This is a genomic window from Bacillus sp. FSL E2-8887 (assembly GCF_038007205.1).
In the GTDB taxonomy this organism is placed as follows: Bacteria; Bacillota; Bacilli; order Bacillales; family Bacillaceae_G; genus Bacillus_A; species Bacillus_A mycoides.
Genome location: NZ_JBBOWS010000001.1, coordinates 4,497,501 through 4,553,667, shown reverse-complemented (window position 1 = coordinate 4,553,667; position 56,167 = coordinate 4,497,501). Strand labels below are relative to the sequence as shown.

Below are 56,167 nucleotides of genomic sequence, written 5' to 3'. Positions count from 1 at the left end.
CAGTGAAAGAATCATTCTCGATTTCAGGCGAGATTTTACTCATTACGTTTTTACTAGGGATTGTTATGTCTATCATAGGGGCTATTATACCAGCCTTTATGGTTAGAAAGATTCCACCAGTTCAAGCGCTTAGGCCAGGTCTTCCTAGTAATGAGAAAAAAGAAAAAAGGTGGAGTGCTTTTAGTGGTAGCATTTTAATCATTGGTACTGTTATTGGACTAGCGGGTAACGTATTAGAGCGATATATCGGTTTTAATCCAAGTGCGATAGGTGCGCTGTTATTTGCGGTCGGTTTGTTATTTGCGATTCCGTTATTTATTCGGATGATAGCACCAGTGATTGCAAAACCACTTCAAATGATATTACGAATTGAAACGACGATTAGTAGCCGAAATGTAATTCGTTATCGAAATAAGGCAGCTGTATCGGTTGCTATACTAGCATTTGGTTTTATGTTAGCACTTGTTGGAACGATGTATATAAACTCTATTTACGAAGGCATGAAAGATGGGTTACAAAAACATTTACCAGCTGATTTAGTAATAAGAATTCCAATAGAGTCGCAAAGTACTGAAGTATTACCATTTAGTTGGATGGAGAAGGTTAAAAAAATTGATGGTGTAGAAGAGAGCGTAGCAAATGTTACTGACTTTACAGCGAAGCTTATAAATTATGATTTTAAAAAAGCGGATCAAGAGTGGTATGAAAATGTGAGGAAAGATGATTTTGAATATGATGTGATAGAAGTTGTGGGGAATGATATTGTTGCTTATCAAAAAGTAACAAAAGCGAAAGTGATTACAGGACAAGATTTAAATAAGCCATTACAAGATGGTGAGGGAGTCGTTACGAAGAGAACTGCTAAAACATTAGGGATTCAGTTGCATGATACGATTGAAGTACAAGGAAAAGGGAAAGAAAAACAAACGATTAAAGTCGTTTCGATTATTGAGCAAGGATTAAGGGGAAGAGGATTAGACATTTTCGTAAATGAACAATGGGTTCGTGATAAGTTTCACGTGCAAGGATATGAAGCAATTCAAGTTATGACAAATTCTAATCAATCATTTGAAGAGATTAAGAAGCAAGTAAAACAAATTACAAATAATAAAGAGAACGTAGAAGTTATTAATAGCCATGATTTATTAAAAGAACAGAAGCAGTTATTATCGCAAATGATGATGTTAATTCGCTTGTTAGTTGTAATTGTTTTCATTATTTCTGGTATAGGGTTAATGAATGCGATTGTCTCAAGTTTACATGAAAGACGTGCTGAAATTAGTATGATTCGTGCGGTAGGAGCTATTCCGAAGCAAATGAGACGGATTGTTTTATTAGAGGGCACTTTACTTGGAGCGATAGCTGGTTGTATTGGGGTTTTAGGTGGAATTGTATTTAGTTATATTGTGTTATCAAGCTTAGAGTTAACGGTTATTATCATTCCGTATAATCAAGTTTTAATATTGGCACTAGCTAGCATTATACTCGGAGCAGGAGCAGCAATGATTGCTTCATTACAATTAAGAAAGTTTAAATTGAGTGATACTTTAAAGGAGTTATCAGCATAAAAGATTACTATATCCCGCTCATACAAAGTACAAAGAAGACGAATAAAATGATAACAATACCAATGCCAAAGTTAAATACAAGAGTACTATCCATATATGTAACCTCCTTGTTTGAAAGTAAAAAGCACTCTGGCTGGAGTGCTTTTTATTATCCGAATCTGTCGCAACGAACGCTGCAACGTATAGAAAGGGAATAATGGGTTTAAGAGTTATATTAATTTATGCATTAATTTTGTAAATGAGCAGGTCCTGCTCAGGTATAGAAAAAAGACACTCTTTCGAGTGTCTTTCATGATGACAAAACGTGCCAATTGCTTGGGTTTGATAAGACGTTAATTTTCCGGTTAACAGTCTTTCTTAATCAAGAAGTGTAACAACAGCGATTCAAATAAATTTTAGCATTTTTTAAAGGGGTGTGCGTATGTAACTATGCATATTACGATTAGAGGAGAATCAAGTTTGGAAAATGAATGAGTAAATACATATAGATTAGTAGAGTATTTGATAAGGAGCGAGATGAATGGATATACATAAGTTAACAGAAGAAGAAGCGAAAGAAATAAATACGTGGAAGTATGAAAATCCCTATACGTTATATAGCTTTTCGGGAGATGCTGAAGTAATAGAAGAGTTGCTAGATGGGACGTATTACGGTTGTTGCGGAGAGAATGGAGAATTCATCGGCTATTTTTGTTTTGGAGAAAATGCACAAGTGCCAGGGGGAAGAGATGCTAATTTATATAGGGGAGAAGATGTAGTAGATATTGGGCTTGGAATGAAGCCGGAGTTAACAGGAAAAGGGATGGGGGAAATATTTTTTCAAGCGGGAATAGCATTTGCTACTGAGGAATTGAATTCGAAAATGTTTCGACTGAGTGTAGCGACATTCAATAAGAGAGCGATTAGGCTGTATAAAAACATTGGATTTCAAGTAGGACCTCTTTTTTTGAGCCGTGGAAGAGAGTTCATGCTTATGGAATATGAAAGGCCGTCAGTGTGAAACTGACGGCCTAGACCCCTTATTCCGAATGCTCAGCACGGTGCGCTAAACGACTTGAAGCAGCGGCAGCGATTCCGCCAACGATATCATCAAGGAATGTATGCACCTTTCCAGTTGATTTATCATTTAAGTATTCTAAAATACCTGGTTTTAATTTATCGATATATCCAAAGTTCGTGAAGCCAATTGACCCGTACACGTTAACGATTGAAAGTGCGATGACTTCATCAATTCCATATAGTCCTTCATCGCGTTTTACGATATCTTGTAACGGCTGACTTAACATTCCTTTTTCAGCAAGGACATCAAGTTCAATGCCTGTAATAAGAGCGTTTTGTACTTCTCGTTTTGATAGTACACGCTCAACGTTATAACGACATTCTGACATCTCTAAATTTGCATGGTATTTCTTTTGAAGAAAATGAACAAGATCAGCAATATCGTCAATTGTTACACCGCGCTCTTGTAATAGTTGTAATGCTCTTTCTTGTAGTTGATTTGAGTCTTTCATGTTTATCACCTTTTTTTCTTTTTAGTATTTGTATACGTTTCATTGCTTTATCATGTGCATAGGAATGAAAGGCGAGCACAAGCTCATATATATAAAGAAAAACCATAGGTGGCGACTGCGATGATTCAGCATATTTATGAGCATTATCACATGCATGTTAAAGAATTAATCCCCCTTGGCCCCTATAAAAGCTTTTGGATTCGCAACAAAATTTATGTACTTGTTCCAATTGGAGAAATGGAGGAAGAAGTACTTGTAGAGATGAAAAAGCTCAGTGATTATATGAACCAGCAAGGGGATATAACTGTTTCGACTTTCGTTCCGACTATACACGGCTACTATGTAAGTGAGATAGAAGAAAAAAATTACTGCTTATTAAAAGGTATGCGTATGTTAGAGCGACATGCTACATCATTAGGAAGTGAGCTTTCTATATTCCATAAACGTGGCGCATTCTTTCCAGAAGAAGTTGAGCAATTAAGCCGCATTGGTGAATGGAAAGCATTATGGGAAAAAAGGCTCGACCAATTAGAAAGGTTTTGGCAATCGCAAGTGATGAACCATCCTTCAGACGTATTCGATCAATTGTTTATTGAATCCTTCCCGTATTACTTAGGAGTTGCAGAAAATGCAATTCAATATGTTGTCGATACAGAAATGGACGATACACCACAAATAACTGACGCAGCAACAATTTGCCAAGAACGATTTACACCTTTATTATGGCAGCAAACGAAGCGTTTAAAACTTCCTTTTGATTGGGTATATGATCACCCAAGTAGAGATATAGCAGAATGTATTCGCTATATGATGATAGAAAAAAAGAAAGATTGGGAGCAAACGGTAGTTCAATTCATTACAGATTATGAACGTAATTATTCGCTCTCTTCATTTGGTTGGCGCTTATTATTCGCAAGGCTTCTGTTCCCGCTTCACTACTTTGAAACGATTGAACGATATTATCAAACAGGAAACGAAGAACAAAAAGGCATATATAGAGCCCGTTTAGAAATCATTTTACACGATGTGAAGCGCACTGAGCAATTTATGAATCATTTTTACGAGTCATTTCGTTTACCTGTTGAGAAGTTAGGCATTAGGAAATTAGATTGGCTATCTTAAAATGAAAAAAGAGACCGGGTGAGGTCTCTTTTTTATATATCACAATTGTATGTAATACATTATGCCCCTACCTGTTGATCTGCACATATATTTAAAATGAATTGATGTCTTTCGATTTTTTCATTTACTTTACTCAATAATTCTTGCTGGATTTCTTTAAATAAAAATTGATAACCTGCATTCCATGTTGGTATAACGGATGAAAGGTCTAATAAATACTCTTTTTTCTTTTCTAGTTCTTGAATTGTTAAGAAAGTGTTCCCCATTCTTGGCATGTGTCGTCCCCCTATGTTTTTTTCTGTATATGTGTGAACGATTCTATAGTATTAATTATCGCACTTTTTGAGAAGGATTTCCAATTTTGTTTTATGATGTTAAAGGGGAAGTGTTATTTGAATAAAAAAAGAGACCCATTTGGGTCTCTTTCTAGGAAGCGATTCTGAACGAGCCGCTTCCGCTTTTAATTAAAATACTTGTTCTACTTCAATAACGCCTGGTACTTCTTCAAGTAATGCGCGTTCGATACCAGCTTTTAGTGTGATTGTAGAACTTGGGCAGCTTCCGCATGCACCCATAAGGCGTAATTTTACGATACCTTCTTCAATGTCTACTAATTCAACGTCTCCGCCATCGCGAAGTAAGAATGGACGTAATTTATCTAATACCTCTAGTACTTGTTCTTGCATATGTGGGTTTTCCATTTTTATCGACTCCTTTCATCAGTTTTATTATAATCAAGATAGAGGGGAAAATCTATTTTTTCTCTTCTTGTTTTATTGTCAAAATATTATATCGTGTGTACAACGTGTTTTTTCAGTATAGGGGTATGGAATAAGTTTGTAAAATGATGTGCTTATGTACTAAGACATCTGAATATACTGTTAGGGCAAGAAGTGGGGGAGAAGAAATGGTTAATGTGCAAGTGTATGGGACGAAAGTAATTTGTGCGAGCTGCGTTGGAATGCCATCTTCAACAGAAACGTTTGAGTGGTTACAAGCGGCGATTGGTCGTAAATATGAAGGACAAGAAAATAAATTTAATTTCGAGTATATTGATTTTCAACAAGAACAAGAAGATGAAGATAAAAAAGCATTCGCAGAGCGCGTAGTGGAAGAAGATCTATTTTATCCGGTCGTTCTTGTAAATGGAGAAATTGTTGGAGAAGGAAATCCTCGTTTGAAGGATGTTTACGAAGAAATCGAGAAATATTTATAAAGCAGGAAGCCTTTGCGAATTCGCAAAGGCTTTTTTTAATGGAGGGATAGATGTGGAGAATGGAATAAAACAAGTTTTACCAGAAGAAGTAAAGCAATTAATGGAGCAGTACATAGTAGAATTAAAAGAAATTTTTTCGGACGAAAAAATAGTCGGGGTATATATTTACGGATCAATCGCGCTAGGAGCATTTCATATAGAAACGAGCGATGTTGACTTTGTTACGGTAATAAGTGATTCCGTGAATGAAGCTGAAAAACAACAAATTATAGAACTGCATAAAAAAATTAGTAAAAGTACGTTAGGTAAAAGAATGGACGGTATGTATATTCCGCTTGCTGACTTGGGGAAATACAATCATGAAATAAATGAGTACGTGTATTGTGCAGATGGTAAGGCTGATATTGGTCATTGGGATATTAACGCGGTCACATGGTGGACATTGAAAAATCAAGGTATTACAGTTAGCGGGAAAGAAGTAGAAGACCTTTCCTTTCAAATAAAGTGGGACGATGTAGTAAATACAATGAAATACAACGTAGAACATTACTGGCTTGAAAAAGCGAAGCGTCCTTATTTATTTTTCATAGAAGAATGGGTAGAATCAGCTGTCGTTACGATGGGACGTATTTTATATACGTTAGAACATAAAACAATTGTTTCAAAAGATAGAGGATTACAATAGATGTTGGAACTTTACTCTCATAAGTGGGATCCTTTATTAAGGGAAGTAGAGCGAATGCGGCATAATCCAAAAGAAAAGCGAATAATCTCAAGGTGGAGAAGGGCTGATATGACGAAGCAGTATTTGCTGCATTTAATTGAAACATGTAGAGAGAAATGGTAGGGGAAAAAACAGACGATACAGTAAATTGTATCGTCTGTTTTTGTGTTAAAATTGGTATATAATGGTTTAAAAGGTTTAATTATACTGGAGGAGATAGGATGAACACAGAATTAGCTACATATGAAGAAAAGAATATACAAATGAGTATGCTCGAAGTAATTAGCATTATAATAATTACTTTTGGGGTAATGCATGGAATGGGTTTTTTGAACTTTTTATATGACTCCTCATTATATCCATGGTATGTAGACCATCTTATCCCACCCTTTACGTTTTGTACGATTATTGTAATGTATGCACCAGCAAGAAAGTATTGTTCACAGCTAGTAAAATCACTACAGTTCAATAATTTTAAACATTATGTAACAATAGTAATGACGATGATCATACTGCTTATATATCTTGCGGTATTAAATGTAGTTTTACCACATGGGCTTAGTGTGGATGAGTCAAATATAGTAATAGAGCCTACTATAAGTGAAATCATTTTATACGTAGTTGTACTCACCATTTTTGCACCGATTTGGGAAGAACTTTTATTTCGGGGGATATTTTTCACGAAATTATCTCAGCGCTTCTCTACACTTACTAGTATTGTTATAAGTGCTTTTATATTTACTTTAGGTCATCCCCTTACTTTAGGTAGTATGTTATATATTTTTGGTATAGGTGTATGTTTAGCCTACACATATAAGAAAACAAATAATTTACTCGTTCCATGGGGAATTCATTTATTAAATAATTCATTTTTTATATTAGTAAATTTTCAAATGTAAAAAGACGCCTTTTTGAAAAGGGCGTCTTTCCTATTTTGCAGTAGGTAGAAAAGGCTTTACAAGTATTATGTAGAGGAAAGATAATAGAAAAAATATGTGTATGGGGGAAGACGATGAGTAAATATAAATTACATATAGACAAAGAACAATTATGGAGAGGTTGCATCTTAAAGTCGATTGCAGATGCAATTTTTGTAGCACATGCTCCTGATTCCTCACATGAAAGTTCATGGGATGGATTTAACTATAGTATGCAAGATAGTCAAGGCGGAAGAGGGACAATTACTTTTGATTCGAAGTACACAATCGTATGTCTTCAAGATGTGAATAGTGAGAGAATTGATGAGTGGATTGATGCGGAAAATTATTTTGAAGGGGCACCTTCGGAAGTGATAGAAATTGCTAAAGAAGAAGCACTTCAATACGTATTAGAAGAAGTAGAAGGCGAAACAGTTCCTTTCATTACAACAGCATTTTGGATTGATGATAACGGTGCATATTCAATAGATTCATTTGAAGAGATGGAAGAACACGGTGGATTCTTATTAGAAATCCCATTACTTGATACGGAATCAGCAATTGAAAGATTGGAAGAAGAGTATGAACTGACAGAGGAACAAATCGATCTTTTACAATTAGTGTATGAGAAAAAAATCAAAAATCCAAACGAGAAAATTATGTTGTCTAAAGAAGAAGTAGCGATGATTGGAACGGATGATGGCGAAGGGTTGGAAGTGAGTAAGAAGTCGTTTGAAGACATGAATATTACTTGGAAGTTGTAGGAGAGGATAAAATGTTTCCAATTGGTGAGCACGAGGATTATAAAGGACTTGGGAAATGTTACTGCTAGTTTAGAAGAATTAGCGATTGAGGGGAAAACAAAAAATATAGAACGATTAGCATCTTTACAAGTTAAGAAGTTATGGGTTTTCGCAGTAAATCAAAAGCAATTTGAGCATATTCTTACGTACGCTCGTCCAAATATATTGTACGTTTACGAAATGAGGGTCGAGGATTTAAGTAGCCTTCAAAAATTATCTGATTTACAACAGTTGTATATGTGCTGGAATACAAAAGCGAAGACGTTATGGGATATTGCGTATAATAAAAAACTCAAATCCTTACTAATTGATGATTTTTCTAAGCTAGAAGATTTAACTGCTTTAAGTAAGTGTCCGCAACTCAATACCTTTTACATGGGTGGTGGGATAAATACAACGATGAAAGTACAAACTTTACAACCACTCGCTGCATTACAACATTTGAAAAAGCTTACCCTTATGAACTTAAAGGTTAAAGATGATTCGTTAGAACCTTTAATACAATTAAAAAATTTGCGAGAGTTAAGTTTATCTAATCAATTTAAAGTGGAAGAGTATACAAAATTATCTGTAGCATTGCCATATACGGAATGTAAGTTTTTTAAACCTTACGTATATATGAACGATGCAATAGAAGGGAAAAATATAATGGTGATTGGGAGAAGAAGACCATTCCTTAATTCGAAAACGGATGCGGTGAAGATGCAAAAGTATGAAGAACAATTTAAAAAGTTACAAGAGGAATATAAAGCACTAGTAGAAAGCACAATGTGAAGTTACATTGCGTTTTCTACTAGTTTTTTCATATACATATCAACTTCATGAAAGAATACTGTTTCTCTTTCCTTGTTATTAAGATGCACAGAGCAATATAAATATTGCTGTAAGTAGCGATTAGCTTGTTCGTACTGTTTTAATTTGTAGAAAGAGAAACAGGTAAGAAGCAGAAACGCTTTTTCTTGTAATATTGGAACGACAGCTAGTACAGGAGTTATGGAATGTATAGTTGTTTTTATTAAATTTTTATATGAAGCCCACGTTTGAAACCAGTCGAAAATAGTAGAAAGGTAATTCGGAATGTCGATAGTTTCATGTGAAACATTATGTAATAACTGGTTCTGTTTCATATGTATAGGCTCTATCCTTGTTCGTAGAATACAATCGAATATTGAGATGTTTTCTTTTACTTGTAATTGGTCCGTAATAAGTTGCGGGAGACCAATTGGATGAACACCTATATTTATATAGAAATCATCTCCAAACTGGCTTTTTTGTATATGAATGATCTTATAAAATCCGTTATCAGCTTTGGAAAATGTATGTCTTTTCTTCTTAAATCCAAGTGGTTTTAAAGCAGCGTGTAAATTTATAATGAAATCTTGCACCAGTGTGTACTCCTTTAGAGATAGGTTTATTCTTCATCATAATTGTATGTAGTTAAGTTTTGTAAGAAACTTTCAAAGTTAGGTGCTAATTCAATAATTTCCTCAAACTCATTATCGATAAATATAACTGGAGGATTTTCAGCTACGTTTCGATAGTCTAGTGCAATCCACGTATGTCCGTCACCAGATAAAAGCACGATATTCTCAGGCATGTCCCATTCCTGAATTAAATAATGGCTCTCTAAAATACTAGACTCATTTTCATCAAAAGAAATGCCATATAATCCAGAAACATTAACGTGATCGTCCGCCCAAGAATTTGGCTCTGAAGTAGGATGAGCATCTAATCGAAGAGTTCCTCCGTTTTGTTCTTTTAGAAGATTTATGTACGATTCTGGGAGCTTTACGTTTAGTACTTCTTCTGCTTTTTTTATTAGTTCGTCGTTAATAGGTGCTAATTTTAAATAGTCATCTTCTGCCCAAAGTGTAGTCTTCATATTTGGTCACCTCAATAGTTTTATAAACTTTATTTTGTATATTATAGTTAATTAAAAAATTGCGCAATAGAGGGGGAAGATATTATGATTAACCACAATAAAATTAAACAACTGTTAGCATATGTAGATCGTGCTGAGGATAATGAAATTGAGTTAGAGTATGAATTTGAACCGATGACAATCGAATTATTTAATAGTGAAGAAATAGAAGAAGGACAACTTGGTTATAGCTTTGATGAGGAAGGGCAAAGCTTAGTCGGAAATGAAGAGGGAGATTGGAAAGACGGGTGGATTGTAATTGGGATAGATTCGTATCTCGGAGACCCGATCTTTGTAGATAGTAATGATGAGAATTGTCCGGTTTATACAGCTATGCATGGTGAGGGAGATTGGGAGCCAGAATGTATAGCTAAGCGTATAGAAGATGTTATTGAGAAAGTGAAGGGTAATGTGGGATAGTTGTGTAAGTGGAAATATGTTTGAAATAGTAGAGAGCTAATTTGTGAAGTCTCTTAAGTCGAGATTTTAGGTTTGGTCATATTACAATAGTAGTTTAATAGGAGAAGGGTGTGTCAAAATGATTTTGATACATCCTTTTTTGTGAATATACAAGATGTTTAACATAGTGTATTAAATGTCTTATATATGAGTATTCTAATATATTTAATAGTAAAATGGAATATAGAATGGATAATTGTCGGAATGTATTCGATTTTTGTTCATTTTTATGAAATATAACTATTTTTTGTTAGATTCCTTCTTTTTATAGATATACAATAAAGTTATATAGAAATAAGAGAAGGATGATGTACGTGAAGGACACTGTTTTACAGGAAGCGATAGCTCCTAAAGAGTTACATAAAGTTGTGAGAAATAATACTGCATATTACGACTTTAAGTGGGGGAAAGCAAAAGATCCCGAGAAGGGAAATAGTTGGAACTGGATAGCCTTTTTCTTCCCATTATTATGGTTAGCTTATCGCAAAATGTATAAATTATTTATTATTATTGCATTAGTAGGAGTTCCTACTTTAATTACCTCTGTTTTTATAGATATCCCGATGTGGATCGATTTTATTGTTTATTTCGGAACTATGCTATTTACTGGATGGCAAGGGAATCGTTTATATTACAAGCATACAGTTCGTGTTTTACATAAGGCAAAAGAGTTATCTGATGCACAACACAATTATTACTTCCAAACAAAGGGTGGCACTCATGTTGGGATTATGCTTGGGTTAAATGCGTTATTATTTGTAGTATTTGGTGCAGCTGGTTACGGGTTATCGTATTTACCGACGGAACCGAATATAAAAGATGTAGTTCGTTTAAGTGATGAAGGGATTACATTGGAAGTTTTTACTGATGATCCAAAATGGACGTATGTAAAAAAAGAAGGACGTTTTGATATAGTAGAATTTACTGGTTATGATTATGAGGAAAAAAAGGATGTAAAGGTTAAGTTCGCTGTGTATTTAGATAAACAGAGATTTGAATGGAAAGAAATTTATTTAAACGATAAAAAGTTAAATGAAGAAGAAGCAGAAGAGTATCAATTTTATATTGAAGAAAATGCCTGGTATTAATATAAATAGATAATGATGTATCGCAAAAAGAAGAGTCTAATGAAGATTCTTCTTTTTATTTATGAGAAAGGATATGTAACACGAAGAGAAAACCATTAGTAAACAAACGCCATACTAATTGAAATTTTGTAAAATACAATAAAAAATGAGAATTTGAGGTAGGCTTGTCAATAACGTAAGACTATGGCACTATAAAGAAATGCTGTACAAATTTTATTTATCGAGATGTAAACATCAATTTTGATTTTTACGTATAAATAATGAACGGAGGAAATGAATTTATGGCTACTTTACCAAATTGTCCAAAATGTAATTCAGAATATACGTATGAGGATGGCGCTCTTTTCGTATGTCCAGAATGTGCCCATGAGTGGGGTCAAGAAGCGGAAGCTGAAAGTAATGATGGTGCAAAAGTTGTAAAAGATGCGAACGGAAACGTTCTTCAAGATGGCGATGCTGTTACTGTCATTAAAGATTTAAAAGTAAAAGGAACTTCTTCAGTTGTAAAGATTGGTACGAAAGTAAAGAGTATCCGTCTAGTTGAGGGAGATCACGATATTGATTGTAAAATCGATGGTTTCGGAGCTATGAAGTTAAAATCACAGTTCGTTAAGAAAGCGTAAGATTAGCAAAGAAAAAAGACGCTCTGTAAGTAACTTGCAGAGCGTCTTTTTTATGATTGTACTTCAACTTCTTTCAACTGGCACCGCTTATTAAAGAACGTTTTATACCCAAGCTGTAAGAAGATAATAACAGAGAAAGCTGTACTTCCAGAAATGCCAAGTATAATCGCAATTTGATATTGGATAGCTGTAAATGGTGATACACCGGATAAAATTTGTCCTGTCATCATGCCTGGAAGACTTATAATTCCCATTCCGACCATGGAATTAATTGTTGGTAAAATAGCAGAATCGAAAGCGTCCCGTATGAGCGGAGCAGCTGCTTGTTTTGGAGTTGCGCCAAGCATAAGTGCACCTTCAATATGGTCTCTTTGTGATTTCATACTGTTTAAAAAGGTGTTTGCCCCGAGGCAAATACCTGTCATAGCGTTACCGATTAGCATGCCGGCAATAGGAACGATATACTGCGGAGCATACCAAGGATCGTGTCCGATAATGACAAAGATAAATAGTAGAAGAGGGCCAATTGATCCAGCGATCATGGAGAGGGCGGCTACTCGTTTTAATTCTTTTGACATAGGAAGGTTTATTCGTTTATAAATGTTGAAAATCGCAAATGTAGTAATAGAAGTAATGAGAGCTATTGTATAAAACGGATTACTATTTTCAAATATGTATGTAAGAACATATGCGACTAGTACGAGCTGAATTGTCATACGTAATGTAGCAATTGTAATTTGTTTCTCACGCGGTATTCCTTTTAATTTCACAAGCCCGATTAAAATAAGGATGAAAATATATGCAGCTGCAAGTTGCCAAATTTGTAGTTCAATAACGCCCTTCAATTGATAGCACTTCCTTTCTAGTTGCACCGTTTGTTTTACTAATTTCAATAATATCGTCTGCGATTTCTTCTGGAAGTTGTTGCGAGTGCGTGATGAAGATAACTGTTTTTTTCTTTTCTCTTGCCAGTAGAGTGAATTGTTTCATAACGCGGCGTTCTGTGTCACCATCTAGTGCCGAAGTTGGTTCATCTAATAAATAGACGGGCGGATCCATTAGTATAATACGAGCGAAAGCAAGTCTTTGTTTTTCGCCACCTGATAAAGAAGAGGCGTTATCTTCTAATTTTTTATCTAGGCTAACAGTCGTTAATGCGCCTTGCAGGGCGTCGTCATTTGGAAATGGCTTTTCAGAAAATCGAAGTCCCATTAATAAATTATCTTTAATTGTTCCATCAAAAATAGGCGGAGTTTGTCCGAGCATGACAACTTCACGGCGTAATTGAATGGGAGGATAATCTAAAATAGATTTTCCGTTATATTCAATTGTGCCAGATGTTGGTGATTGTAAATCGTTTAGCATGCGAAGTAATGTGCTTTTACCACTACCACTTTCACCGATAATACAAGTTGTTTTTTCTTTTTGAATCTGTAAATAAGGAATGTGTAGAATATCTTTATATATGATGTCTTTTAATATAAACATAAATTGCTCCTTTCTGATTCTAGTTATATCGTATCAAAAAGAGAGAAAAATAGAAAAATAAAGTCTCTTTAGAAGGAACATCTTTTTTCTTTGTTTTAAAACTTTGCGCGTGGCAGGAAAAGGCACTGACCGATCCTATACTATACATAGCCAGTCCCTCTCGACCATTTAAAAAAATGCTTTTCTGTCGGTTTTTCATAGAATGACTGAGTAGTTACAAAAAATGAATAGAAAAAGGCTGTCTACTATGTAGGCAGCCTTTAAAGTATTAACCGTTATGATATTTATACATCCAAAGAAGACCGGATTTTAATAATCTCGGTACACGTCCCATTAATGGTTGGTTTGCTAGTAAACCAAATCCATGTTTTTTGCCGAGAGAACCGAGAACACCTTTTAATTTAATAACAGGCAGTTCATCAGGAAGTGGTTCATTATTCCAACGTTTTAATAATATTTGGACAATTTGTTCTCCTTGACCTTCAGCAAGTTGAGCAGATGGTGCGTGTGGAAGTGCTGCACAATCTCCTACGACATAAACGTGCTCGTTATTTGGAATATTGTGATATTTCGTTAAAACAACCCGTCCGCTACCATCTTGTTCTACTGGAAGGTTTCGAACAACTTCATTTGCTTGAATACCAGCTGTCCAGACGATTGCATCACATTCAAGTGGTTCATCATGGTTGTATACAATGTTTGGTTCCACTTTTGTAATGTTAGAGTTTCGTATAATGGTAACTTTATGTTTTACAAACCATTCTTCTACGTATCTACTTAATTTCTCTGGATATGGGAATAAAATTCTATCTTTTCGATCAAATAAATAGATTTTTAAATCTGAACGGCTTTCGCGAAGTTCACTTGCCACTTCAACGCCGCTTAAACCAGCCCCAACGACAGCTACTGTTGCATTTGGTTCTAAGCTATTTAATTGTTCATATGTCTTACGTGTTTGTTCAATTGATTGTAGGCTATGTGTATATTCCTTTGCCCCAGGAACGTTATGATATTTATCTTCACAGCCAAGCCCGATAATTAAATCATCATATTGAATCGTTTCACCGCCATCGAGATGAATGGCTTTCGTTTCGAGGTCAATATTTGTTACTGTTCCGTATTGAATATTGAGACGTGGGTGCTCAGGAAACGGTATGCGAATATGCGTTTCTGAAATTGTACCCGCAACTAATGCATAATATTCAGTTTTAAAGCAATGATATGGTACTTTGTCGATTAATGTCACTTGTACATCATCTGGAAGTTGGTTGCTTGGAAGTAGCCGCTGCAGAATTCTCATTCCACCGTAGCCACCACCTAGTAGTACGAGGTGTTTCATGATGGATTACCCCTTTTCTGTTGAAATATCCCCTAATCATACAATTTTATATTAATAAAATATTTTGACTTTACACAATCAAATTATATCGAATTTGTGAACAAATAACAATGCATGAATGAATACTCTGTTGTACAATAAGAAGAAAAGTAAAGTAAATGGTTTTCATTTTCTAGTTACTATTTACTATTTCATTATGAGTAGTATGTTATATAAAGAAGACTATCTATTATGAAGTGAAATAGTGAAGTAACCAAATAGTTTAGAATATATAACGAAAACAACAAGAAACAACTTAGTTTCCTTCTTATAAATAAAGTGGAATGGTAACAAGTAGAGAGGGTTACTTATCCGTTTCGCAAATTAGGTATGCACATACCATATAAAGTAAATGGTAATTTGTTTAGAGATACAGGGGGGAGAGAGTTTTGATTAAACCATTAATCGAATTTTGTGTAGGTAACCTTGCAAGCGGTTCGCAAGCAGCTTTAGAAAAATTAGAAAAAGATCCTAATTTAGACGTAATGGAATATGGTTGTTTAGGATATTGTGGTATCTGTTTTGAAGGTCCATTTGCACTTGTAAATGGTGAAGTGGTACAAGGTGCAACAGTAGAAGAACTTGTAAATAATGTATATGATTATATGGATGAAAATCCAATGTTTTAAAGCGTTGCAAACAGGCAACGTTTTTCTTTTTTCATTTATCTCGCTATTTGCGGGCAGTAAGACTCCCACCTCAAAATTCAGCTGAAGCAAAGAAGTTAGGGTGAAGCCCTGCTGTCCGTCCCCCCACTGATTAAAGTTTCACTTTATTAGGAGTGTTTATTTCGAAAAAAAAGCCCTTTTAGAAGGGCTTTTTTCTTACACGATTTGTGTAAGAACGGCTTATTGCCAAAACACTGTCAAATATGAGAAACGGGGGACATTCATATTGTGTTCTAAAAGCATGCATTTTATACTTGAAATAATAAATTATTTTTGGAGTGAATAAAAATGAGCCAATTTTCTTTTACAAAAATGCATGGTCTTGGAAATAGTTATATATATGTAAATATGTTTGAGGAACAAATTAGAGAAGAAGATTTAGCAATTGTAGCGGAAAAGGTTTCAAATATTAATACTGGTATTGGTGCAGATGGAATGATTTTAATTTGTCCTTCTGACGTGGCACCAGTAAAAATGCGCATGTTTAATAACGATGGCTCAGAAGGAAAGAGCTGTGGAAATGGTTTACGCTGCGTAGCGAAATATGCGTATGAGCATAAACTAGTAGAAGGTAAAGTTTTCACAATTGAAACGTTAGCTGGTATTGTTACGGCAGAAGTAACGGTAGAAGATGACAAAGTTACATTAGCGAAAATCGATATGGGAGCACCTCGTTTAACACGTGAAGAGATACCGATGCTTGGTGAAGGAGAAACACCATTTATTCGTGAAAACTTCTTATACAATAATCACCGTTATGCATTTACAGCTGTTTCAATGGGGAATCCACATGCGGTTATTTTTGTTGATGATGTAGAAAACGCGCCTCTTACAACGTTAGGACCGGTTCTTGAGACGCATGAAATGTTCCCAGAGCGAGTGAATGTTGAATTCATCGAGATTTTGAATGATGAAGAGATGAATTTCCGCGTTTGGGAACGAGGATCTGGTGTAACACAAGCTTGCGGGACAGGAGCATGCGCAGCTGTCGTTGCGGCAATTTTAAATGGGAAAATGGAACACGGTAAAGAAATTACGGTTCACTTAGCAGGCGGCGACTTAATGATCGCATGGACAGAAGAAGGAAATGTATTAATGAAAGGACCTGCGGAAATAATTTGCCGCGGAGTGTATGAGTACAAGATAGAAGCGTAAAGATGTATAATAGAATGAGAACAGAAAGGATGGTGTATTTCATGATTGAAGTAACAGAACAAGCAGCTTTTCAAATTAAAGATATGTTAAAAGATGCTGAAGATGGAGAGAAGTACGTGCGCCTTGCTGTACATGGCGGCGGATGTAGTGGTCTTTCTTACGGCTTAGGATTTGAAGTAGAACCAAAAGAAGACGACACAGTTCTTGAGTTTTTCGGTGTTGAATTTGTTATCGATAAAGAAAGTGCTCCGATTGTAAAGGGAGTGAAAGTTGACTATAAGCAATCTATGCTTGGCGGCGGATTCACAATCGACAATCCAAACGCGATCGCATCATGTGGATGCGGATCATCTTTCCGTACAGCGTCGAATGCTGGTAAGCCAGAAGATTGCTAAGTTTTTTTCATCCCTTTATTCTAAGTGGAAATTGAATGGGTAGGTTGCATATAAAGACCTTCTTAGCGATGAAACCAAATCGTTAGGAAGGTCTTTTCTTTTGCGCTAAAAAGAAAAAGCGCATGACAAAGATAACGAATATATGCAAGAAGAAGGATAAAGAGGATGCATGAAGGTGCAGGCCATATCAAATTGTATAGAACTGACTCGTTCCATATTAATTAAAATACGCTGATTACTAGAAATTAAAAACTACCGGAGGAATTACAATGAAGTCATTTAAGAACGTACTGGTATTAGGGATGACGTTGGTTACAGCATCAATATTTGGAGCATGTTCTAACGATACAGACGTGTTAACAAAAGCGGGAGCAAAGCAACAGGTGAAATCGGAAGTACTAAAAGAACAGAAGGAAACCCCTATGACTACGAGCGAACGTGACAGTATTAAATATGAGGACGCTCCGTCATCACAGAAGCGTTATATTTCTCGCGACGAAGCCGAAAAGATTGAGGAAGGCATGACATATACGGATATTCTTAATACGATTGACTACGGCGGTGAGAACATAAAAAATTATAATAACAAGGAAAAACGCGTGTTTTATACTGAAAAGGATACGGATGGTACATATGAAATTATGGTTGAATTAAATACATATGGTTACGTTGTTAATATTGAACGCACTGCTATAAAGGATGCGGATAAAGAGAGTCAGGTATCTACGAAAAGCAGTGAAGAGCCTGTAAAGGAATATGAAGAAAAAAACGACCGCGTACCGTGGTATAAAGATGTAAATAACGATTCGGCGGAAGTAGACTATAATCACTATTTGAAAATCAGAAAAGGTATGCCTGCGAATCAAGTAAAAGCTGCGATTGGACAGCCACGTATGATTGAGAAATATAAATCGTATTCAGTATACGGCTATACCGGTTATGGCGGCGAAGGAACATTACGTGTAATATTCGAACCGAATGGAACTGTTACGCAGGTAGTAGAAGATGGATTACAACGATAATAAATTAATTACGGGAACAATTGCAGTAAAGTTGTCGGTGGCTTTATAAAGTCTTGGAGAGAGAACCGTGAGTAATCGGAGAGGACAATGATGAACGAAGATAAGATAACGATAATTATGCTAGCAGTATTAACGATAGCGTTAGTATTTGTTGGGGTTTCATCCAAATTCAATATCCTCATTGTGGACGCTATCGCCGTACTATTTTTGTTGATAGCTACTGCAGTAGGCGCAGCGGTTGTAACAGAACGTAGATTGCGCAAAAAGAATGGGAAGTAGCAGTTTTTTGTACGAGCGGGAGGGGACGCAAGATCGACGATATTTTTGAATTCGTAGGAAGATATGTGATTAAACCTATAATTAGATTTGTAAGTTACCTTGTAATTGATATCATAATAGAGTGCGTAATAGAAGGTGTAATAAGCGGTATAAGAAAATTATGTGATAAGATTCGTGACAAGTGGAAAAGTTGGCGTGGAAGACGTTATTGGCGTTAATAGATTGTCATGACTAGGCTAGATGAGTGTCAATAACGTTTTCAATGAAAAAACACTGATTAAAGTTTTAATTTACTATCTTACAAAAGTGTAATGTTCATGTCATGTTTTTGAATTTCTTCTTTAAAGCTTAGGCTTTAAGATAACAATATAAGAAAAACATATGAGGTGAAGGAATTGAAAAGATATATTGCACTTTTTAGTATTTTAGTTGTATTCGCAAGTTTGTTAGTTGGCTGTGATTTAAACCGTATGGGTAAAGATGAGTATTACGTTCAAATTACAGTAGATGGAAAAGAATATAATGGTAAAGCTGATAATGGTCAGCCGTATAAAGATTACGAATATAAACTAACTGGTTTTGATAAAGATGGTAAAGAGAAAGAATTAGAATTCATAGCGCAAAAAAATCTTCGTAAAGAAGCATTCCTACGCGTATACCACTCAGATAAAAAAGGTGTAACAGCTTGGGAAGAAGTGAAAAAGGACGAGCTTCCAGCGAAAGTGAAAGAAAAACTAGGTGCGAAATAAGACAGAAAAAAGGAATTGACGAACAGGGTCAATTCCTTTTTTTACTTTCAAAATCCTCTTCTGAAATGACTTTAAATCCGTGTCTTTTAAATAAAGCAGTTGTCACTCCGTAACCAGTTTGTTTATTGCCGTTAAATTCCCCTGTGTAAATAGTAGAACTACCACAAGATGGACTGCGTTCTTTTAAAATTATATATTCTGGGTTTAAATCTTTTATTTGTTCTAATGCTTTATAAGCACCACGCACGAAAGCTTCCGTGACATCTTGTCCTTCTTTCGTCATTACTTTTGCTTTTCCATCTAAAACATCATCGCCATTACCGCCGATAATTTCAGCAGAAGGGCGTGGTGTTGGTAAACCGCCTAATACTTCGGGACAAACAAGGATGGTATCTTCCCTCTGTAATAACTCTTCTATTTGTGAAACGAGATTATCGTTACCGTCATAACGACAAGCAATACCACCTAAACAAGCACTAATTATAATCATATTTTCATCTCCAATAAAATGAAACTTTAATCAGTGGGGGTTTTGTCCATCCCCCACTGATTATTAGCCCGCACCAATCGGGCTTTTACGGGCAGTTGATCTCCCACCTAACCTCCTCGCATTCGCCGAATCTGGAGGTGGGAGTCTTACTGCCCGTTAATGCGGGATAAAAAATATTAAATATCACGCCAATTTCTCTTCCTATTTCTTACCTATAAGTGAGGTGATAAAAATGGGAAGCTTATATAATTTAATGAAACCATATAGTCAATTTCGAAGTAAAGAAGAGTTTAATACATATCAAAAACAAGTTTTGAAGTGCTATCGATTTCACTTGAATAAAACGGATGCTATCATTATTCATTTTTTAGGAAAGTATGCAGTGAATGAGAAACAGAAAACAGTGGGAGTTGCTTGTCCGTTAATGGAGACGATTGCTACAAATGTTGGAAAGAGTATTCGTACGGTACGCCGCTCGATTGCAAAGTTAGAGGAACTAGGGATTATAAAACGTGTTGCGACAAAAGAAAGATATAAGCGCGGGGGATATAGTGCAAACTTATATGTATTTCTTAAATCTGCAATTGACCGCATGGATGACCGTATGAAAATGTCCGCATGTGAAAGTGATGATCGTACAGATGGCTGTAGTGGAAACGAGCAAAAAAATGAGGGGGAAACAATTCTTTCTAAAAACATTCCACAAATAAAAGATAAAAGAAAAGTAACGTACGAGCTTGATGAAACGTATTGTCGTCACGATATACCGAAGCCTTTTATATATGCACTGGTGCCGATGACGAGTAATCCGAAGAAGATTAATATATTTTGGAGTAAGGTGGAACTTGCTTATAAAAAGAGCGGATTACTAGAGCAAGGTGCTTTATTAGAGGGAATATTAGCTGATGAAGAAGTGCGTGGGAATTTAATTTGGAGGGTGAAAAGTGTTGTGAGAGCGTATAAGTACGGAGAAATTCGTAAAGATGTTGGAGCACTATTGTATAGTACGATGCGAGATTTATTTTTAGAAATTGGATTAGAGTGGGGAGCGGCATTAAGGAGAAGTAAGGGAATACCGTTATTCGATCCATTTAAAAAAGAGCCATGCGTATAATACATGACTCCAAGTAGCTAATCGAACTTTCTTACAACTGGAACACGAATTGCTACAAATAGTACAAAGACGATAACAGCGATTGCACCGCTTTTCATAACCGTTACAATTGGAATGCCTATCCCAAGTGCAAGCGATGTAAATGCGTAAGAGAGCGGAATGAATCCCATCGATGAAAGCATGAGTAAGCTCATAACGCGTCCCATCATCTCTTCTTTTACTGTTGATTGAATCATCGCCATAAGTGGAACGATAGCCATCGCAATTGTAATACCGTAAAACATTCCAGCTAATAAGGCTTGCCAAAGTACGGTGCTAAAGTTGATGGCTAGGAAGAATACACCAGACAGTAGCATCATGATAATACAAAATAGACCACGTCTGCGGTTAATGTTTTTTAATCCGACAATGACAGCTCCTATCGCCATCCCGCCGCCAACAGACGCTTCTAAGTAACTAAACTGAAGTGAATCACCGTGCAGAACGTTTTTGACGAAGAGCGGGAAGCCTACTTGCATTGGGCCGATTAAAAATAAATTTAAAAAGGCGCTACATATAAGGAAAGTTGAAAGAAATGGTGATTCTTTTACATATGAAATTCCCTCTTTAATAGAAGTAAACATGCCTTTATCTGTTTCATTTTTTTCGGGTACTGTAAATTGTATTTTTTGAACGAGTATCGCAGCGATAATGAGTAGCAGGATTGTAATTGAAAAGATTGTTTCATAGTTCGTAAATTTAATGAGAATACCGCCAAGTACAGGGCCCAAGATGACCGATCCTTGGTTTGTCATTTGAGTAAGTGAATTTGCTTGTGTTAAACGGCTTTTTTCTACAAGTTCAGGCAGAATAGATCCATCTGCTGACCAGAAGAAAGCGTCAGCAAGTCCGAAGAACAAAGCGAACAAAGCAAATGTATATAGTGTTACATCACCGACGATGAACCAGGTGAGAATGGTTGCGACAAGAATAGCGCGAATAATATTAGAGTAAAACATAATATTTTTTTTCGGGAATTTATCAGCTAATGCTCCGCCAATAATCATAAAGATGAGTCTTGGAACACTAAGAGCCACGAAAACAATACCGAGTGAAGCCTCAAGGTTTAATGTTTTTGCTATGTACCATGTTTGTGAAAAAGTAAAAAAGGCTAAAGCAAAACTTGAAAAGAGAGTAGCTGCCCAAAGAAAAAGGAAGTTCGTATTTTTTAATAACGGTTTTCCGCTTCCTTCTAAAGCAGATTTATTTTGTTGTAGTTCCTCCATATTGCTTCCTTTCTACGTACCAAATTTAGACTGAAAAACCTATTAACAATCGTTTTATACAGTTTCTAATATTTCTATACTGCACTTTCTCATTGTAGACAATAATAATGAATTTGCACAGTGGCTATTTAACGACAAAAAAGAAGATACCAAAGGGTATCTTCTTTTTTGTCATTCACGCTAAAGCGATATAAATATCCACTTGTACGTTATTTGGATCTACTGCATTTTCGTCATAAAGCTCAAAGTCTGTTGTAAAAGCACGTTTGTTTTCTTTCGACCATTGCCAAATATATTCCCAAGTTTCACAAATGACTTCAGACACAGGACCTTTTCTCGTTGTAAATACCGCATACGTTGCGGCAGGTATTGTTAAGGCTGTCATATTTTCAGGAACGTCTTCTAATGAAGAAACAGGCATGCCAATAGTAAATTGATATGTACCAGTTTCATCTGATTCGTAGTTTGAGTAGACAGCGAATGTTTCTTTTGTTTGTTGATTTGGGATGTGATGCATGATTTGTTCTTGGAAGTATTGGTTCCAAAGTTGTGGGATTTTCCCTTCAGTAGATGCCTCTTTTTCATTTGTCGTCGTAATAGAAACGCCGATTGCTTGGAAAGCTTCTTTCTTAATGATAATAGGTTCTTTCATTATAAAATTCCCCTCCATTGAATGAAACGTATGTTCTGTTTTATTGTAACATATTTTAGGAGTATGTGGTATTTTTTTCTAAAGTACATAGCTGTGAAGAAAGAGAGGTAATTTGAATTAGGGATCTTTATAACAAAAGAACTCCTTTCATGTAAAAGGAGTTCTTTTCATTTCTATATTAAAACATACTTGAGCTATGCATTGGTTGAAGTTTTGCATTTGGATCGAAGTAAGCTTTTGCATTGTTTACTGCTGTCGGTGCTTCACCAAAGCCGCAAGCAATGAGTTTTACTTTTCCTTCATATGTACAAATGTCACCAGCAGCGTAAATGCCAGGAATATTTGTTTCCATTTTTGAGTTCACGAGGATGCTGTTCTTTTGAATATCTAAGCCCCAATTTTTAATTGGACCAAGTGAAGAAACGAAGCCGTAGTTTACGATTACGTCATCAACATCGATGATAATTTTTTCTTCTGTTTTTACGTGCTGAAGAACAACTTGTTCAATAGTATCATCACCGATAAGTTCAACTGGAACGTAAGGTGTGCTTACTTCTGCACGGGAATTCATTAAGCTTTCTACGCTATGTTCATGTGCACGGAATTTATCGCGGCGATGAGCAATTGTAACTTTGTCCGCAATCGGTTCTAACATCATTGTCCAATCTACTGCTGAGTCACCACCGCCGAATACAACGACGCGTCTTCCAGCAAATTTATTCATATCATCAACGAAATAATGTAAGTTTTTCTTTTCATATTTTGCTGTGCCTTCTAATTCTAAGCGGCGTGGTTGGAAAGCACCATTACCAGCAGTAATAATGACAGATTTAGAGTAGTGAGTTTGTTTATTTGTAACAAGCTTAAATATACCGTCAGCTTGTTTTTCAAGAGTATCAACAGCTTCTTCTAAGCAAACGGTTGGATCGAACTTTTTCATTTGTTCTTTTAAGTTATCAACTAACTCTTGTGCGCGCACTTTTGGGAATCCAGCTACATCATAAATATATTTTTCGGGATATAGTGCGGATAATTGCCCTCCAAGTTGAGGTAAGCTTTCAATAATTTTTACACTTGCTTGTCTCATTCCGCCATAAAATGCAGTGAATAGTCCTGTTGGGCCACCACCAATAATCGTTATGTCGTAAACTTTTTGATTTTCTGTCATTTTCATTCCCCCTATAGATGATGGAATTTTAATATTGATTTCATATATTGTTCATATGTACATGAAAATCCTGCAAATGATAACACTTTCAAATAAATGATAGCATATTTCAGTTAATAATACTTCTGAAAACGACTGAATAATAAGTAAGTTTGCGCATAGATGTTTTAGAATTGTATAAAATATAGCGAAAGGAAAATACATGAAAAAAAGGCTGAAAAACCCTTGAAAACGCTATGTTATTTTAAAATATTGATAATTCTCTAGGTGCTTGAATTATGGAATGAAACCGACTAATATAGGGAAGTATTATGTTAAATTTCTATGACAAATTTCGTACGATTTTTTGACTGCGTTTTGTTATGATATAGAATGTGATAAATTCCACATTCTTGACAAATAGAGTTTTTAGTACTTGGTATTATTTTTTATTACTATTATATAAAGAAAAGGGTTGTGATTTAGTGAAGACTCCAAAAATCGTAGTTTTAGGTGCAGGTTATGGCGGGATGATTACGACTGTTCGTCTGCAAAAAACATTATCTGTAAGTGAAGCTGAAATTACGTTAGTAAACAACAACAGCTATCACTACCAAGCAACTTGGTTACATGAGAGTGCAGCTGGTACATTACAAGATGATAAAATCTGTCTAGATATTCAAGACGTTATCGATACAAATAAAGTGAACTTTGTACAAGATACAGTAGTAGAGATTAAAGCTGCTGAAAAACGTATTATCTTAAAAGATGGTGAATTAGAGTATGATTACTTAGTAATCGGTCTTGGTTTCGAATCAGAAACGTTCGGAATTAAAGGATTAAAAGAGCATGCATTCTCAATCACTAACATTAATGCAACTCGTCAAATTCGTGAGCATATGGAAGAAAAATTCGCTCAATATGCGACTGAAAAACGTGATGAGTTAGTAACAATCGTTGTTGGTGGCGCTGGATTTACTGGTATCGAGTACGTAGGTGAGCTTGCAAACCGTATTCCTGAACTTTGCAAAGAGTATGATGTTCCACGTGAAAAAGCACGTATCATCTGTGTAGAAGCTGCTCCAACAGCACTTCCTGGTTTCGATCCAGCATTAGTAGAGTACGCTGTAAAACAACTTGAGAAAAAAGGTGTAGAATTCCGCATCGGTACAGCAATTAAGGAAGCAACTGAAGAAGGTATTATCGTTGCCAACGGTGATGATGCTGAACTTCTTAAATCTGAAACTGTAGTTTGGGCTGCAGGTGTTCGTGGTAATGGTATTGTGGAAGAGTCTGGATTTGAAGCAATGCGCGGACGTATTAAAGTGGATGAGTACATGCACGCTCCAGGTCATGAAGATGTATTCATGGTTGGTGATGCAGCGTTAATCATCAACGAAGAGATTAACCGTCCATACCCACCAACAGCACAGATTGCAATTCAAGAAGGTTATAATATTGCACACAATTTAACTGTGTTAGTTCGCGGCAAAGGTGAAATGAAAAAGTTCGCATTTGATAATAAAGGATCTGTATGTTCATTAGGTCATGACGATGCAATGGGCGTTGTTATGGGTAAAAAGTTAACAGGTTGGAAAGCTTCATTCATGAAGAAAGTAATCGACAACCGTTACTTATTCTTACTAGGCGGACCTTTATTAGTTCTTAAAAAAGGTAAATTGAAGTTCTTTTAATATATAGTAGAAAAAGCAGAAACGGCTATGAGCTGTTTCTGCTTTTTTCGTATTGAAAATATAGTATAATATATAAAAAAGAAAGAATATTCTGTTCGTTTTGATGGAGGAGGTTATATCATGGGGAAGCGAGGGAAAGTGTGGTTAGCTGTCAGTGGCTTAGTAGCTACAGAAGATGGGAGATGGCTATTCGTTAAGAAAAAATACGGTGGATTGAAAGGGCAATGGTCTTTACCTGCTGGTTTTGTTAATGAAGGCGAGACTGTTGATGAAGCTGTGAAACGTGAAATTTTGGAAGAGACAGGCATTGTTGCTCATGTAAAGGGGATTATTGGTATTCGCTCAGGTGTTATTCATAATGAAATTAGTGATAATATGATTATTTTTCTTCTAGAGCCAGAGGGAGAAGACGTTATCGTACAGGAGAAAGAATTGTCGGAAGTAGCTTTTTTACATCCAGAAAATATTGCAGATGATCAAAATACTTCTGTACTCATCAAATATTTATTAGAAGGAAGAGCAGAGTCGCATTTTGAAATGGACAAAACATTAAATCCAGGAGAGCAATTTGGTTATACGGCTTATCATGTGTTTACGGCGTATGCGAAGGAGAGGGAGAAGAAGTGAGTATACCGGTACTACTTATTTCAATGATGTTGTTCTTTATTTTATTTTTTGGAATTGGATTTTTACTCAACATGATTTTGCGAGCTACGTGGGTAATGGTTATTGTATATCCGATTATTTGTATGCTTATTATTAATAAAGCAAGTGTATGGGACTATTTTTCAAAGCCAAAAGAAACATTTTCTTCATTTGGGACAAGTGTATCGCATTTAGGACACGCAGATGTGTTTATTCTATCTACTGGATTAGTAGGTGCTGCTTTAGCAGGAATCATAATTAAAAAACTTCGAAAAAGTGGATATCAAATGTTTTAATCTCCAATCAATTTGGAGATTATTTTTTTGCATATTCCTTCATCGTATAGGGAATGATTAACGATGAAGGAGTGTGGAATATAAAAATGTTAAAACGATATTGTATTCGCATTATGATGACTTGTTTACTTGCATTCGCATTATGCGTAACATGGCAGGCTTTCACAGGAGTTTCTTTAGTAGAGATTATAAAATCATATGAAGGAACAAGTGTAAAAGAAGTACATGCAGCAGAAATTGAGAAAAAAGTTGCTCCGAGTAAAGAAGTGATAAATGCTTTAGAGCAGGCAAATGACTGGTCTAAATATCGTGTTATAGAAATGACTGCAACTGGTTATACATCAGGTATAGAGTCGACTGGAAAGAGGCCGGGGCATCCAGAGTATGGCATTACATATTCAGGTGTTAAAGCAAAAAGGGATTTATATTCCACAATCGCTGCCGATTTACGCGTATTCCCGCTTGGGACAATTCTATTCGTGCCAGGTTACGGATATGGTGTTGTAGCTGATAAGGGCGGTGCTATAAAAGGAAATCGTCTCGATTTATATTATGATACGGTGAAAGATGTTTATAGCCAATGGGGTAAGAAAAAAGTAAATGTGTATATAGTGAAAATAGGAAATGGCAAGTTTTCGGAAGAAGAGTTAACGATGTTAAATCAAGACGAAACGATGCAAGTGTTTCGTGGACAATATTTAAAACAAAGATAGTCTAGTGGCAATAACGCTAGACTTTTTTCTTGTCTTATTTCACCATAGAAGATATTGGAAATAGCATCTTTATCCTGCTATTTGCGGCCGGTAAAACCCCCACCTCAAAATTCAGCTGGAGCAAAGAAGGTAGGTGGGAGCCCTGCTGCCCGTAAACGCCCGATTGGTGCGGGCTGATTATAGTTTTACTTTATATGAAATAACAGAAGTTAGAATTGTCGCATTTTATCGAAAATAAAGTTATAATAAAAGTAGAGTAGAGAAATTTAGGGGGTCTGAACATGTTTCAAGTACAAAAAGAATTAGCAAGCCATGAAGCGGTAATTGTTGCCTTATTTGAAGAAGAGAAAACAAGTAGTTTTGTACAAGAACTGGACAAAGCGTTTGAAGGACAACTACAAGTTTTATTAGAAGAGAAAGAACTTTCTACTAAGAAGAAAGCTATTTCAAAAGTACATAGTTTAGGAAAAACAAATGTGAAACGTTATTATTTCGTTGGTTTAGGTAAGAAAGAGTCTTACACGACAGAAACGTTGCGTGCTGCTCTTGGTAAGGCGTTTAAAACGTTACAAGCAGCAAAAGTACAAGATGCAGCAATCTTACTTGATTCTTTCGTAACAGAGAAATTAGATACGATTGATGTAGCTCACATTGCAGCAGAAGTACAAGGTCTTGGTACATATGAGTTACAAACGTATAAATCAGATAAAAAGGATCGTGTGGAACTAGAGAAGTTCACGGCTATTACAGCGGAAGATGCACAAGAAATTGAAGCTGCATTAACAGTTGGCTACGTACATGGACGTGCAACAAATTCAGCTCGTACACTTGTAAATATGCCGCCAAACGTATTAACAGCAACAACGCTTGCTGAGTATGCTGTTGAGTTAGCGGAAAAGTATGATATGGATTATAAAGTTCTTGAGAAAGAAGAGATGGAAGAGCTTGGTATGGGTGCGTTACTTGCAGTAAACCAAGGATCTACTGAGCCACCAAAAATGATCGCTCTTATTTATAAAGGAAAAGAAGAGTGGACAGATGTAATTGGATTCGTTGGAAAAGGAATTACATACGATACAGGTGGTTATTCGTTAAAACCACGTGAAGGCATGGTCGGTATGAAAGGTGATATGGGTGGTGCTGCTGCTGTATTAGGTGCGATGGAAATTATCGGTGAACTTCGCCCAGAGCAAAATGTGATCGCTGTTATTCCATCAACTGACAACGTTGTAAGTGGTACAGCATTTAAGCCAGATGATGTTATTACATCTATGAGCGGAAAAACAATTGAAGTATTAAATACAGATGCAGAAGGTCGCCTAGCGTTAGCTGACGGTATTACGTATGCGAAGAAACTTGGCGCAAATTACTTAGTTGATGTTGCAACATTAACAGGCGGTGTAATTGTTGCACTTGGAAATCATACAACAGGCGCAATGACAAATAATGAAGAATTGTTTGAACAAGTGTTAGAGGCTTCTATGGAAACGGATGAGCCAATTTGGCAATTGCCGATTTTTGAACGTGATAAAGAACGTGTCAAAAACAGTAAATTTGCTGATTTAAATAACTCACCAGGCCGTGAAGGACATGCGGTTATGGCTGGGACATTCATTGGTGAATTTGCAGAAGAAACACCATGGGTACACTTAGACATCGCTGGAACATCTGAAACATCAGGAGCACATGATTTAGGACCATCTGGAGCAACAGGGGCAATGGTGCGTACACTTGCAACACTTGTTGAGCGTTTCGGAGAAGAATAATTTTTGAAGAAAAGGCTGTCTCAAATTTTTGGGATAGTTTTTTCTATTGATACGGTACATTTGTAGGTAAGTCGATATAATTTCCTTTACTATTGTACTGTTCAAAAAAATGTTACATAGTGAAAGGCTTGTTTTATAAAGAACACATATATAAGGCTCCATTTAAAGGAAATGAAGTGTGACTGTTATTAACATAAGTGCATCACCTTTTTCTGATAAAACAATTCTATCTCTGTGACGTGAGCCTAGCTCATGGTCAAGTTAATGGAAGAATAGTAGTAGCAGAGACAATATGGTTATCTTTAATGAGAACAGCACTATCGTGAAGAGGAGTATCTGGATAAAAAATGATTCAAGTAACGGGGCGGTCAAATGAACATTTAATGTTGTTTCAGCTGTGTTTTTTAGAACTACCATTATGGGTGAGAGTACCCTTTGTTGGTATTTAATAGCTGATTTTCAATGTTAAGTTTATATGTTATAATCTTTCCTGTACTAGAAGGAAATAACAATTGAGTAGGGAGGGAACGGAAGAGAGTGAAAGAAATAGAAGCTCTCTTATTATTATGAGAGAAGGAACTTTATCTCAACAGAATATAGTTGTATTGTTTTTTAAACAGTTACGCCCGAAGCAATGGACTAAAAACTTGCTTGTATTTGCAGCGCTAGTCTTTTCTATAAAACAAGTATCTTTAACTATGGTGGCACAAGCTACAATTTGTTTTGCACTATTTTGTGCGATATCTGGTTGTGTGTATATTTTAAATGATTTTATGGATATTGAGGCGGATCGACAACACCCTGTTAAACGATACCGACCGATGGCATCGGGTGCTTTAAATCCGTATTTTGCTATTACAGCAGGTTGTGTGATTTTAGTAGCGTCTTTAGTAGTTTCATATGTATTAAACCCATTATTGTGTTTAGTGTTAGCTGTATATTTCACTTTAAATGTAGCGTATTCAATTCGTCTAAAGCATGTTGTAATAATTGATATTTTAATCATTGCAGCTGGATTTGTTTTACGAGCATTAGCCGGGGGATTAGTCATTCAAGTGCCATTTACACCATGGTTTTTATTATGTACATTATTACTGTCACTATTCTTGGCTATTAATAAAAGAAGACATGAATTAGTGTTGTTACAGGCTAATAAAGGTTCTCATAGAAAAGTATTAGAAAGTTACTCTCCTGCTTTATTAGATCAATTAAGTACAATTGTTACATCAGCAACAATCGTTACTTATGCTATTTTTACTTTTAATGCAGGGACAAGTATCTATTTAATGTGGACAATCCCATTTGTAATTTACGGGATCTTTCGTTATTTATATTTGGTTCACATGGAAGATAAAGGTGGAGAACCTGATAAGGTTTTATTAGAGGATCAGCATATTCTAATAACAGTGTTGTTATACGCGATAACAGTTATTATTATACTATTGAACTTTTAATTACTCTATTCGGGTTTGTTAAAACGTTTAAGAAGAGTGTCTTAAACGTTTTTTATTTGGAATAAAAACAGTTAAGGAGTATAGAGATGCAACAATTTTTAATGATTATCTTATCAGTTGGTATGGGAGTTGTAGGACAAATTTTATTAAAGTTTGGTGCAATGAAATCGCAAAGTTCAGCGGCTTTAGGTATTATGAATTTTGTTAATTTACCAAACTTTTTTGGATTAGCTTTTTACGGTTTAAGTGCACTATTATGGATGATTGTACTGAGAAAGGTTGATCTAAGTTATGCATATCCAATGGTGAGCTTCGGATATGTATTTGTTATTATTGCGTCAGCACTATTATTTGGTGAAACTATCAATTTCATGAAAATTGCTGGAATGGTATGTATAGTGGTTGGAATTCTATTTATCGCAAAATCATAGGAGGTAAAGCAATGGGAACATATTTATATTGTGTACTTCCATTTATAGCTTGGGTGGCTTCGGGAGTATTGAAATTTTTAGTGAATTATCTTCGTTCTGGAAAAGATGCTTTTCGTTTAGTTGGAAACGGTGGATTTCCTAGTACACATACAACGATTTTATCAAGTATGGTCATGACAATAGGGTTTCATGAAGGCTTTAATACACCGATGTTTGGGATTGGGATGGCAATTTTAACGATTGTTATCATTGATGCCACAGGACTTCGACGTACGGTTGGTAAACATGCAAAAATGTTGAATAAACATATTAGTTTGGAAGAAGAGAAATTAAGAGAGCGCCAAGGACATCATTGGCATGAGATTTTTGGTGGATTGATGTTAGGAACAGTTATTGGGTATGTAGCACATTTAATTATGGTATTTTTACCTTAGAGAGGAGAAGAAGTATTGAATATTTGGAATGGTTATAAAGGAAAGGGAATATTAGCCCTTGTCCTTTTCGTTTTTTATTGTTCATTTTATTCTTTTATCGGTTGGAAAATGGAAAACGACTCTAAGATTTTAACAGCTTCCTGGTATGATATGTATTTTTCTTTTGATCAGGGTTATTATATTTTAAGTTTTTTCTTGTCTAAAATACCGATTGCAGATGAAGTGTTGTTTCGACATCCATTTTTAAATTTTATAACTGAGGAAATAGCAACAGTGCTATCGTCACTAGGTGTAAAAAATGTAGTGCAAGGTATTATATTTTTTCAAGCGTTCTTAAGTACGGTAAGTGTAGTTATGATTTACATGTTATGCTGTAAAATTTGTAAGAACGCAATTGTTTCTTTCCTACTAGCGGTCATGTACGGATTTTCAGCTACTCTGTTAGTTATTACGTGGACACCAGAATCTTTTGTCTATGCAAATTTCACATTGGTACTTATGTGCTTTGTGTGCTATCCATTTATTACAGGAGAAAAAGAAGCGAAAACGGGATTCAGCATTGCAAACGTATTGTTGGCAATAGGAATATCGGGGGTTACATTAACTAATTCGTTTATGTGGTTTTTAGGTAGTACAATGAGTTATAAAACAATAAAGAAAAGGGTCATTTGGACTGGTATTTCGATCGTTGTGGTCGTTTTGCTCTTCGTATTAGTAATTATAGAAAATAATATATCACTTATTGATGTGATCAATACTAATATTAAATTTACAGGGAATCAAGGTTTTTCAGAGGAATATGTAGGGTCTAAGTATATACTAGTATTTCATTTGTTATTGGGATCTTCATTCATCTTTGGACCGTTTTCGGAGGTTACTTTAAGACAAGGTGAGCAACTTGCGCAATTAAATATGCTCCCATCGCATACTATAATGGGTTGGATTGCGATTGTAACTGTGTATGCTTCTCTAATGGTAGTTGTCTGGAGAAATTTTAGAAAAGAACCTTTCGTAAGGTTTTTGAGTTTATGTTTATTATTTAATATTGTTTTACACGGAATTGTTGGTTTCGGAGCATCTGAAGCATTTATTTATGGCGCACATATGGTATTTACAATACCTTTATTATTGGCATATGGCTTTAAGGTGATGAAACGTATAAAAGTAGTTACTCTATGTGTAATATTGATATTAATAATGATAAATAATTTTGATAGCATGTTATATTTCTATCATTTTGCAGTCTCGAATTATTCTTTATAATAAAATAGATTTTTAATAAAAGGGTACTTTAGATAGGATTTCTAAAGTACCCTTTTTACTATTTTTTAAAAATAGATATAAAACAAAAGTCCGAAGTATCACAGAGCAGAAAAATATAATCGTCATGAAAGAGATCTGAACATGTTTCAAGTACAAAAAGAATTAGCAATTTATGAAGTGATAATTGTTGCACTTAAACATCGCTGGAACATTTGAAGTGATAGGAACACATGATTTAGGACCAGCTGGAGCAATAGTACATACATTTGCAATACTTGATGAGCATTTTATAGAAGAATAATTTTTGAAGAAAAGGTTGTCTTAAATGTTTGAGTGATATTATCCCCTTTAAGTAGAAAGTGTAAAAAAGACCATGTATACACATGGATGTTACACTATTACTTGGAGGGGATTTTTCATGGAAAAAAAAGGTGCTACATAGTGAAAGACCTTTCCTATAAAGAAATCGTATATAACGTCCCGCCTAAAGCGAATGAAGTACGCCCTGTTTCCTCAGAGACAACTAATATAAGTGCATCAATTTTCTCGGATAAGCCAATTGCAGCCCTATGACGTGTTCCTAGCTCAGGATTGATTTCCATGCTTTTTGTTAATGGGAGAATATTAGCTGCTGAGACAATATGATTATTTTTAATGAGAACGGCTCCGTCATGAAGAGGGTTCCCTGGATAAAAAATCGATTCAAGTAGTGGCGCGGTTAAGTGTGCGTTTAATGTCGTTCCAGTTTGAATGAAAGAATCAAGAGCGTCACCTCGTTCCACAATAATAAGAGCACCGTGTTTTCGAGCGCTTAAATGTTGGACAGCTGTAGTGATGAAATGTGAACTTTCCGTATAAGGTGATAAATATGCTTGAATATAATATGTAGCTGCTAACGTTTGTACATTCGTTAACATATGATGAATATCTTCCATTTTACATAAAATACATTCATCTTCTTTATCGATTGCATGCCTCATGTTTGATAATTCTTTTTCAGCAATTTCAATCATCTGCTTTGTTTTTATTTTGAGCTCTTCTGACAAGCCCCATTCTTGCATAATCCTCATTCCCTTTGGTGGAGTATTTAACCATAGTGTATACAAATATTTATAGTAAAATCCTGCTAGATTTTAAAAAATATTGAGATTCAGGTTGTTTTTTTCATATAATGAAGGTACGACAGGCGAGAGGAGATGGAAGTATGAATTGGAAACAAGAATTTAGTCGCTGGCTTTCATATGCAGAATTAGACGCAGAATTAAAAGAACAGCTAGAAAACATGAAGCAAGATGAGAAGAAAATCGAGGATAGCTTTTATAAAAATCTAGAGTTCGGCACAGGTGGTATGCGTGGTGAACTTGGTGCTGGTACGAACCGTTTAAATGTATATACAGTTCGTAAAGCAACAAAAGGGTTAGCTATGTTTATTGAAAAATTAGGTGAAGAAGCGAAAAAACGCGGTGTTGTTGTCGCGTATGATTCTCGTCATAAATCACCTGAATTCGCAATGGAAGTAGCTGCTACTCTTGGTGCACAAGGTATTACAACATATGTATTTGAAAGCTTACGTCCAACACCAGTGCTTTCTTTCGCAGTTCGTCATTTACATACAGCAAGTGGAATCGTTCTTACGGCAAGCCATAATCCGCCCGAATATAACGGTTATAAAGTATATGGTGAAGATGGTGGCCAGTTGCCTCCAAAGGAAGCTGATGAGTTAATTAGCTACGTAAATGCAGTAGAGAATGAATTAACAGTTGAAGTTGCTGATGTTGAGCAATTAAAAGCTGACGGTTTATTACATATAATTGGACAAGAAGTAGATGATGCGTATGCAGCAGAATTGAACAATGTCATTATTAATAAAGAGATGGTGAAAGAAGTAGGAAAAGATTTAAAAATCGTCTTTACACCATTGCATGGAACATCAAATATTTCGGTACGCCGTGGTTTAGAAGAAGTTGGATTTACAGATGTAACAGTTGTAAAAGAGCAAGAGTTACCAGATCCAAACTTCTCTACAGTAAAATCACCAAACCCAGAAGAGCATGCAGCGTTTGAGTATGCAATTCGCGACGGTGAAAAAGTAGGCGCAGACGTGTTAATCGCAACAGATCCTGATGCAGACCGTCTAGGTGTAGCAGTTCGCAATCACGATGGTGAGTTCCAAGTATTAACTGGTAACCAAACAGGTGCGTTAATGCTTGATTACTTATTATCACAAAAGAAGGAAAACGGAACGCTTCCAGAAAACGGTGTTGTTTTAAAAACAATCGTAACGTCTGAAATTGGCCGTACAATCGCAAAAGCATACGGTTTAGATACAGTTGATACGTTAACTGGATTTAAATTTATCGGTGAAAAAATTAAACAGTATGAAGAAAGCGGACAATATGAATTCCAATTCGGTTATGAGGAAAGCTACGGTTATTTAATCCGTCCATTCTGCCGTGATAAAGATGCGGTGCAATCCGTCCTATTTGCATGTGAAGTAGCTGCATACTACAAATCACAAGGTAAAACGTTATACGATGGTCTGCTAGAAGTATTTAAGAAGTATGGGTTCTTCCGTGAGGACCTTGTATCGTTAACGTTAAAAGGAAAAGATGGTGCCGAACAGATTCAAAAGATGATGGCAACATTCCGTGAGAATCCTCCGAAAGAAGTAGCGGGTTTAACAGTCGTTGCAGTTGAGGATTATAAAGAAAGCATCATTACAACGTTACAAGATGGAAATAAGGAAGAGATTCACTTACCGAAATCAAATGTGTTAAAATATCAATTAGAAGATGGTTCTTGGTTCTGCTTACGTCCATCTGGAACAGAGCCGAAAATTAAATTCTACTTTGGTGTACAAGATGATTCCTTACAAAATAGTGAACAAAAGTTACTTACTATTAAAGAAGATATTATGAATCGTTTATAATAGAATAGAATGCTACTGATAGGAAAAGAGGAGAACGGAGAACGGCCTCCTCTTTTCTTGTAGTTTTGTTTGATGTAGAGGATTATTACGAGCGAGTGTTATAAATTTGCACTTTACTAAGAGAATTAGAATGAAAAGCGAGGGTATTTGTCATGAAAAAAGTGAGAAAAGCAATTATCCCGGCAGCGGGATTAGGAACACGCTTTTTACCAGCAACGAAAGCAATGCCAAAAGAAATGCTTCCAATTGTAGATAAACCAACAATTCAATACATCGTAGAAGAAGCAGTAAAATCAGGCATCGAAGATATTATTATCGTTACTGGTAAAGGAAAGCGCTCTATCGAAGATCATTTTGATAACGCATTTGAATTAGAGCAAAACTTATTAGAGAAGAAAAAGTATGAGTTACTTGAAAAAGTACAAGCTTCTTCTAAAATGGTAGATATCCATTACATTCGACAAAAAGAACCAAAAGGATTAGGACATGCTGTTTGGTGCGCACGTAAATTCATTGGTGATGAGCCGTTTGCAGTATTATTAGGCGATGATATCGTTCAAGCTGAAAAACCATGTTTACGTCAATTAATGGACGAGTATGACAAAACACTTTCTTCTGTTATTGGTGTACAAACTGTTCCTGAAGCAGAAACACATCGCTACGGAATTATTGATCCGTTAGAGCAAGAGGGACGTCGTTATCAAGTTCGTAAATTCGTTGAAAAACCAGCGCAAGGTACTGCGCCTTCAAACTTAGCGATTATGGGACGTTACATTTTAACTCCTGAAATCTTTATGTTCTTGGAACAGCAACAAGTTGGAGCGGGTGGCGAAATTCAGTTAACGGATGCAATTCAAAGCTTAAATGAAATTCAACGTGTATTTGCATATGATTTTGAAGGAAAGCGTTATGACGTTGGTGAAAAATTAGGATTCGTTCAAACGACAATTGAAATGGCATTGCAGCACCCAGAATTACGTGATGATATGCTAGTAATGATGAAGAAAGTTTTAGACGAGCAAATGAAGCAAGAGTCTTAATATAATAAACAAGGAGCTGTTCCTATAGGAACAGCTCCTTGTTTATTATGAAATCGTCGAATGAGAATGCTGATAAGCGGAACGACGTACAGCATAGTATATGCGAGGTGCGATAATAGCGCCGATAATTGTAAACGCAATATCCTTTACTGCGAACCACATCATAATCATCCAGGCAGCTTTATAACTCATATTACCACCCATGAAAATATTGACTGCCCCGTACATATAAGTAGTACCGATAATATACGTTAAAATGATTCCGACGAAAGAAGAAATTGCAAAGGTGCTGAATGTTGGTCGTTCTTTTTGTTCTACTAGTTTTCCTGATACGTAAGCAACGATAATAAATGCGATAATAAAACCACCAGTAGGATCTAAAAGTGCTCCAAATCCAGCTTTGAAGTTAGCGAAGATTGGCGCACCTGCTACTCCAACAAGCATGTAAACAGTCATTGATAATGCCCCAAGTCTACTCCCGAGAAGAAGACCTGCTAAAATTGCGAAAAATGGTTGCATAGATAATGGAATGCCCGCTATTTGTAAGAATGGTGCCCACGATACAATATTTGCACCAATAGCCATAAGAGCGACGAACATGGCAGCTAATGCTAAATCTAAAACATGAAGCTTCTTCATAATGTTAACCTCCAGTTGTGTTTAGGTTAACATTATCGTAGCGAAAATATTTACTTGTTGTCAATCAAAATATTTTGATAAGAAGGCTTTAAATAGTCTCTAAGCAATGTGTATGGAATACGAAACTGCGGAATTCCGCTTGAATAAGGAGCAATTTCATATAAAGGGAAATAAATCACAAGATTATCGGGTTCTAAAAAGTAGTGAAACTTTTTAGTGCTCGTTACTTTTTCGACTGCATCAGGAAAATAAATGCTTTCATTTTGTTTAATTTGTCTTACAATCTCTGTGCGAATTATTTCTTTATATTTATCCTCTTGTTGAAATAAATCGTCTAAGTGTAATAATTTTTTTTCGTTTAAATCAAATGTATTTGCCTTCCACGTATACAGTCCGTGCGCTCCGCCTGTATATTGATAGTAATTCACATATAGACTTAGGAAAGGTGGTTTGTTTAAAGCTACTTTATAGTCAACATTTGCAACGTATGGATGAAAAGGTGTGCTAGATCCTTCTGTTTCTTCATAATATTTCTTCGCTTCTTTTTCTAATTTACTTTTAAATTTAGTAGTAGAGTTTTTGTAATAGGAATTCAGCTTATTTTGAAATTTCGAATCAGAAAAGTTGTGAAAGGAAGGCCTATTAATTTGATATTCTATATAAGGTTTCTTACCTTTTTGCGTTACAGTCTTAACATTGATTGTCAGGTTGGATGCTTTGGCTGCTATTGCACAATTTGGTACAATAGTCAGCAAGGAGAACATAAACAATAGTATACAAAATTTCTGTTTCATTTAGGTGAAACCTCCTTATATAAGTGTTATAGGTAGTTTGAAATTAAACAGGTAAAATTATACATTTGATCTAAAGGGAGAGAGGTTGAAAACGATATGTCAAAAACTTTAATGGATTCGCTTGGAATTGAGTTGTTAGAAATGACAGAGGATAAAGTAGTTGCTACAATGCCTGTTGATGAACGCACGCATCAGCCGTTTGGATTTTTACACGGTGGTGCATCTGTTGCATTAGCAGAAACTGTGGCAAGTGTTGGTTCATACAATTTAATTGATCAAGAAAAATGTATTTGTTTCGGATTAGAAATTAATGCAAATCATATTCGCTCAAAGCAAGATGGAATTGTAACAGCAATTGGAACACCGATACATAGAGGACAATCGACAATGGTTTGGGATATTCGCATCATTGATGAAAATGATGAGTTACTATGCATATCAAGATGTACAGTAGCAATTAAAGAAAAACGTGAAAAATAGAAAAGAGGCAGCTCTGATGAGCAGCCTCTTTTTTTATAATTAGAACTGGATTTTTTTCTCTAAGAAACCTTTTAGTTCGCTAATTGGCATACGAACTTGTTCCATTGTGTCACGGTCACGTACTGTAACAGCTTTGTCTTCAACAGAGTCGAAGTCGTATGTGATACAGAATGGAGTACCGATTTCGTCTTGACGACGGTAACGTTTACCGATAGAACCAGTTTCATCAAAGTCTACCATGAAGTCTTTAGCTAGTTCTGCGAATACTTCAGTAGCACCTTCAGATAGCTTTTTAGATAATGGTAAGATAGCTGCTTTATATGGTGCTAAAGCAGGGTGGAAACGAAGAACTGTACGAGAATCGTTTTCTAATTGCTCTTCTTCATATGCATCACATAAGAATGCTAATGTTACACGGTCTGCACCTAGAGATGGCTCGATGCAGTAAGGCACGTAACGCTCATTCGTTTGTGGATCGATATAGTTAAAGTCTTCGTTAGAGTGTTCCATATGACGTTTTAAATCGAAGTCTGTACGAGATGCAACGCCCCATAGTTCGCCCCAACCGAATGGGAATCTGAATTCAATATCAGTTGTTGCGTTACTGTAATGAGATAATTCGTCTTCACCGTGGTCACGAAGACGCATGCTTTCTTCAGTCATACCAAGTGAAAGTAACCAGTTTTTACAAGTTTCACGCCAGAATGCGAACCACTCTAAATCTTCACCAGGCTTACAGAAGAATTCAAGTTCCATTTGTTCGAATTCACGTGTACGGAATGTGAAGTTACCAGGTGTGATTTCGTTACGGAAACTTTTACCGATTTGGCCGATACCAAATGGAAGTTTTTTACGCATAGAGCGTTGTACGTTTTTAAAGTTTACGAAAATACCTTGTGCTGTTTCAGGACGAAGGAAGATTTCGTTTGTGCTAGACTCTGTAACACCTTGGAATGTTTTGAACATTAAGTTGAACTGACGGATTTCCGTGAATTCTTGGCTACCGCAATCTGGGCATTTTACTTCATGTTCTTTCATTAAGTCAGCCATTTGGTCGAAAGTAAGACCGTCAACGACCATTTCGATACCTTTTACGTCTAATGCATCTTCAATTAATTTGTCAGCACGGTGACGAGCTTTACATTTTTTACAGTCGATCATTGGATCATTAAAGTTACCAACGTGACCAGAAGCGATCCAAGTTTTTGGGTTCATTAAAATAGCAGCATCTAAACCAACGTTGTGTGGAGATTCTTGAATGAATTTTTTCCACCAAGCTTTTTTGACGTTATTTTTTAATTCGATTCCAAGTGGACCGTAATCCCATGTGTTTGCAAGACCACCGTAAATTTCAGAACCAGGGAAAACGAAACCGCGATGTTTCGCTAAGTTTACAACTTGTTCCATTGAATACATAATAAAATCCTCCTTTTGAAAGTTAACGTATTTGCGATGACGTGATGGGTACTTTGGAAACGAGCAATATATGCTTTGAAAAACATAAAAAAACGCTCATCCCAAGGCTTAATCGCCTAGGGACGAGCGTTTGCCCGCGGTTCCACCCTAGTTGATACACAAAATGTGCATCCACTTTATCACGTATTGCTCGAGACTGCCGTTTCCTCGCAGCTTCAGGCTTTCACTATCCCTGAATCGCTTTTTATGCAAGTACTTATAAGTCCGTCATCGCTACTTATATTAATAATAATGAACATATTTTAACACGTTCTTTTTTAAATCTCAATAGAGGAACGTGCCCACCTAGGATAGAGTTTCGCCTATTTTTTCGTTATTTATTCCGTAATTTTGCTTAATGTGCTTAATTGCTTCGCGTTTACTAAGCGAGGCAAGTTCGTTGTTTTGAACGTATTCCCATACTACATCTGGTTTTGTTTTTGCATATTCGCGAAGGACCCAGCCGATTGCTTTTTGAATGAAAAATTCTTTTGAGGAATGTAGTTGTCCGATAATCCAGAAAAGGAGTTCTTCATCCATTTTTTGTTTATATTTTAGCTGGAATAAAATAGCGGCACGTTGTAACCATATGTTTTCTGATGCAATCCACTTTGGAATATATGCAGAAATTAATTCTGGATGTTTTAAAAAGATAGCACCTAAAAATGTAGGGACGATGCTATCAACAGAATCCCACCAAGATTTTGTGACAATAAGTTCTTCTAAAAATGGGATGTGAGTTTCGTTTATGTGTTTTTTATATTTTTGCATGATATCGAGTGCGGCAGCTTGAAATTCACGTTCTGGTAGGTCCCAAAGTTCACGCACGATAATTTGGAAGTCCTTTTTATCTGGGAGAGTATGTATTTGAATGACGTCTTTCAATAACTGTCTTCTCTCAGGAGTTTGAATACCGAGAAACGGGAAGTGATTTTTCATATAACGTGCCATCGGTTCTGCTTTTTCGGGATTTTGATGAGCTGTAAAATGCTCTTGTAATGCCTTTACAAATGGATGCATAGGTATGTACTCCTCTCTCATTATCTTTCTCTTCTTATTATACAAAGAGTTTGGTTAAATTTTAAAACATAACTTGCACTGTAATGAAATATGTTGAGAAGAGAGAGGAGAGGATAAGATGGAAGATCAAGGCGTACTAGCAGGTTTCTTTGCTCTTAGTTTTGCGTTTATGCTTGTTATAATAATTTGGGCAATTATTTCGTATTTGTTAACGGCTTTTGCACTTTATACGATGGCGAAAAATGATGGTGCAACTGATGGTGTTCTTGCTTTTATTCCGTTTATAAATAGTAAGATATGGGGTGATTTAGCGAAAGATAAATTACCAGATTTCTTGAAAGAAGAAGCAGGGTGGAAAGTATTTGGCATATATGTTGGATGCTTCATCTTTAATTTCGTACCAATTCTATATATATTAGCAACGGCTGTATCACTTGTACTGTCTATTTATCTTATCTATGCTATTTTGGATAGATACGGAACGAATTCCATACTATTTACGATCATTCATACAATCACATTTTCGGTTTTCTTGCCGATTCATTTGTTTATTATTCGGAATGAGCCGGTTAGGTATAACGAGTAGGCGTATCAAAGTTGCCCTGCGGTCGATATATTTGGTTCTATAATAATTCGGATATGCTGAAAAAAGAACGAAAGCGCCCTGCTGAGCAGGGCGCTTTTTTCTACTACATAAGATAGCGTAAGTAAATATAAATGTGAGAAATGATTAATGAAACGATCATAATTGGGAAGCCGACTTTAAGGAATTCCATGTAGCTGAATTTATGTCCTTCACGACTTGCGATTCCGGCTACGATTACGTTAGCAGAAGCTCCGATTAATGTTCCGTTTCCACCTAAGCAAGCACCTAATGCTAATGCCCACCATAGTACGTCGATTTGTGCGTCAGAAGGTGATAAACCTAGCCCAACTGCCATATCGTTAATAAGTGGAATCATTGTTGCAACGAATGGAATGTTATCGATTGTTGCAGAGGCGATACCAGATACCCATAGAACAAGGATAGATGCCTGAGAAATATCTCCGCCTGTTATTCCAATTACTTTTTGAGCTAACATTTTGATAAGCCCGATATCAATAAGTCCTCCAACGAGTACGAATAGTCCCGCGAAGAAGAAGATTGTTACCCACTCTACACTTGCGAATACCTCTTCAATTTCATGCTCTTTCACACCGATTAGCATAAGTACAGTAGCGCCAGTTAAGGCGATGATAGCTGCATCAATATGGAAAATGGAATGAGTCATGAAACCTAAAATAGTAAGGCCAAGTACTGTTAAAGATTTCTTCATTAATACTGGGTCTTTAATGTATTGTTTTTCATCTAAGCTCATTAATTTTTTAATTTGTACAGGATCAGCAATTAATTGCTTACGGTACATGAAGTAAAGAATTGTTGCCGTAACAGCAATAATGATGATCACGATAGGTGCTAAGTTGAATAAGAAAGCATTGAAATCTAAATGCTTATTTGCAGAACCAATCATAATGTTTGGCGGATCACCAATTAATGTTGCTGTTCCTCCGATATTTGAAAAAATAATTTCAGAAAGTAAATATGGAACAGGATTTACTTGCAAGATGCGCGTAATAGATAAAGTAACTGGAACAACAAGAAGTACTGTTGTAACGTTATCTAAAAATGCGGAGCCGAGCGCGGTAAGTAAGGAAAGTGAAATTAAAATTTTAATTGGATTTCCTTGTGCTCCTTTTGCGGCTTTAATGGCAACGTATTGGAAGACACCTGACTTACTTGTAATGTTTACGAGTATCATCATACCGATGAGTAATGTAATTGTTCCCCATTCAATATGTTTCGTAAAGGCATTGTGTAAGTCAACGACCCCTGCAATTACCATGAATGCTGCACCAAGAAGTGCGATGACAGCACGGTTAATTTTTTCAGAAATAATAATGGCATATGTAATTAAAAAGACTGCGATAGCGAAATAATACTGCCAGTTTGCGAGTTCTTGCGTTGTTTCGTGCAAAACTCTCATCTCCTTTCATTCACTTTTCTTAGTGTGTCAAAAAATTAACTAGATGAAACACACATAACGTCATTATAAAGTAGAAAAATGGCGGATGTAAATGGAAGGGTTTATTTTGTCATATTTTCTGCATAGGTCATTTTTTCTTATTTTTAAAAATATTTGTGGGCATCTGACATATATATAAGATACATCCAATCTGAATATTTAAAATCGAATCAGCATTCGAGCTTGTTCGTGTAGGAGTGTCAAATAGAAAGGAATGACAAATATGATAAGGAAGGGATCGTATGGATGAACAACGATTTTTGTTTTTAGACTTTGAGTTTACGATGCCCCAGCATAGAAAAAAGCCAAAAGGTTTTTTCCCAGAAATTATTGAGGTCGGACTCGTTTCAGTTGTTGGTTGTAAGGTGGAAGATACGTATTCATCGCATATTAGACCGAAAACATTTCCGTCTTTAACGGATCGATGTAAAAAATTTTTAGGAATTAAACAGGAAGTAGTGGACAAAGGAATTTCTTTTCATGAACTTGTTGAGAAACTTGCAGAATATGAGAAGAGTGGTAAACCGACAATTGTAACGTGGGGAAATATGGATATGAAAGTCTTAAAGCATAACTGTGAAATGGCGGGAGTAGAATTTCCATTCTTTGGACAGTGTCGTGATTTATCGCTTGAGTATAAGAAGTTTTTTGGAGAGAGAAATCAAACAGGGCTGTGGAAAGCAATTGAGGCGTATGGAAAAGCAGGAACAGGAAAACATCATTGTGCGCTTGATGATGCGATGACGACATATAATATTTTTAAGTTAGTAGAAAAAGATAAAGAGTATTTAGTCAAACCAGCACCTCCGACATTAGGGGAACTTGTTGATTTTTCGAAAGTGTTAAAGAAAGTGAGTACACAGTAACGACCAAATTGCAAAATATGTAATTTGGTCGTTTTGTTTTTTAAAGTTTGTAATCTTGCTTCAATTGCTGAAGTGTTTCTAGACTACGCCCCGCAAAAGGTGAATCATCTTCAGAAAATGAATTCATTTGAGTTTCTAATGCTAATTTTAGTGACTCTGTATAATCCGGAATTTCCCCTTCATATTTCTTCACCATTTGCTCTGGAATGTTCGTCTGTTCACGAAAAGCTAAAGCACGTCTTTCATGGAAGAATGGTACGTCAGCTTGTTTTACATTATGTAAATCACCTTGCACTGGATGTTTTAAAACAGCTAGTACTTTTACGACGTAACTGCCAGGACGGCTATTTGTAATTTCGCCGATGTATTTTCCAGTTTTATAAATACCAGTAACGATTTCACCAATTTCAAATGTTTCTCTCATATTTTTCACCTCAAGTTTATAGTAAGGAAAGTGCGCGAAGGAGTCAAAGAAATCATTCGCTTTCGGAACGCCCCCTTGAGAATATGACAAGCTTCAATTATAATTTAAGATGATAAAACAGAAAATTCTGATGTTTATTCTTACTATAAATTCCCCGATAAGGAGTGTTTCATATGATGCCTTTATATTTCCCTGAAGATAAAACGGAGTATATTATTCCAGGTATTGTTTGCGTTCTATTTATCATCGGTGCGGTTGCTACGTGGCGTATGTTTATTCGTGTATCAAAACGAGAAGCAGAGCGATTACAGAAAGTAGAAGAAAAGCTTTTAGCTGAAAAGAAACGGTAATTCATTTTTGTATGTTTCCCTCTATGCTCGGACAATCTAAGGGCAGAAAGCATTTTGGAGGGAATTGAATGAAAAGACGGCTTTTTTTCAGTTGTTGTTTATTATTTCTAATGGCGGGTTGTGACCAAGGGAAGCCGAAAGAAATTGATGTGAAATTACATAATGCTTCAGGTGATGAAGTTGGGACTGCAAAAGTAGCTCAGCAAACAAGTGGAGTGAAAATTACGATTAAAGCGGAAGGTTTTACACCAGGACCACACGGTATACATGTACATGAAATCGGAGAATGTAAAGCGCCTAGTTTCGAATCATCTGGGAATCATTTTAATCCAGATAATAAAAAACATGGGCTCTTGAATCCGAAAGGTGCGGAAAATGGTGATTTACCGAATGTAGTGGCGGATGGTTCTGGAAAGATTAAAGCAGAAATCGATGCTCCGCATATAACGCTTGAAGAAGGAAAAACGACGATTCATAGAAAAGATGGAGCGTCTATTATTATTACAGAAAACGCTGATGATGGTATGACGCAACCAACTGGTAAATCTGGTGGCCGAATTGCTTGCGGTGTTATCGTGAAAAAAGCGTCGGATCTGAAGAAAAAATAGAAGCTACCGTGAATGATAGCTTTTGTTGTAAAACCGCATGATAGTAAGTGGAATTATATCGATTTACCGAAAAAAGGAGGCTATCCCAAAATCATTTTGGGATAGCCTCCTTTTTTGTTATGAGAATGTATGGTGTAGTCTGTTTAAAATTTCTTCTAAAACAGATCTAGGACAGCCAATGTTAATTCGGATATGGGCTTCCCCGCCCATTCCGTATTTCTCACCGGGCTCACTGATGATTTTACCTTTCTCTTCAAGCAATGCTGTTCGTTCATCTTGAGAAAGATCCAAGTGGGAACAATCAATCCACAGTAAAAAACTACCTTCTGGTTTAATTACAGAAAGAGATGGTATGTGATTTTGAATATACTCACAAGCAAATTGAGCGTTATCTTCAACATACAATCGAATTTCATTTAGCCAATCATTACATTCTGTATAGGCACTTTGCATTGCTGTATAAGCAAATGTATTTAATCCGTGGAATCCTTGTCTATATTGGATAGACATAAAGGCATTACGGAGATTTTCATTCGGAATAATAATGATCGATGCTTGTAATCCAGCGATATTAAATGTTTTGCTCGGAGCCATACAAGTAATAGTGCGTGCTGCTAATTCTTCAGATAAAGAAGCAAACGGTGTATGAGTATGGCCTCTATAAATAATATCGGCGTGAATTTCATCCGCGACAACGGTTACATTATATTGCGTACATAACGTACCGAGTTTTGTTAGCTCCTCTTTCGTCCAAACGCGCCCGATAGGATTGTGAGGGCTGCAAAGAAGCATTAGTTTTACACCTTGTTTAAATTGAGTTTCTAGATGCTCGAAGTCTATCTTATATATGCCATTTTGTTTAAATAAGGGACTCTCACATAATTGTCTATTATTTGTTTTGACCATTTCAAAAAATGGTGGATAAATAGGAGGTTGTACGAGTACGGCTTCTCCTTCTTTCGTTATAGCTTGTATGCTCGTACTAAGAGCTGGAACGATACCTGCGCTAAATACAATCCATTCTTTTTGTATTTCCCAATTGTATTGGCTTTTCGTCCAATTACAAATGATATCCCCAATATTTTCAGGAGGAAGTGTATAGCCGAAAATAGGATGTTCTGTGCGTTTTTGTAATGCAGTTTGAATTGGTTTTGGTACTTCAAAATCCATATCGGCAATCCAAGCGTGGATGAGCTCTTCATTTTTATATGTATCCCATTTTGTACTATGCGTTCCGCGACGATTTACCGTTTTATGAAATAGTTGCATATGTTTGCTCCTTTCTTCTGTCAAACTGTTAAGTTATGAAAATTCTCACTCTTCTTATAGAATAGCTGATGTGATACGATAAAGAAAAGCATTAAAAAGTGAAAAGGCGGGAAGCAGATGGGTGCATATGACAAAATGATTGAGGTTGTGAAAAATTGGGATCCGTTTCAAATGGGACCGGAGTTTTATGAAACAGAAGCGAGCGATGTTGTAAACGTCGTAAGTGTGTTTGATGATCCGAAATACATCGCAAAGAAGATTCAACATATATACTTTATGTCTTTTGAAGAAGTACCTGCACTTGAAAAATGCGAAAAATTAGCAGTAGAGTTACTCGTACTAAAAGAAGGCGGAAGTTGTTCGTTATAGGCTGTCGGAATTTACGACAGCCTTTTTGTTTATTTTCATTTGTGCTGATTGATTAAAGCTTCACCTTATCCCGTTTTAACGGGCAGTAAGACTCCCGCCTCAAAATTCGGTTGAAGCAAAGAGGTTAGGCGAGAAATCAAACTGCCCGTAAAAACCCGATTGGTGAAGGCTAATAATCCGTGGGGATAGAACCGCTCGCGGATAAAGCTTCACTTTATTGCGTCGCAAACGTAATAATTTCTTCATAAACATGATCGGGCTTTTCTTCAGGTAGTAAGTGCCCTGTATTTTCGTAAGAAATGAAAGTTGAATTAGGTAGGTCCTTATGGAGACGGTGTCCTACATGTACAGGGACGACGCGATCTTTTTCACCCCAAATGAGTAATACTGGGGTTTCGATTTTTTGTAATTCAGTTGAAGATAAGTCACCTTCCCGGTCTCTTATCATTCGAGTTAAGGCAGGGAATATACGATCATCATAAAAAGGAGCAGCATAGCCTTCCATCATTTCATTGTCAATTAATGAATGGTCATGAACGACATTCATTAAGTTATGGACGATGCCCCTTCGAATAATCCAGTTCTTCACGTATAAGTGGAAGAACGGTAAATAAGAGGAGTACAGTAAAGGTAAGTTTGCGCGTGCTAAATAACTAGAGCTACATAGTAAAATCGTCTTTGAAATTAATTCAGGGCGTAGTCGGTTTACAAAGAGTGAAATTTGTCCGCCCATAGAATGGCCAACTAATACAATATTCGAGAGAGATAAATGTTCGATTAAATCGATAATAATAGCTGCTAAATTGTGATAAGAATATTTAAAGAGATGAGATTTATCACTTTTTCCGAATGGTGGTAAATCAAGGGCAATTACTGTACCTTCCTTTGTTAGTAAAGGAATGAGTCGTCGATAGCTAAATGAGGAAGAGAGGAAGCCGTGAACGAGTACGAAAGTAGGTCGTTCTTTTTTAGTATTATGTTCATACAATTCGTAATGAATAGTAGTCCCGCGAGTGGAAAAAGTGAAGTAAGGGCATTTGCATTCATGGTTCATTTTTTGTCACTCCATTGATTTTTGTTCATATCATCTCCCGGCAAGAAACAAAATATGTTAACAAAAAAAGGGAAGATGACATCGTCATCTTCCCTTTCGCTTATTTATCCCGCTATTTGCCGGGCAGTAGACTCCCACCTCAAAATTCGGCGAATGCGAGGAAGTTAGGTGGGAGATAACTGCCCGTAAAAGCCCGATTGGTGAAGGCTAATAATCAGTGGGGATGGACAAAACCCCCACTGATTATTAGCCTTCACTTTATAATTACCCACGCACAATATTAGGTGGTGTTTTTCCTTGTAATCCTGCTACTAAATTTTCAGCAGCTGTCATTGCCATTTGCTGCCGAGTTTTTAATGTTGCAGATCCGATGTGCGGTAAAGTTACAACATTTTGTAATGATAAGAGCGGATTCTCTTTTTGAATCGGCTCTTGTGTAAATGTGTCGATGCCGGCTGCAAATATTTTCTTTTCTGTTAACGCATGAATTAATGCAGTTTCATCTACTGTTTTCCCGCGAGAAGCATTAATGAAAATTGCTGTTTCTTTCATTAGTGAAAATTCCTTTTCACCGATAAGATGATACGTTTCATCTGTTAATGGAGTAAGAAGAATAATAAAATCAGATTGTTTGATTAAAGTTTGTAAATCACAATATGTAGCATCAAATTTTTGCTCAGCTTCTTCTTTACGGCGACGGTTATAGTAAAGGACATTCATATCAAAGCCGAATTTCGCTCGTTTTGCGACAGCTTCTCCAATTCGTCCCATTCCGATAATACCAATCGTACTATGATGTACATCTAGTCCGAAGTGTTCTTTTCCAATTTCAGCGTTCCATTTACCATTTTTTACATAGGAATTGAGTTCACAAACACGGCGACCAGCAGATAACATAAGAGCGAAAACGAGATCGGCTACTGTATCATCTAACACATATGGAGTATTCGTTCCGATAACATTTTGTTTTTCCATCGCTTTTAAATCAAAGTTATCATGGCCAACAGAAATGTTACTTACTACTTTTAAATTAGGAGCAACCTGTAATAACTCTTCATTTATAGTAGATCCGAAATTTAATAACCCATCTTTATCTTTTATTTTTTCTAATAGAACATCACGAGGTACTTTCTCGTTTTGATCCCATTTTTCAAAATCACAGTGTTCTGATAAATAGTTTTCTACAAATGTTGGAACTGGTTCAGCAATATATACTTTTGGTTTCACGGTTCCATCCCCTTTCACTTTATCCTGCGTTTTTTCACTTTACCCCGATTTAACGGACAGTAAGCCTCCCGCCTCAAAAAGCAGCTTAAGCAAAGAGATTAGGTGGGAAAGCAACGGTCCGTAAAAGCTCGATTGGTTCAAATAATAATCAGCGGGGTGAGTCTTTCCACTGATTAAAGTTTCACTTTATTTTGACATAATTCACTAAAAAAATCTTCTTTTCAAATTGGAAAGAGTATTTGTATAATTTAGACAGAAACTAAAAGGAAGGATGATTTATATGGTGACAGAGAAAGAATTGGAATTATTAGCTTGTCTTGAAAAGAATAGTCGTTTATCTGTAGATACATTAGCGAAGTTGTTAAATATAGAAGTAGAAGAAGTGAAAAAAATGGTTACGAAATTAGAAAGTGAAAAGATTATCGTGGACTATGTAACACATATCGATTGGACAAAAGTGAAAGAACATACTGGTTTAACGGCGATGATTGATGTGAAAGTTACACCGAAGCGTGGTGTCGGTTTTGATGCAGTAGCTGAACAAATTTATCGCTATTCAGAAGTGAAATCCGTTTATTTAATGTCTGGGACATATGACCTTTCTATTACATTAGAAGGAAAGACGATGGGAGAAGTAGCGATGTTTGTTTCTGAGAAATTAGCAACAATTGAATCTGTCGTTTCAACGACAACTCATTTTATTTTGAAGAAGTATAAACATGAGGGGATTATTTATGAAAAGACAGATGATGATAAGAGAATTGTGGTGACACCGTGAAGCAATTTGACCTATCTAGAGTAGCAGAATCTTTACAACCGTCCGGTATACGAAAGTTTTTTGATTTAGCGGCAAGTATGAAAGGTGTTATTTCACTTGGAGTGGGAGAGCCGGACTTTGTTACACCTTGGAATGTAAGGCAAGCATGTATTCGTTCTTTAGAACAAGGATATACGTCATATACAGCAAATGCAGGATTATTGGAGCTCCGTCAAGAAATAGCAAAGTATCTAAAAAAACAATTTGCAGTATCTTATGATCCGAATGATGAAATCATTGTTACAGTTGGAGCGAGTCAAGCGCTAGATGTAGCGATGCGTGCTATTGTAAACCCTGATGATGAAATACTTATTATTGAACCAAGTTTCGTTTCGTATGCACCGCTTGTTACGTTAGCGGGCGGGGTCCCGGTTCCAGTGGCGACTTCATTAGAAGATGAATTTAAAGTACAGCCAGATCAAATTGAAGCAGCTATTACAACGAAAACAAAGGCAATATTACTTTGTTCTCCCAATAACCCAACAGGCGCAATGTTAAATAAATCCGAATTAGAAAAGCTAGCTGTTATTGTTGAGAAGTATAATTTAATCGTGTTATCGGATGAAATTTATGCAGAGCTCGTATACGACGAAGCATATACGAGTTTCGCGAGTATTAAAAATATGCGTGACCATACGATTTTAATTTCAGGATTTTCAAAAGGGTTTGCCATGACGGGATGGCGTCTTGGGATGATTGCAGCCCCTGTTCAATTTTCAGAATTAATGCTCAAAATCCACCAGTATTCAATGATGTGTGCACCGACGATGTCTCAATTTGCAGCACTTGAAGCATTACGCGGGGGAAATGATGAAGTAATTCGAATGAGAGATAGCTATAAAAAACGTCGTAACTTTATGACGACATCTTTCAATGAAATGGGCTTAACATGTCATGTGCCAGGCGGGGCATTTTATGTCTTCCCTTCTATAGCTTCAACCGGACTATCTTCAGCAGAATTTGCAGAACAATTATTATTAGAAGAAAAAGTGGCTGTTGTTCCTGGAAATGTGTTTGGCGGGAGTGGTGAAGGATTTATTCGTTGTTCGTATGCAACATCGCTTGAGCAACTTATGGAAGCAATGAAGAGAATGGAACGGTTCATAGAGAATAAAAAAAGGACAAAACACAATACGTTTTGTCCATAAAAGGGGGGGAATACTAGAAAGCCATGTGTTAGTATTCTATCCTAATATTGGAGAATTATACGTATTACAGGAAATTTTTTCGTGAATTTTGAATGAGTTCTATCAAAGTGGTATAATTTACTAATATAAGGTGGGAGTATCCTCGGTGTTTTACTTAGGATACTTACCACTAATCGGATATTTAACAATAAATACATCTGCTTTGCTATTTACAATTGTAGAGAAAATGGTAAACGTATGGGAGTGTTTCACATGTCAGAACAATATACAACGGGAGTGGTTGTAACAGGGAAAGTAACTGGAATTCAAGATTACGGTGCATTTGTAGCTTTGGATGCAGAAACACAAGGACTTGTGCATATATCTGAAATCACAAATGGGTATGTAAAAGACATTCATGACTTTTTAAAGGTCGGAGATACAGTAGAAGTAAAAGTACTTTCAATTGATGAAGAACACAGAAAAATGAGTTTATCGTTAAAAGCGGCGAAAAGAAAGCAAGGACGAATTCTTATACCGAATCCATCAGAGAACGGATTTAATACACTGCGAGAAAAGCTAGCAGAATGGATTGAAGAGTCGGAGGTAATAAAGTAAAAGAGGAACGCATATGAGCGTTCCTCTTTTACTGTGACTTATGATATATATATTTGCAAATATGATTGCATGCAATCATATTCGTATGTCGGAGGCGAAAAAGACATACTGACTATTGAATTTCATGTGTTTCTGGGTGAGTACCAAGATTCTCGGATGGTTTAAATAGTAAGCCGAGATTGATAAGCCCAGAAATACCAACGATGCCGTAAATAATACGTGCAAGAGCTGAGTTCTGTCCCCCGAAAATAGCTGCTACTAAGTCAAACTGGAAGAACCCGATCAGTCCCCAGTTAACAGCGCCGATTACAGTGAAGACTAATGCGATACGTTGCAAGGTACTCATGAAAAGCCCCCCCTTAATGTGAAGCGTGAGCAAGCAAGGAGTTAATAAGAAAATTTAACTCCTTTATAGAATGGTATAGTTTTGTTGTTTTTATACATGAAAAATGTACGAAAAACGATGTATATACATCTATACCGAAAAATTCGAATTTTTATGCAAAAAATGAACTTTTTCTAAAAAATAAATAATGGTTACGTTTACAATTGTTGAATCGCTTGATTTACAACTTTAGTTTCGCTAAAGTGAATACAGAAATACATATACATAATTGGAGGGAAAAAGATGAGTACACATGTAACGTTCGACTATTCTAAAGCGTTATCCTTCATCGGTGAAAATGAATTAACTTATTTACGTGATGCAGTAAAAGTAACACATCATGCAATCCACGAAAAAACTGGAGCTGGGAACGATTTCCTTGGGTGGGTAGAGCTTCCGCTTCAATATGACAAAGAAGAATTCGCTCGCATTCAAAAATGCGCAGAAAAAATTAAAAATGACTCTGACATTTTACTTGTTGTAGGTATTGGTGGTTCTTACCTAGGAGCACGCGCAGCAATTGAAATGTTAAACCATTCTTTCTATAACACGCTTTCTAAAGAACAACGTAAAACTCCACAAGTGCTATTTGTTGGACAAAACATTAGCTCCACTTACATGAAAGATTTAATGGACGTACTAGAAGGTAAAGACTTTTCTATTAACGTTATTTCCAAATCAGGTACAACAACAGAGCCTGCAATCGCATTCCGTATTTTCCGTAAATTATTAGAAGAAAAGTATGGAAAAGAAGAAGCACGCAAACGTATTTATGCGACTACAGATAAAGCGCGCGGTGCTTTAAAAACATTATCTGATAATGAAGGCTACGAAACGTTCGTTATTCCAGATGATGTTGGCGGTCGTTTCTCTGTATTAACACCAGTAGGTTTATTGCCAATCGCTGTAAGTGGCCTAAACATTGAAGAGATGATGAAAGGTGCAGCTGCTGGCCATAATGATTTCGCGAAATCAGAACTTGAAGAAAACCCAGCTTACCAATACGCAGTAGTTCGTAATGCTCTATATAATAAAGGGAAAACAATTGAAATGCTTGTTAACTATGAGCCAGCACTTCACTACTTCTCTGAGTGGTGGAAACAGTTATTTGGTGAAAGTGAAGGAAAAGATCAAAAAGGTATTTTCCCATCTTCAGCAAACTTCTCAACTGACTTACACTCATTAGGTCAATACATTCAAGAAGGTCGTCGTGACCTATTCGAAACAGTTCTTAAAGTAGGTAAATCTACACACGAACTAAAAATCGAATTAGACGACAACGATTTAGATGGATTAAACTACCTTGCTGGTGAAACGATAGACTTCGTAAACACAAAAGCATACGAAGGTACATTACTTGCACATAGCGATGGCGGAGTACCAAACTTAATCGTAAACATCCCTGAATTAAATGAGTACACATTCGGTTACCTTGTATACTTCTTCGAAAAAGCATGTGCGATGAGCGGCTACCTATTAGGCGTAAATCCATTTGACCAACCAGGAGTAGAAGCATACAAGAAAAACATGTTTGCTTTACTTGGTAAACCAGGATTTGAAGAATTAAAAGCAGAATTAGAAGAGCGTTTAAAATAATGAAAAGCGATCGGGTCTCCGGTCGCTTTTTATTATTTTATTGAAAGGTACATCGGTATATTCAAACTAGAATGGGTATGCTAAAGGAAAAGTCTAGGAGGGATGGGCTTGATTCCGATTCAATCAAAATTAGAAGGATGTACATATGCGTTATATAAGTTAGAAGAGGTTATGAAACCACTTGGATATAGTATTGGCGGTAATTGGGATTATGATAAAGGATGCTTTGATTATAAAATCGACGAAGAAGAAGGGTATCAATTTTTACGCGTACCATTTACAGCGGTGGATGGGGAACTAGATGTGCCTGGTGTAATAGTCCGTCTTGAAACACCGTATATTCTTTCGCACGTATATCAAGACGAACTAGATGATAATGTTAATGCTTTAACAGCTGGAACGAGTGGATTGGATCAATTTGCGGAGCCGCAAGATCCAGATGGAGATGTGAAAAGAAAGTATGTCAATATTGGTAAAGTATTGGTACAAGAACTAGAAAATCATTTTTTTAATGGTGAATAACGATGAGTATGTCGCTTTCGATGAGAATGAAAGAATGAACTGGATTGATCATATATTGTTCGTCGCGCTTTACACCTAGTAAGAGAATGTTTTGCTTTAAAAGAGTATAGCTACAATTTGCAAAGGATTGTCCGGTGCAGGACGGGGGAATCTCCATCAGTTGTAATTTGTTATCAGAGATTTCATCGTAAAGTGAGAATAGTACACCTGAAATGGAAGGGAATAAAAGAGAAGCGGTAAATACATAGCTCGTTAATTTATTTCCTTCTATAATTTCTGATACGCCAGCTCTCGTTGCATTTTGGATTTGTTCAGAAGTAAGAAGTTCAGCGATGCAGTGAATGTTTGGATTAAGTCCTTTTGCAGTTAAAATATTTAAAATGGACTGTGTATCTGCTAAGCTTTCGTTCTTCTCTTTATCCGCTGTTATTAATATAGTGTGAGCTGTTGTAATGTTAGCTTTTAATAAAGTTTGATCGTGATGCGGACAACCTTTTATAAATTCTAAATGATGAAATGGCTTTGGAAGTAAAGAAAGTGTTTCATCAATTAAAACGATATCAAGGTTCGGTTGTAATATGTGCATTTGTTTTACAACATGTTTTGCACGCTCATTCCAGCCAACGATAATCATATGACCATTAGAGGTAGCAGCTGCTTCACCCTTAATTCTCATATATTGTTTATTAATCATGTCGGTAGCGAATAGAACCATATAATAAGAACAAAATCCCGTTCCTAATAAAATAATACATATACCAATAAGTTTTCCTATCGTTGTATGGGGGGCGAAATCGCCGTATCCAACGGTGAAAATGGTAACGATTGACCACCAAACCCCGTCGAACCATGTGGTGAATTGAGATGGCTCTAATATATGTATAAGAAAGCCGGAGAAGGTAGTAAGTACAATAATAAAACAAATTAAACGAAATATAATGGAATCACGAAATGTATCTACTAAATTCGGACGGGATTTCAAGTTCCTATTCCTCCTTACTTTTCAGGACTACATTCATTGTTACCATTATAGAAAAAAGAAAAACTCTCTAATTAAAAAGAGAGTTCATTTCATAATTAATACATACTTTCAACTTCAGTTTGTTGAACACTTTCAAGATGCTGAAGAGCATAATAAACATCAGCAGTATGTCTTTTTTGATCGATAGACAATTTTAAATGTAAATAGTGCGAACCATTTTCCAATGTTTTGAGCTTCATGTTCTTAACTTTTATATCCATTTCTTTTATTTCTTCAATTACGGTCGGGATATTGTCCATATTTCGTACAACGAGTTTCACTGCGATATCACGTTGGCGAAATGATCTAGGACCGACGTATTTCATCGCTAATGGTATAAGTTCTACACTAATCATAAGGAAACACATTCCGAAAATAGCCTCGATATAGAAACCAGCTCCAACGGCAATGCCGATGCCAGAAGCACCCCAAATCATAGCGGCGGTCGTTAACCCCGCAATACTATCGTTTCCTCTGCGTAAAATTACACCGGCACCTAAAAAACCAATTCCTGATACAATTTGAGCGGCAAGTCGAAGTGGATCCATATTCATATGATCGGTATGTGGTAAGTTGTAAGCTGCTTTAATAGAAACAATGGTTAGGAGGCAACTAATAATAGAAATAACTAAACACGTTTTTAAGCCGAGTGGTTTACGTTTTAATTCGCGCTCTAAACCGATAGCGAATCCTAAAATAGCCGAGAGACCTAGTTTTATTAATAAGTCGGTGTAGTCCATGTATATTCCTCCTTGTATGATATGGTATATGAATAAAACGTTTATCCCACTATTTGCGGGCAGTAAGCCCCGCCTCAAAATTCGCCGAATGCGAGAAAGTTAGGTGGGGGACGACTGCCCGTACATGCCCGATTGGTGAAGGCTAATAATCAGTGGGGGATGAATACCCCCCACTGATTAAAGTTTCACTTTATATAGAAAGAAACGTTTTTTGACAGAGTGACTTTCTATAGAATATATGTAGGAATTACTTAGAAATGAAAGAGATGTTTCGTTTAAGTATATGATATTAAAAAAGAAATGT

64 protein-coding genes and 3 pseudogenes (1 of these 67 running past the window's edge) are annotated in these 56,167 nt (G+C 36.2%); 41 read left to right on the top strand and 26 right to left on the bottom strand.

Going from position 1 to position 56,167, the window contains the following annotated elements; genetic code table 11:
• Together NSQ08_RS23535 and NSQ08_RS23530 are read left to right on the top strand one after the other, a co-directional pair.
• Window positions 1-1,568 carry the 3' portion of an FtsX-like permease family protein gene (locus NSQ08_RS23535; protein WP_340779157.1) on the top strand. The gene continues 1,006 nt to the left of window position 1, outside the view, so 1,568 of the gene's 2,574 nt are visible here — the last part of the coding sequence; its start codon lies off the left edge, out of view; it ends in the stop codon at window positions 1,566-1,568.
• 520 nt (window positions 1,569-2,088) lie between these two features.
• A complete protein-coding gene (locus tag NSQ08_RS23530; RefSeq protein WP_002015903.1) occupies window positions 2,089-2,568 on the top strand; it encodes a GNAT family N-acetyltransferase in 480 nt (159 codons plus the stop codon).
• Window positions 2,569-2,587: 19 nt separating this feature from the next.
• On the opposite strand, the gene NSQ08_RS23525 is transcribed toward NSQ08_RS23530, so the two are convergent.
• Window positions 2,588-3,079 carry a phosphatidylglycerophosphatase A family protein gene (locus NSQ08_RS23525; protein ID WP_002015902.1) on the bottom strand — a complete coding sequence of 164 codons (492 nt, stop codon included), beginning with the start codon at window positions 3,077-3,079 and terminating at the stop codon, window positions 2,588-2,590.
• 120 nt (window positions 3,080-3,199) lie between these two features.
• Here NSQ08_RS23525 and yutH point away from each other — a divergent pair, with 120 nt between their 5' ends.
• Entirely contained in the window at window positions 3,200-4,201 is a 1,002-nt protein-coding gene (gene yutH, locus NSQ08_RS23520; protein WP_098634929.1) for a spore coat putative kinase YutH, read from the top strand.
• Window positions 4,202-4,260: 59 nt separating this feature from the next.
• Here the strand turns inward: yutH and NSQ08_RS23515 are convergent, their stop codons facing one another.
• Both NSQ08_RS23515 and NSQ08_RS23510 read right to left on the bottom strand, forming a co-directional pair.
• Entirely contained in the window at window positions 4,261-4,476 is a 216-nt protein-coding gene (locus NSQ08_RS23515) for a carbonic anhydrase (protein ID WP_340779152.1), read from the bottom strand.
• Between the two features lie 189 nt (window positions 4,477-4,665).
• On the bottom strand, window positions 4,666-4,902 hold the full coding sequence (locus NSQ08_RS23510) for a NifU family protein (protein WP_000431159.1): 237 nt from the start codon (window positions 4,900-4,902) through the stop codon (window positions 4,666-4,668).
• 206 nt (window positions 4,903-5,108) lie between these two features.
• On the opposite strand from NSQ08_RS23510, the gene NSQ08_RS23505 reads away from it, so the two are divergent.
• From NSQ08_RS23505 to NSQ08_RS23485, 5 genes and pseudogenes are all read left to right on the top strand, one after another.
• Complete coding sequence (locus NSQ08_RS23505) at window positions 5,109-5,417, top strand: YuzD family protein (protein ID WP_000248598.1); 309 nt, start codon at window positions 5,109-5,111, stop codon at window positions 5,415-5,417.
• A 52-nt stretch (window positions 5,418-5,469) separates the two neighbouring features.
• Window positions 5,470-6,264 (top strand): annotated as a pseudogene (locus NSQ08_RS23500) (nucleotidyltransferase domain-containing protein).
• A 98-nt stretch (window positions 6,265-6,362) separates the two neighbouring features.
• Entirely contained in the window at window positions 6,363-7,040 is a 678-nt protein-coding gene (locus tag NSQ08_RS23495; protein ID WP_012261923.1) for a CPBP family intramembrane glutamic endopeptidase, read from the top strand.
• 113 nt (window positions 7,041-7,153) lie between these two features.
• Window positions 7,154-7,822, top strand: coding sequence for a hypothetical protein (locus NSQ08_RS23490; RefSeq protein WP_340779146.1), 669 nt, complete (start codon window positions 7,154-7,156; stop codon window positions 7,820-7,822).
• Window positions 7,823-7,833: 11 nt separating this feature from the next.
• Window positions 7,834-8,635: pseudogene (locus NSQ08_RS23485) on the top strand (leucine-rich repeat domain-containing protein).
• Window positions 8,636-8,637: 2 nt separating this feature from the next.
• On the opposite strand, the gene NSQ08_RS23480 reads toward NSQ08_RS23485, so the two are convergent.
• A complete protein-coding gene (locus tag NSQ08_RS23480) occupies window positions 8,638-9,246 on the bottom strand; it encodes a DUF4304 domain-containing protein (RefSeq protein ID WP_012261920.1) in 609 nt (202 codons plus the stop codon).
• Between the two features lie 26 nt (window positions 9,247-9,272).
• Entirely contained in the window at window positions 9,273-9,743 is a 471-nt protein-coding gene (locus NSQ08_RS23475; protein ID WP_113709191.1) for an SMI1/KNR4 family protein, read from the bottom strand.
• Window positions 9,744-9,827: 84 nt separating this feature from the next.
• Here NSQ08_RS23475 and NSQ08_RS23470 point away from each other — a divergent pair, with 84 nt between their 5' ends.
• From NSQ08_RS23470 to phnA, 3 genes are all read left to right on the top strand, one after another.
• The gene (locus tag NSQ08_RS23470; protein WP_256491248.1) at window positions 9,828-10,202 is read left to right on the top strand and encodes a hypothetical protein; all 375 of its coding nucleotides are present in this window, start codon (window positions 9,828-9,830) and stop codon (window positions 10,200-10,202) included.
• A 353-nt stretch (window positions 10,203-10,555) separates the two neighbouring features.
• The gene (locus NSQ08_RS23465; protein WP_002166528.1) at window positions 10,556-11,329 is read left to right on the top strand and encodes a DUF2628 domain-containing protein; all 774 of its coding nucleotides are present in this window, start codon (window positions 10,556-10,558) and stop codon (window positions 11,327-11,329) included.
• A gap of 281 nt (window positions 11,330-11,610) precedes the next feature.
• Window positions 11,611-11,952, top strand: a complete 342-nt coding sequence (phnA, locus tag NSQ08_RS23460) for an alkylphosphonate utilization operon protein PhnA (protein ID WP_002089332.1) — start codon at window positions 11,611-11,613, stop codon at window positions 11,950-11,952.
• Between the two features lie 50 nt (window positions 11,953-12,002).
• Here the strand turns inward: phnA and NSQ08_RS23455 are convergent, their stop codons facing one another.
• The 3 genes from NSQ08_RS23455 to NSQ08_RS23445 form a co-directional block, all read right to left on the bottom strand.
• On the bottom strand, window positions 12,003-12,797 hold the full coding sequence (locus tag NSQ08_RS23455; RefSeq protein WP_002191065.1) for an ABC transporter permease: 795 nt from the start codon (window positions 12,795-12,797) through the stop codon (window positions 12,003-12,005).
• Window positions 12,781-13,440: an ABC transporter ATP-binding protein gene (locus NSQ08_RS23450; protein ID WP_002191064.1), complete on the bottom strand. Its 660-nt coding sequence runs from the start codon at window positions 13,438-13,440 to the stop codon at window positions 12,781-12,783. The genes NSQ08_RS23455 and NSQ08_RS23450 overlap by 17 nt, the downstream gene beginning before the upstream one ends.
• A gap of 268 nt (window positions 13,441-13,708) precedes the next feature.
• On the bottom strand, window positions 13,709-14,779 hold the full coding sequence (locus tag NSQ08_RS23445; protein WP_002192372.1) for an NAD(P)/FAD-dependent oxidoreductase: 1,071 nt from the start codon (window positions 14,777-14,779) through the stop codon (window positions 13,709-13,711).
• Window positions 14,780-15,207: 428 nt separating this feature from the next.
• Here NSQ08_RS23445 and NSQ08_RS23440 point away from each other — a divergent pair, with 428 nt between their 5' ends.
• The 7 genes from NSQ08_RS23440 (at window position 15,208) to NSQ08_RS23410 (ending at window position 19,086) form a co-directional block, all read left to right on the top strand.
• Complete coding sequence (locus NSQ08_RS23440) at window positions 15,208-15,447, top strand: YuzB family protein (protein WP_002015892.1); 240 nt, start codon at window positions 15,208-15,210, stop codon at window positions 15,445-15,447.
• A gap of 327 nt (window positions 15,448-15,774) precedes the next feature.
• A complete protein-coding gene (gene dapF, locus NSQ08_RS23435; RefSeq protein WP_012261916.1) occupies window positions 15,775-16,641 on the top strand; it encodes a diaminopimelate epimerase in 867 nt (288 codons plus the stop codon).
• 41 nt (window positions 16,642-16,682) lie between these two features.
• Window positions 16,683-17,036: a HesB/IscA family protein gene (locus tag NSQ08_RS23430; protein WP_002034566.1), complete on the top strand. Its 354-nt coding sequence runs from the start codon at window positions 16,683-16,685 to the stop codon at window positions 17,034-17,036.
• Window positions 17,037-17,305: 269 nt separating this feature from the next.
• Window positions 17,306-18,058 (top strand): hypothetical protein, encoded by a 753-nt coding sequence (locus tag NSQ08_RS23425; RefSeq protein ID WP_340779131.1) that lies wholly within the window; start codon window positions 17,306-17,308, stop codon window positions 18,056-18,058.
• A gap of 87 nt (window positions 18,059-18,145) precedes the next feature.
• Entirely contained in the window at window positions 18,146-18,337 is a 192-nt protein-coding gene (locus tag NSQ08_RS23420) for a hypothetical protein (protein WP_340779129.1), read from the top strand.
• A gap of 32 nt (window positions 18,338-18,369) precedes the next feature.
• Window positions 18,370-18,555 (top strand): hypothetical protein, encoded by a 186-nt coding sequence (locus NSQ08_RS23415; RefSeq protein WP_337915511.1) that lies wholly within the window; start codon window positions 18,370-18,372, stop codon window positions 18,553-18,555.
• A gap of 177 nt (window positions 18,556-18,732) precedes the next feature.
• Window positions 18,733-19,086 (top strand): YxeA family protein, encoded by a 354-nt coding sequence (locus tag NSQ08_RS23410; protein WP_002191062.1) that lies wholly within the window; start codon window positions 18,733-18,735, stop codon window positions 19,084-19,086.
• A 28-nt stretch (window positions 19,087-19,114) separates the two neighbouring features.
• Here NSQ08_RS23410 and NSQ08_RS23405 read toward each other — a convergent pair whose 3' ends face one another.
• Window positions 19,115-19,576 (bottom strand): DUF523 domain-containing protein, encoded by a 462-nt coding sequence (locus tag NSQ08_RS23405; RefSeq protein ID WP_340779126.1) that lies wholly within the window; start codon window positions 19,574-19,576, stop codon window positions 19,115-19,117.
• Between the two features lie 232 nt (window positions 19,577-19,808).
• On the opposite strand from NSQ08_RS23405, the gene NSQ08_RS23400 reads away from it, so the two are divergent.
• The gene (locus tag NSQ08_RS23400) at window positions 19,809-20,690 is read left to right on the top strand and encodes a helix-turn-helix domain-containing protein (protein WP_340779124.1); all 882 of its coding nucleotides are present in this window, start codon (window positions 19,809-19,811) and stop codon (window positions 20,688-20,690) included.
• Window positions 20,691-20,707: 17 nt separating this feature from the next.
• Here the strand turns inward: NSQ08_RS23400 and NSQ08_RS23395 are convergent, their stop codons facing one another.
• The 3 genes from NSQ08_RS23395 to NSQ08_RS23385 form a co-directional block, all read right to left on the bottom strand.
• The gene (locus tag NSQ08_RS23395) at window positions 20,708-21,955 is read right to left on the bottom strand and encodes an MFS transporter (RefSeq protein ID WP_002034542.1); all 1,248 of its coding nucleotides are present in this window, start codon (window positions 21,953-21,955) and stop codon (window positions 20,708-20,710) included.
• A gap of 175 nt (window positions 21,956-22,130) precedes the next feature.
• A complete protein-coding gene (locus tag NSQ08_RS23390; RefSeq protein ID WP_340779120.1) occupies window positions 22,131-22,607 on the bottom strand; it encodes a GyrI-like domain-containing protein in 477 nt (158 codons plus the stop codon).
• Window positions 22,608-22,785: 178 nt separating this feature from the next.
• Window positions 22,786-23,775, bottom strand: a complete 990-nt coding sequence (locus tag NSQ08_RS23385; protein WP_012261913.1) for an NAD(P)/FAD-dependent oxidoreductase — start codon at window positions 23,773-23,775, stop codon at window positions 22,786-22,788.
• 464 nt (window positions 23,776-24,239) lie between these two features.
• On the opposite strand from NSQ08_RS23385, the gene NSQ08_RS23380 reads away from it, so the two are divergent.
• From NSQ08_RS23380 to pepA, 5 genes are all read left to right on the top strand, one after another.
• Window positions 24,240-25,448, top strand: a complete 1,209-nt coding sequence (locus NSQ08_RS23380) for an NAD(P)/FAD-dependent oxidoreductase (protein ID WP_002067919.1) — start codon at window positions 24,240-24,242, stop codon at window positions 25,446-25,448.
• Between the two features lie 120 nt (window positions 25,449-25,568).
• Window positions 25,569-26,075, top strand: coding sequence for an NUDIX hydrolase (locus NSQ08_RS23375; RefSeq protein ID WP_002015875.1), 507 nt, complete (start codon window positions 25,569-25,571; stop codon window positions 26,073-26,075).
• Window positions 26,072-26,389, top strand: a complete 318-nt coding sequence (locus NSQ08_RS23370; protein ID WP_002089308.1) for a YuiB family protein — start codon at window positions 26,072-26,074, stop codon at window positions 26,387-26,389. Before NSQ08_RS23375 ends, NSQ08_RS23370 begins: the two co-directional genes overlap by 4 nt.
• Before the next feature lie 86 nt (window positions 26,390-26,475).
• Window positions 26,476-27,102 (top strand): 3D domain-containing protein, encoded by a 627-nt coding sequence (locus NSQ08_RS23365; protein WP_085313020.1) that lies wholly within the window; start codon window positions 26,476-26,478, stop codon window positions 27,100-27,102.
• A 281-nt stretch (window positions 27,103-27,383) separates the two neighbouring features.
• The gene (pepA, locus tag NSQ08_RS23360) at window positions 27,384-28,868 is read left to right on the top strand and encodes a cytosol aminopeptidase (RefSeq protein WP_340779112.1); all 1,485 of its coding nucleotides are present in this window, start codon (window positions 27,384-27,386) and stop codon (window positions 28,866-28,868) included.
• Window positions 28,869-29,001: 133 nt separating this feature from the next.
• Here the strand turns inward: pepA and NSQ08_RS23355 are convergent.
• Window positions 29,002-29,258: pseudogene (locus tag NSQ08_RS23355) on the bottom strand (diadenylate cyclase); the annotation flags it as partial.
• Between the two features lie 176 nt (window positions 29,259-29,434).
• Here NSQ08_RS23355 and NSQ08_RS23350 point away from each other — a divergent pair.
• From NSQ08_RS23350 to NSQ08_RS23335, 4 genes are all read left to right on the top strand, one after another.
• Entirely contained in the window at window positions 29,435-30,322 is an 888-nt protein-coding gene (locus NSQ08_RS23350) for a decaprenyl-phosphate phosphoribosyltransferase (protein WP_340780225.1), read from the top strand.
• Between the two features lie 86 nt (window positions 30,323-30,408).
• Window positions 30,409-30,753, top strand: coding sequence for an EamA family transporter (locus NSQ08_RS23345; RefSeq protein ID WP_002112598.1), 345 nt, complete (start codon window positions 30,409-30,411; stop codon window positions 30,751-30,753).
• Between the two features lie 11 nt (window positions 30,754-30,764).
• On the top strand, window positions 30,765-31,187 hold the full coding sequence (locus NSQ08_RS23340; protein WP_340779110.1) for a divergent PAP2 family protein: 423 nt from the start codon (window positions 30,765-30,767) through the stop codon (window positions 31,185-31,187).
• A gap of 15 nt (window positions 31,188-31,202) precedes the next feature.
• On the top strand, window positions 31,203-32,450 hold the full coding sequence (locus NSQ08_RS23335) for a DUF6080 domain-containing protein (protein ID WP_340779107.1): 1,248 nt from the start codon (window positions 31,203-31,205) through the stop codon (window positions 32,448-32,450).
• 455 nt (window positions 32,451-32,905) lie between these two features.
• On the opposite strand, the gene cdaS is transcribed toward NSQ08_RS23335, so the two are convergent.
• Window positions 32,906-33,511, bottom strand: coding sequence for a sporulation-specific diadenylate cyclase CdaS (cdaS, locus tag NSQ08_RS23330; RefSeq protein WP_340780223.1), 606 nt, complete (start codon window positions 33,509-33,511; stop codon window positions 32,906-32,908).
• 143 nt (window positions 33,512-33,654) lie between these two features.
• Between cdaS and NSQ08_RS23325 the strand changes: the two genes are divergently transcribed.
• A complete protein-coding gene (locus NSQ08_RS23325; protein WP_087963021.1) occupies window positions 33,655-35,379 on the top strand; it encodes a phospho-sugar mutase in 1,725 nt (574 codons plus the stop codon).
• 152 nt (window positions 35,380-35,531) lie between these two features.
• Window positions 35,532-36,419, top strand: coding sequence for a UTP--glucose-1-phosphate uridylyltransferase GalU (galU, locus tag NSQ08_RS23320; RefSeq protein WP_002015869.1), 888 nt, complete (start codon window positions 35,532-35,534; stop codon window positions 36,417-36,419).
• 45 nt (window positions 36,420-36,464) lie between these two features.
• Here the strand turns inward: galU and NSQ08_RS23315 are convergent, their stop codons facing one another.
• Together NSQ08_RS23315 and NSQ08_RS23310 are read right to left on the bottom strand one after the other, a co-directional pair.
• Window positions 36,465-37,058 carry a biotin transporter BioY gene (locus NSQ08_RS23315; RefSeq protein ID WP_002015867.1) on the bottom strand — a complete coding sequence of 198 codons (594 nt, stop codon included), beginning with the start codon at window positions 37,056-37,058 and terminating at the stop codon, window positions 36,465-36,467.
• Between the two features lie 50 nt (window positions 37,059-37,108).
• A complete protein-coding gene (locus NSQ08_RS23310; RefSeq protein ID WP_340779097.1) occupies window positions 37,109-37,852 on the bottom strand; it encodes a DUF3298 and DUF4163 domain-containing protein in 744 nt (247 codons plus the stop codon).
• A gap of 96 nt (window positions 37,853-37,948) precedes the next feature.
• Between NSQ08_RS23310 and NSQ08_RS23305 the strand changes: the two genes are divergently transcribed.
• Complete coding sequence (locus NSQ08_RS23305; RefSeq protein WP_002034550.1) at window positions 37,949-38,332, top strand: hotdog fold thioesterase; 384 nt, start codon at window positions 37,949-37,951, stop codon at window positions 38,330-38,332.
• Window positions 38,333-38,371: 39 nt separating this feature from the next.
• Here the strand turns inward: NSQ08_RS23305 and NSQ08_RS23300 are convergent, their stop codons facing one another.
• Entirely contained in the window at window positions 38,372-39,748 is a 1,377-nt protein-coding gene (locus NSQ08_RS23300; RefSeq protein ID WP_002034552.1) for a glycine--tRNA ligase, read from the bottom strand.
• A 345-nt stretch (window positions 39,749-40,093) separates the two neighbouring features.
• A complete protein-coding gene (locus tag NSQ08_RS23295; RefSeq protein ID WP_002034554.1) occupies window positions 40,094-40,807 on the bottom strand; it encodes a DNA alkylation repair protein in 714 nt (237 codons plus the stop codon).
• A gap of 118 nt (window positions 40,808-40,925) precedes the next feature.
• On the opposite strand from NSQ08_RS23295, the gene NSQ08_RS23290 reads away from it, so the two are divergent.
• The gene (locus NSQ08_RS23290) at window positions 40,926-41,393 is read left to right on the top strand and encodes a hypothetical protein (protein ID WP_002034556.1); all 468 of its coding nucleotides are present in this window, start codon (window positions 40,926-40,928) and stop codon (window positions 41,391-41,393) included.
• A 103-nt stretch (window positions 41,394-41,496) separates the two neighbouring features.
• On the opposite strand, the gene NSQ08_RS23285 is transcribed toward NSQ08_RS23290, so the two are convergent.
• Window positions 41,497-42,822, bottom strand: a complete 1,326-nt coding sequence (locus NSQ08_RS23285) for an ArsB/NhaD family transporter (protein ID WP_002145115.1) — start codon at window positions 42,820-42,822, stop codon at window positions 41,497-41,499.
• Window positions 42,823-43,112: 290 nt separating this feature from the next.
• Between NSQ08_RS23285 and kapD the strand changes: the two genes are divergently transcribed.
• Complete coding sequence (gene kapD / locus NSQ08_RS23280) at window positions 43,113-43,736, top strand: 3'-5' exonuclease KapD (RefSeq protein ID WP_002034559.1); 624 nt, start codon at window positions 43,113-43,115, stop codon at window positions 43,734-43,736.
• A 40-nt stretch (window positions 43,737-43,776) separates the two neighbouring features.
• Here the strand turns inward: kapD and NSQ08_RS23275 are convergent, their stop codons facing one another.
• The gene (locus NSQ08_RS23275) at window positions 43,777-44,160 is read right to left on the bottom strand and encodes a kinase-associated lipoprotein B (RefSeq protein WP_001209324.1); all 384 of its coding nucleotides are present in this window, start codon (window positions 44,158-44,160) and stop codon (window positions 43,777-43,779) included.
• 173 nt (window positions 44,161-44,333) lie between these two features.
• On the opposite strand from NSQ08_RS23275, the gene NSQ08_RS23270 reads away from it, so the two are divergent.
• Both NSQ08_RS23270 and NSQ08_RS23265 read left to right on the top strand, forming a co-directional pair.
• Window positions 44,334-44,510 carry a hypothetical protein gene (locus tag NSQ08_RS23270; RefSeq protein WP_000982764.1) on the top strand — a complete coding sequence of 59 codons (177 nt, stop codon included), beginning with the start codon at window positions 44,334-44,336 and terminating at the stop codon, window positions 44,508-44,510.
• A gap of 68 nt (window positions 44,511-44,578) precedes the next feature.
• Window positions 44,579-45,118, top strand: coding sequence for a superoxide dismutase family protein (locus tag NSQ08_RS23265; RefSeq protein ID WP_002089287.1), 540 nt, complete (start codon window positions 44,579-44,581; stop codon window positions 45,116-45,118).
• A 117-nt stretch (window positions 45,119-45,235) separates the two neighbouring features.
• Here NSQ08_RS23265 and NSQ08_RS23260 read toward each other — a convergent pair whose 3' ends face one another.
• On the bottom strand, window positions 45,236-46,387 hold the full coding sequence (locus NSQ08_RS23260) for a MalY/PatB family protein (RefSeq protein ID WP_340779082.1): 1,152 nt from the start codon (window positions 46,385-46,387) through the stop codon (window positions 45,236-45,238).
• A 117-nt stretch (window positions 46,388-46,504) separates the two neighbouring features.
• Between NSQ08_RS23260 and NSQ08_RS23255 the strand changes: the two genes are divergently transcribed.
• Complete coding sequence (locus NSQ08_RS23255; RefSeq protein WP_002015854.1) at window positions 46,505-46,756, top strand: YugE family protein; 252 nt, start codon at window positions 46,505-46,507, stop codon at window positions 46,754-46,756.
• Window positions 46,757-46,970: 214 nt separating this feature from the next.
• Here the strand turns inward: NSQ08_RS23255 and NSQ08_RS23250 are convergent, their stop codons facing one another.
• Together NSQ08_RS23250 and NSQ08_RS23245 are read right to left on the bottom strand one after the other, a co-directional pair.
• Window positions 46,971-47,810: an alpha/beta fold hydrolase gene (locus tag NSQ08_RS23250; protein WP_002034539.1), complete on the bottom strand. Its 840-nt coding sequence runs from the start codon at window positions 47,808-47,810 to the stop codon at window positions 46,971-46,973.
• A gap of 264 nt (window positions 47,811-48,074) precedes the next feature.
• Window positions 48,075-49,055 (bottom strand): 2-hydroxyacid dehydrogenase, encoded by a 981-nt coding sequence (locus NSQ08_RS23245; RefSeq protein ID WP_340779075.1) that lies wholly within the window; start codon window positions 49,053-49,055, stop codon window positions 48,075-48,077.
• 262 nt (window positions 49,056-49,317) lie between these two features.
• On the opposite strand from NSQ08_RS23245, the gene NSQ08_RS23240 reads away from it, so the two are divergent.
• The 3 genes from NSQ08_RS23240 to yugI all read left to right on the top strand — a co-directional run bounded on the left by NSQ08_RS23240 (window position 49,318) and on the right by yugI (window position 51,599).
• Window positions 49,318-49,815 (top strand): Lrp/AsnC family transcriptional regulator, encoded by a 498-nt coding sequence (locus NSQ08_RS23240; protein WP_002067952.1) that lies wholly within the window; start codon window positions 49,318-49,320, stop codon window positions 49,813-49,815.
• The gene (locus NSQ08_RS23235; protein WP_002129685.1) at window positions 49,812-51,002 is read left to right on the top strand and encodes an aminotransferase; all 1,191 of its coding nucleotides are present in this window, start codon (window positions 49,812-49,814) and stop codon (window positions 51,000-51,002) included. Before NSQ08_RS23240 ends, NSQ08_RS23235 begins: the two co-directional genes overlap by 4 nt.
• 252 nt (window positions 51,003-51,254) lie before the next feature.
• Window positions 51,255-51,599, top strand: coding sequence for a S1 domain-containing post-transcriptional regulator GSP13 (gene yugI / locus NSQ08_RS23230; RefSeq protein WP_002015848.1), 345 nt, complete (start codon window positions 51,255-51,257; stop codon window positions 51,597-51,599).
• Between the two features lie 112 nt (window positions 51,600-51,711).
• Here the strand turns inward: yugI and NSQ08_RS23225 are convergent, their stop codons facing one another.
• Window positions 51,712-51,945 (bottom strand): DUF378 domain-containing protein, encoded by a 234-nt coding sequence (locus NSQ08_RS23225; protein WP_002034535.1) that lies wholly within the window; start codon window positions 51,943-51,945, stop codon window positions 51,712-51,714.
• Between the two features lie 282 nt (window positions 51,946-52,227).
• Between NSQ08_RS23225 and NSQ08_RS23220 the strand changes: the two genes are divergently transcribed.
• Together NSQ08_RS23220 and NSQ08_RS23215 are read left to right on the top strand one after the other, a co-directional pair.
• Window positions 52,228-53,580 (top strand): glucose-6-phosphate isomerase, encoded by a 1,353-nt coding sequence (locus NSQ08_RS23220; RefSeq protein ID WP_002015845.1) that lies wholly within the window; start codon window positions 52,228-52,230, stop codon window positions 53,578-53,580.
• A 108-nt stretch (window positions 53,581-53,688) separates the two neighbouring features.
• Window positions 53,689-54,102, top strand: coding sequence for a YugN-like family protein (locus NSQ08_RS23215; protein ID WP_002131278.1), 414 nt, complete (start codon window positions 53,689-53,691; stop codon window positions 54,100-54,102).
• Here NSQ08_RS23215 and NSQ08_RS23210 read toward each other — a convergent pair.
• A complete protein-coding gene (locus NSQ08_RS23210; RefSeq protein ID WP_002129680.1) occupies window positions 54,089-55,084 on the bottom strand; it encodes a potassium channel family protein in 996 nt (331 codons plus the stop codon). The two genes, NSQ08_RS23215 and NSQ08_RS23210, sit on opposite strands and share 14 nt — an antisense overlap.
• Before the next feature lie 95 nt (window positions 55,085-55,179).
• Window positions 55,180-55,863 (bottom strand): MgtC/SapB family protein, encoded by a 684-nt coding sequence (locus tag NSQ08_RS23205; protein ID WP_002034530.1) that lies wholly within the window; start codon window positions 55,861-55,863, stop codon window positions 55,180-55,182.
• Window positions 55,864-56,167: the final 304 nt, after the last annotated feature.

Coding starts and splice junctions, on each gene's coding strand:
- NSQ08_RS23530 (WP_002015903.1), top strand. CDS start 2,089: ATGGATATACATAAGTTAACAGAAGAAGAAGCGAAAGAAATAAATACG.
- NSQ08_RS23525 (WP_002015902.1), bottom strand. CDS start 3,079: ATGAAAGACTCAAATCAACTACAAGAAAGAGCATTACAACTATTACAA.
- yutH (WP_098634929.1), top strand. CDS start 3,200: ATGATTCAGCATATTTATGAGCATTATCACATGCATGTTAAAGAATTA.
- NSQ08_RS23515 (WP_340779152.1), bottom strand. CDS start 4,476: ATGCCAAGAATGGGGAACACTTTCTTAACAATTCAAGAACTAGAAAAG.
- NSQ08_RS23510 (WP_000431159.1), bottom strand. CDS start 4,902: ATGGAAAACCCACATATGCAAGAACAAGTACTAGAGGTATTAGATAAA.
- NSQ08_RS23505 (WP_000248598.1), top strand. CDS start 5,109: ATGGTTAATGTGCAAGTGTATGGGACGAAAGTAATTTGTGCGAGCTGC.
- NSQ08_RS23495 (WP_012261923.1), top strand. CDS start 6,363: ATGAACACAGAATTAGCTACATATGAAGAAAAGAATATACAAATGAGT.
- NSQ08_RS23490 (WP_340779146.1), top strand. CDS start 7,154: ATGAGTAAATATAAATTACATATAGACAAAGAACAATTATGGAGAGGT.
- NSQ08_RS23475 (WP_113709191.1), bottom strand. CDS start 9,743: ATGAAGACTACACTTTGGGCAGAAGATGACTATTTAAAATTAGCACCT.
- NSQ08_RS23470 (WP_256491248.1), top strand. CDS start 9,828: ATGATTAACCACAATAAAATTAAACAACTGTTAGCATATGTAGATCGT.
- phnA (WP_002089332.1), top strand. CDS start 11,611: ATGGCTACTTTACCAAATTGTCCAAAATGTAATTCAGAATATACGTAT.
- NSQ08_RS23450 (WP_002191064.1), bottom strand. CDS start 13,440: ATGTTTATATTAAAAGACATCATATATAAAGATATTCTACACATTCCT.
- NSQ08_RS23445 (WP_002192372.1), bottom strand. CDS start 14,779: ATGAAACACCTCGTACTACTAGGTGGTGGCTACGGTGGAATGAGAATT.
- dapF (WP_012261916.1), top strand. CDS start 15,775: ATGAGCCAATTTTCTTTTACAAAAATGCATGGTCTTGGAAATAGTTAT.
- NSQ08_RS23430 (WP_002034566.1), top strand. CDS start 16,683: ATGATTGAAGTAACAGAACAAGCAGCTTTTCAAATTAAAGATATGTTA.
- NSQ08_RS23425 (WP_340779131.1), top strand. CDS start 17,306: ATGAAGTCATTTAAGAACGTACTGGTATTAGGGATGACGTTGGTTACA.
- NSQ08_RS23420 (WP_340779129.1), top strand. CDS start 18,146: ATGATGAACGAAGATAAGATAACGATAATTATGCTAGCAGTATTAACG.
- NSQ08_RS23405 (WP_340779126.1), bottom strand. CDS start 19,576: ATGATTATAATTAGTGCTTGTTTAGGTGGTATTGCTTGTCGTTATGAC.
- NSQ08_RS23400 (WP_340779124.1), top strand. CDS start 19,809: ATGGGAAGCTTATATAATTTAATGAAACCATATAGTCAATTTCGAAGT.
- NSQ08_RS23395 (WP_002034542.1), bottom strand. CDS start 21,955: ATGGAGGAACTACAACAAAATAAATCTGCTTTAGAAGGAAGCGGAAAA.
- NSQ08_RS23390 (WP_340779120.1), bottom strand. CDS start 22,607: ATGAAAGAACCTATTATCATTAAGAAAGAAGCTTTCCAAGCAATCGGC.
- NSQ08_RS23385 (WP_012261913.1), bottom strand. CDS start 23,775: ATGACAGAAAATCAAAAAGTTTACGACATAACGATTATTGGTGGTGGC.
- NSQ08_RS23375 (WP_002015875.1), top strand. CDS start 25,569: ATGGGGAAGCGAGGGAAAGTGTGGTTAGCTGTCAGTGGCTTAGTAGCT.
- NSQ08_RS23365 (WP_085313020.1), top strand. CDS start 26,476: ATGTTAAAACGATATTGTATTCGCATTATGATGACTTGTTTACTTGCA.
- pepA (WP_340779112.1), top strand. CDS start 27,384: ATGTTTCAAGTACAAAAAGAATTAGCAAGCCATGAAGCGGTAATTGTT.
- NSQ08_RS23350 (WP_340780225.1), top strand. CDS start 29,435: ATGAGAGAAGGAACTTTATCTCAACAGAATATAGTTGTATTGTTTTTT.
- NSQ08_RS23345 (WP_002112598.1), top strand. CDS start 30,409: ATGCAACAATTTTTAATGATTATCTTATCAGTTGGTATGGGAGTTGTA.
- NSQ08_RS23340 (WP_340779110.1), top strand. CDS start 30,765: ATGGGAACATATTTATATTGTGTACTTCCATTTATAGCTTGGGTGGCT.
- cdaS (WP_340780223.1), bottom strand. CDS start 33,511: ATGCAAGAATGGGGCTTGTCAGAAGAGCTCAAAATAAAAACAAAGCAG.
- NSQ08_RS23325 (WP_087963021.1), top strand. CDS start 33,655: ATGAATTGGAAACAAGAATTTAGTCGCTGGCTTTCATATGCAGAATTA.
- galU (WP_002015869.1), top strand. CDS start 35,532: ATGAAAAAAGTGAGAAAAGCAATTATCCCGGCAGCGGGATTAGGAACA.
- NSQ08_RS23315 (WP_002015867.1), bottom strand. CDS start 37,058: ATGAAGAAGCTTCATGTTTTAGATTTAGCATTAGCTGCCATGTTCGTC.
- NSQ08_RS23310 (WP_340779097.1), bottom strand. CDS start 37,852: ATGAAACAGAAATTTTGTATACTATTGTTTATGTTCTCCTTGCTGACT.
- NSQ08_RS23305 (WP_002034550.1), top strand. CDS start 37,949: ATGTCAAAAACTTTAATGGATTCGCTTGGAATTGAGTTGTTAGAAATG.
- NSQ08_RS23300 (WP_002034552.1), bottom strand. CDS start 39,748: ATGTATTCAATGGAACAAGTTGTAAACTTAGCGAAACATCGCGGTTTC.
- NSQ08_RS23295 (WP_002034554.1), bottom strand. CDS start 40,807: ATGCATCCATTTGTAAAGGCATTACAAGAGCATTTTACAGCTCATCAA.
- NSQ08_RS23290 (WP_002034556.1), top strand. CDS start 40,926: ATGGAAGATCAAGGCGTACTAGCAGGTTTCTTTGCTCTTAGTTTTGCG.
- kapD (WP_002034559.1), top strand. CDS start 43,113: ATGGATGAACAACGATTTTTGTTTTTAGACTTTGAGTTTACGATGCCC.
- NSQ08_RS23275 (WP_001209324.1), bottom strand. CDS start 44,160: ATGAGAGAAACATTTGAAATTGGTGAAATCGTTACTGGTATTTATAAA.
- NSQ08_RS23270 (WP_000982764.1), top strand. CDS start 44,334: ATGATGCCTTTATATTTCCCTGAAGATAAAACGGAGTATATTATTCCA.
- NSQ08_RS23265 (WP_002089287.1), top strand. CDS start 44,579: ATGAAAAGACGGCTTTTTTTCAGTTGTTGTTTATTATTTCTAATGGCG.
- NSQ08_RS23260 (WP_340779082.1), bottom strand. CDS start 46,387: ATGCAACTATTTCATAAAACGGTAAATCGTCGCGGAACGCATAGTACA.
- NSQ08_RS23255 (WP_002015854.1), top strand. CDS start 46,505: ATGGGTGCATATGACAAAATGATTGAGGTTGTGAAAAATTGGGATCCG.
- NSQ08_RS23250 (WP_002034539.1), bottom strand. CDS start 47,810: ATGAACCATGAATGCAAATGCCCTTACTTCACTTTTTCCACTCGCGGG.
- NSQ08_RS23240 (WP_002067952.1), top strand. CDS start 49,318: ATGGTGACAGAGAAAGAATTGGAATTATTAGCTTGTCTTGAAAAGAAT.
- yugI (WP_002015848.1), top strand. CDS start 51,255: ATGTCAGAACAATATACAACGGGAGTGGTTGTAACAGGGAAAGTAACT.
- NSQ08_RS23225 (WP_002034535.1), bottom strand. CDS start 51,945: ATGAGTACCTTGCAACGTATCGCATTAGTCTTCACTGTAATCGGCGCT.
- NSQ08_RS23220 (WP_002015845.1), top strand. CDS start 52,228: ATGAGTACACATGTAACGTTCGACTATTCTAAAGCGTTATCCTTCATC.
- NSQ08_RS23205 (WP_002034530.1), bottom strand. CDS start 55,863: ATGGACTACACCGACTTATTAATAAAACTAGGTCTCTCGGCTATTTTA.